The following is a 54680-nucleotide window of genomic DNA, read 5'->3' as shown; positions in this document are numbered from 1 at the left end:
TGTGCCGCCGATAGGGACCTCGTGATGCCATGATGTCGCTCCTCCTGAGAAGGCTCGACAAGCGTATCACTTCATCTCCAGGCCTTGGTCCAGCCCGAGGGGTTCACTCCATAAGTGGGTCAGTTTTCAATGCAAATCAACAAAGACGAACGCCTAATGCAGCTAGAGACATATTTGCAGCAATTTTCCTACTCAATCGAGTCCACACTGAACAATACGCAAATCCTTGTAGAGGATGCACATGTAATGCTCAGCCACCTAAATGAAGTTCTCCTTTGTCGTCTTCTGCCAAGTGATAACTATGAGCGAGTGAAGCAAATCGGGAGACTCGTCTGGTCCATTTTCGCCAGGTTCGATTCCGTAAATGGCTACTACAAAGCGGATATCATCGGCGAGGCAATTGAAGCCATCTGAAAATATCGGGAAAACTTGCCTCGGTCCGAGCTGCTTCGCCGTAACTAACTTGGCTCGACCGCAATGGGCAACGCAGCGAACTATCTCTTCCTAGAATGGACGCTGCTGCGCAATAAAAAATCCGAGAACACCTAGCACATTGGTCCCGACCATGACGCATCGAATGCGTCTCCTCAGGACACGCAGTCGTTCCAATTCTGCCCAACAAAGAAAAAATCATTGACGAACGGAGAGGCAGTTTTATTGCTCGCTCGTCGTATGCAATGGCTCAATAACCTGTTGCCCCCATAGCCGAAGCCGGCAAATATCATCAAATACTCACCGGCAAATTGCACCAAAATAGCTCCCTCTTCGCACCATTAAAAACGCTTGACCGCCTCTGTAGCATTTACTACAGTTAACTCAACTCGCTGAAACATTCACGACAATGACTGCACTTACATTCCAACAGACGTTAGCCGAAAACGTAGAAAACCTGACCACTGCTCAGAAACAATTGGCCAGCTACATTCTCGACAACGCAGAAACGGCAGCCTTCCTGACCGCACGGCAGCTGGCTGACGCGGCAGGTCAAAGCGATGCTGCGGTTGTGAGGCTCGCGAAGGCACTTGGCTACGACGGCTTCCCCAATCTGCGTGCAGCTCTGCGAGACGGCCTCTTGGAACGGGCCGGAGCCTCTGGAATGGGACCACGCCAGCCGCCGTCGGACATGGACGAATTGAAGACCGAGCTGTTTGAGATTGACAGCTTGTTGGCGAGAAACACCTCGCAGCTCAATTCCACAGAATTGGGCAATGTAGTAGCGAAAAAACTCATCGGCGCCCGTCGCATCTGGGTGAGTGGCCACGGTACGACACATCCAATGGCGTCATATCTGACCCTACATCTGAACCAGGTGACGGGAAAAGCTGCGTTGCTCAATATTGGGAACGGAGATATCTCCGACCAACTTCGCCTGATACATAAGGACGATGTCGTTATCGGTATCGGCTACATCCGATACCTTCCATACACCGTCGACATCATGCGCGTAGCCAAAAGTCGAGGTGCGCACATCGTCGCTATTACCGACCGCCCTTCCTCTCCGCTGGCAGCTCTTTCACACCAGAGTTTCTTTGTCGCTAGGGACACCTCTTCATTTGCCTGGTGGTCTCAGGCAGGAACCATGGCCCTGATTAACTGGCTCATCGTTCTAATCACTATTCACGATGCTGAGAATGTTGCGCAGCTTCTTCGCGGTTCAGATGAAGTATGGCGCACCCTCGGCCACTGGCAGAGCGAAGGCAACTCAGTATCGGACCAGACGCTTGAAGGACATCTGAAAGCAGGCATCGAGAATCGGGGTTCGCAACATAACCTTTCATCAACTGCATCATCGCCCAAAGCTGGGCGCCCAACAAAGGGGAAACAAGATGGGAAAAATGGACAACGAAAAGCCGGAAGCAAAAGCGGAACAAAATAATTCTGCCGCCGAGAGCACCACATTGTCACGTCGCCGCTTCCTTCAAGCGGCAGGCGCAGGTGCATTGGCAGTCAGCAGCGCCGCTCCGCTGCTCACAGCATCCAGCTCCGTCCGCGCACAAGGTAAGCAGCAGGTGGTGGTCCGCGGCTTGGGTGGCGCTTACCAGGAGGCCATGGACAAAGCTCTGTATAAGCCTTTCACGGAAGCGACTGGCATTGAAGTGGTAGTGCAGCCAGCCACAGCGGCACAGATTCGCGCGATGGTCGAAGCCAAACGCGTTCAAGTGGACGTCGTGGACCTGCTGGATGTTGCGCTCCTGTCGCTGGACAAAATCGGCGCGCTGGAACCGATTGCGTACTCGAAGATGAAGTACACCAATCCCAATGACATTCAACCCGGTGTGCGGCACCCCAACATGGTCGGCAATCTCTACTTTGCCACCGTTATGGTCTACAACACCGACGTCTTCAAGAGCGCCAACCATCCCAAGTCGTGGGCCGAATTCTGGGATGTCTCGAAGTTCCCAGGTGCACGGACCCTGGCGGACCAGAAGTCGGGTGCCGCCGAATTGGAATTTGCCTTGCTCGCCGACGGCGTGCCCAAGGACAAGCTTTATCCGCTGGATGTGCCTCGTGCCCTCAAGTCGCTGGACCGTATCAAGAAGGACGTCGTTAAGTGGTGGGACACCGGTGCCGCATCGGCTCAGTTGCTCGAGCGCAAAGAGGCAGTCATCGGCGCAATCTGGAACGGCCGCGCCCAGGACCTTATTGACAAGGGAGCGCCGCTGGCCATCGAATGGAACCAGGCGAAACGTCAAGTCCAGTATTGGAGCGTAATCAAGAACTCGCCCAATGCGGCAAACGCCCAAATTTTCATCGACTTTGCCCTGCAACCTAAGGTACAGGCCGCGCTCACACGCTACATCGCCTACGGTCCGACAAACCAGGCAGCAGTGAAGCTGGTACGCCCCGAAGATGCGGCCAAGCTGCCAAGTATGCCTGACCACTTCAGCGTTGGTTTCGACCAGAACGCGCAGTGGTGGAGCGACAACCTCTCCACCATCGGAGAACAGTGGCAATCGTGGATTCTGCGGAGAACGTAATGGAAGCAAAAGCCGCCCAGGAAAAGCTGGGCACTGAATTGAAGCTGCGTGGCATCAGTAAGTTCTATGGCGACGCAGCTGCAGTTCGCGAGCTGGATTTGGATATCAAGGCGGGCGAATTTGTCACCCTTCTTGGTTCCAGTGGCTCGGGCAAGACCACCACATTGATGATGCTGGCGGGCTTTACCGCCCCCAGCAGTGGCCAAATTCTCATTGGTGGACGGGATGTTACGAAGCTGCCACCTGGCAAGCGTGACTTGGGTGTCGTCTTCCAAAACTATGCCCTTTTCCCGCATCTTACCGTAGCCCAAAACCTGGCTTTCCCTCTTGAGATGCGTGGTGTCTCCAAGTCGGAGATTGCTCGTCGTGTTGCCGATGGCCTGGCTCAGGTGCAGCTTGCGGATAAGGGCGAACGACTCCCCCGTGAACTTTCGGGTGGCCAGCAGCAGCGTATTGCACTCGCTCGTGCATTGATTTTTCGCCCGCAGGCGATGTTGATGGATGAACCGCTGGGGGCGCTAGATAAGAATCTGCGCGAACACATGCAGATGGAAATTCGACGGCTGCATCGCAACTCGGGCGCTACAGTCGTATTTGTGACTCACGACCAGGAAGAAGCGTTGACGATGTCCGACCGGATTGCCGTGATGCAGGACGGCGGCATCGCCCAAATTGCGGCGCCGGCAGAGATATATGACCGCCCCGCCAACCAATGGGTGGCGCAGTTCATCGGGCAGTCCAATACGCTGGATGGGAAGGTCGTCGAGCGTACCGACTCAGGAAAGTATGTCGTAGAACTCTCGGGCGGAGCGCGAATTCAAGCGTCCGGCCCAGCAAACCTCTCTGAAGGTGTGAGCGTCGTTGGGATACTGCGCCCGGAAAAAATCACTATGGGCCAGGGGACCGAGGGCAACAGTGTAAGCGGCCGCATCCGCGAGATGCAGTACCTCGGCCACATGGTGAAGCTGCTAGTGGAACAAGGCGGTGGGCAGACACTGCAAGTCATGGCCCAGTTGCAGAGAATGACTGACGCAGCACAATGGAGCGAGGGTAGCCAGGTGAATTTAGGCTGGCAGCCGGAGAGCGTGTGGCTGGTGCCCGCTGAAGAGGCGTAAGCGTGAGCACATCCCCTCCCCGAATCGCGCCACCGGCAACCAGGCGGCACCGGTACTCTCCTGCGTGGTGGCTGCTCTTACCGGCGTTGGTGCTGCTGGCGGTATTTTTTATCTACCCCCTCGGCAATATGCTCGCGCGCAGCATATTTGACCCCGCATTCACCTGGCGTCACTACGAGCGCCTGCTCCGAGAGCCAACCTATTTCCAGGTCGTTGGCATTACGTTCGAAATTGCTGGCCTGGTCACGGTGTTATCGCTGGTTCTCGCATACCCGTTGTCGTATTTCCTGTCCCAAATCAAGCCGCGACTAGCGGGACTGCTGATGATTCTTGTCATCGTCCCCTATTTCACAAGCGTCCTGGTCCGCACTTACGCATGGATGGTGCTGTTGGGCACGGACGGCCTTATCAACCAGTTGCTCATGTCAGTGGGGCTGATTGGTCAGCCTCTGAAGCTGATGTACAACCGTTTGTCGGTGATGATAGGAATGAGCTACATCCTTCTGCCGTATATGGTCCTGGCGTTATACAGCGTCATGCGAGGAATCGATACGGGTCTGCTTCGTGCGGCTGAAAGCCTGGGCGCCTCCAGGACCCGTGCCTTCTGGCGAGTGTTCTTTCCGTTATCGATGCCAGGTGTCGCAGCCGGGAGCTTATTGGTGTTCATCCTCTCGCTTGGATTCTTTATCACGCCTGCGCTCATGGGCAACCAGGAGGACAGCATGATATCCATGGTCATTGAATCTCAGGTGGAAACCTATTTCGATTGGGGATTCGCCTCTGCCTTGTCTACTGTTCTGTTGGCTTGCACCTTGGTGTTGTTCGCCATTTACCAGCGCACTGTCGGCCTGCAACGTCTTTTCGAGTCCAAACTATGATGCCCCGCTTTCCCGGCCCGCTGGTCGTGATTTCGGCAGTGCTTGTGTTGATGTTTCTAGCGCTGCCCATATTAATCATTTTTCCATTGGCGCTGACCTCGTCTGATTACCTGTCGTTTCCACCGCCGGGTTGGTCGCTGAAATGGATTATCTCCATCCTCACCGATTCGGCCTGGCTGTCATCAATCTGGTTCAGCTTGAAGATTGCGGTTGCATCGACCTTGCTCTCAGTGGTCATCAGCTTGGGCGCTGCGCTGGCACTTGTGCGGTATCAGTTCCGCGGCAAGCAAGCGGTCTACGCACTCATCCTGTTGCCGATGATTGTTCCGAACGTGATATCGGCCATGGCAATGTTCTTCTTCTTCGGCGATATCAAGCTGGATGGTCTTTTATCGATTGTCGTCGGACACGCCGTGGTTTCCATACCGGTCGCCGTCATCATTTTATCGGCGACACTGCAAGGCTTCGATTCTCGCCTCGAGAACGCGGCGCTAAGCCTAGGCGCATCTCGCTGGACGGCGTTTCGACGCATCACCCTGCCAATCATTGCGCCCGGACTGATGTCCGCCTGTATTTTCGCCTTCCTGAGTTCGTTCGACGAGCTCCTGATTGCACTCTTCCTCGCCGGTAGCAGTGGACAGACCCTACCGGTACGTATCTGGAATGCCGTCTTGTTCCAACTCGACCCAAAGATTGCTGCCGTCAGTGCCTTTTTGGTCCTCGTATCCATCATTGCACTACTGGCCGCGAACTTCGTTGGCCGCCGCAAATAACTTAAATACACATCGCCATGTCAAAAAACACTTTGCTTTTCAGTCCTGATGAGTATCAGCAACGAATCGCCACCGTGCGCAGTCACATGCGACAACGCGGCATCGACTTGCTGCTGATTGACCAAACTGAGTTCCTCTTTTACCTCACGGGTTTCTCGATTTCTGAAAATATGTATCGGGCATGCTTGCTGCCGGCAGATGGTGCGCCCGTCATGATTTTGCGCGCAGTCGACGAAGGCCCCTTCCTGGAAAATTCATGGATATCCGATTACATCGGATTCTTGGATTGGGAAGACCCGTTGGAGGTCGTCGCGAACACCATCAAGAATCGTGGCTGGGGAGCAGTTAAGTTAGGGCTAGACGAAGAATCTTATTGCATGACGCTGCGTCGATTCAAACGCTTGAAGGAACTCCTTCCTTCGGTGAACTTTGCTGACTTTAGCGGAGTTCTGGAGGTGGTTCGTGCAAGCAAGTCGCCTGCCGAGATTGCCTATCTTCGCCGCGCTGCACATATCGCAGACGTAGCCCTGACTGAAGCAGTTGCCGCAGCAAACATCGGAACCTCTGAACGCGATACGGCAGGCATTGTTCACAGTGTCTTTATGCGTATGGGCGCCGATAGTGCGCGAGCAGGCATTATCACTTCTGGCACAGGCGACGCATTCTTGCATGGCAACCTTCACAGCCACCCTATGGCGTGCGGAGACATCTTGCACATGGAGTTGCTGCCCTATGTCAATGGCTATAGCGCTCGTCTGATGCGCCCCGCTGTTATTGCCGAAAGCTCCCAGAAACAACGCGATATCGCTGAACAGCTGCTCGATATCCAAGACAAACAGTTCGCAGCCATGAAACCTGGCGCTTCTGCTGCAGAACTCGATGCGATGGTGCGCGAAGCAGCGCTGAAACAAGGCCTACGCAACACCTATCCGAACATCACCGGATATTCGCTGGGCTACTTCCCTTTGTCTACGCCACGTACCAGTGACTTTTCTCGCATCTTCCTGCCCAATTCGGATTGGGAGTTGCAAGCTGGAATGTGCTTCCATATGTACGTCTCGGCATCCGGCATCGCATTCAGTGAAACGGTATTGGTCACTGAGAACGGTATGGAATTGCTGACGAAGACTCCCCGCCAGCTGTTTGTGGCTGGCAACGCTTAAGTGATGTAATCCATGGCGCGTATCGCGGTTGCTGGTTTCCAGCATGAGACAAATACTTTCTCAAATTCGCCGGCATTGCTGGAGCATTTTATTGACGGTGGAGGCTGGCCCAGTCTCCAAATTGGCAATGATATGCTCGATACGCTCCATGGCATGAATCTTCCTGCGGCAGGCGCTATCGAGGCTATCCGTCAGTCAGGAAATGAGCCTGTACCACTTATTTGGACTGCGGCCACGCCAAGTGGACGTGTCGAGCAAAATGCATTCGAGCACTTACAGAAGCTGCTGCTTGATTCTCTCAAGTTATGTGGTCCACTTGATGGGGTGTATCTGGACCTTCACGGCGCCATGGCCAGTGACCTTCATGATGATGCTGAGGGCATTCTTCTCAAGAACATTCGCCATCAAATCGGGAATATTCCCCTGGCAGTAAGCTTGGACTTACACGCAAATGTCTCGAGGGAGATGTTTGACGCCAGCGACATCATGGTGGGTTATCGGACTTACCCCCATGTCGACATGGCAGATAGTGGAAAACGAACAGCAAAGGCGTTGATTCGCCGCCTCGAGGAAGGCAGTTCGCTAGCGAAAGAAATGGTTCAGCTGAATGTGCTTCTGTCATTGACCGCGGAATGTACGCTCGCTGAACCAACCGCTTCTCTGTATCGCTTCCTGGAGCATCTTGAGCATAAACATGATGTTCTTCTCTCGATGACACTGGGTTTTCCGCTCGCAGACATCTACGACTGCGGCCCTGCAATTTTCGGCTATGGAAGCGACATCGAGAAAGTGCAAAGGGCAGTTTCAGAGTTGCATACTGCTTTCGAAGAGGCCGTGCCGCGTTTCGACGCACGATTCTATGACGCTGATGACGCCGTACGACAGGCTATTGAGCAGGCAGCGCGAGGCAACTATCCAGTTATCTTGGCGGACACTCAGGACAACCCTGGCGGCGGTGGAAAAATGGACACCACTGGGTTGTTGCAAGCGCTGATTGCAGCTAACGCGAAGAATGCTGTGGTCGCCATGCTCTATGACCCAGAAGTCGCAGCGTTAGCTCATGAAGCAGGTATCGGGGCCACGCTGAGTGTCGCCCTTGGAGGGAAGCTGAATGGGCCTGGCAGCGAACCGATACGGGGAAATTACCTCGTCGAGCGCCTGAGCGACGGTCAGTTCACCGGTACTGGGCCAATGTGGGGCGGTATGGAAATTCGCCTTGGGAACATGGCTCTTTTGCGAATAAACGGCGTCCGGATAATCGTTGCATCTTCGAAGATGCAGGCAGCAGACCAATCCATTCTTACGCACTTTGGCATTGAGCCAACGGAATGCCATGTCATCGCACTTAAGAGCTCAGTGCATTTCCGAGCTGACTTTGACCGTATTGCCGCAAGCACGCTCATCGTGGCTAGCCCGGGTGCCGTCAACGCCAGGCTGTCTGAACTGACATATCGTGCGTTACGCCCTGGAATGCATCTTCTCTCCTGATGGGTCAAAAAGTAATCCGCGCGCCTCTCTTTTCCAGCAAGAATAGTGGCATGAAATAACGGCCCACATAAACACAAAGGGCTAGACCGCTTTCGGCTTCGCCCTTTACGGGTTGGATAGTGCTCCCCGGGGATGTATGTTTCTCGCAGCCCGCCGAGTATGCGTACATTATAGGCTGCCTAAAGCACGTGAATCTAAGGAGTGCGGGGGGAATAAATGCTGAAGAAATTATCAAGATATATATCCCACGCCTGCCTTGGTAGCTTGCCTTGCATGAGCCTAAGGTTTCGCTCGTTGTATCTGCGCAGCTTTTTTCTGAACCATCTGCTCCATATCTAGCGCGAGAAAAACCACATAGCACTTTCTCTCGCCAATCGTGTAGTACGCTTCAAATCCAATTGGACACGAGTCCACCTTCGGCAGGTCGTCAATTCTCACTAGGTGAATTTCAGGGTGAGGAGGATTCCGACACGCATCCTTAAGAAAATTAAGCACACCGGCACAATTAGAGTTCATCACGTAAGTGACATGGAAGAAATTCGAGCATTCACTGTATCCAAGTAGCTTTCGGAAATGAGAACTCAGAGGTCCCTTTTCCACGGAGCCAACCTTGAGCGCCTCAATAACTGCTAACTCGGCCGTTCCTTTACTAATGACAAGGTCCCGATTTCCCGCACCGCCGCGCTCTGACCATCCACCTCGTGATTGGTCTTCAACTGCCCACTGAGGAAACACCAGGCGCGAACGAAGCAACTGTTTGAGCACACCCGAAATATCATTCTCGCTCACCACTGCAAGGTTCTGCATCATCGGTACCAATCCAGTTAAGCTTGCGCATGCTTCTCTCACCTCTTCCATCAGATATTGATGGAGGTTTCCGCGAGAGTGAAGTATTTGTGCTTGGTCGACGTGCCCTAGTCTATGAAATTGTGCTATTGCATGCCGAATGCCCGGCAATGGATTTTCATCAATGGACAAATGCGGAGCAGTAAAAAAAGGCCGTTTTTCATCGATATTGGCGCGTATTCCTGCTAAGAATTCCGTCCTTCCAAATTGCCGCTCCGCAGCCATTAAGATAGTTTTAGCCTCATCTACGGAGCTAATACGGGCAATCGCAAGTGCTCTAAATCCCTCGACATTCTCCATCGGATGTTCGTCGCAAAGGGAGTTGAGCAAATTCAAAGTCTGGCTTGGCTGACCGGCAGCCAAATACAAGACCGCACGATTGAAGTCCAGTATCCGGGATTGTTTTTTATCAAGCTTGACCCGCGGAACCAAATATTTTCCAGCTCCAAGTAGAAAACGACGTGCTTCCGCCAACGAGTCCCCACGCAGAATCTGCAAAGAATCAGTCCGAAGTATTCGGTGAACCCGGGCCGCGAAGAGATTAAGGGGGTACGCCGTAGATGTCCGATTTAGCGTTTCCAACTCTTTGAATTTGGCTTCCGCGACCGCAATATCTCCATTTGGATTGGACATCTCTGCAACTGCTTGAAAGAAGTTGATAATTTCGTATTGCCTCCGCAGCTCCATGTCATAGTCGTTTCTGTTCGGTGTACGAGCAGCGAGTCCCTTCCAGTCTTTCTGCAGAAACTGCACCCTAAGTTCAGTACGTAACAAATCCAACTCACGTCCCTGAACTGGTCCCAACGTCTCCACGCTTCTCAAACTTTCGACAAAAGGAATTGCTGCCTCAACCATTTCGGCATTGAGTAACGCATCAATACGAGCATTGAGTGCTGAAATACTGTAAACAGCTTGGGTAGACGCTGGACGCAGCGCATTGATTCGCTTTTTAATTGGCTGATGTATCAATTCGGACGTTTCCGCCACAATTCCTGCCAATATTGCAGGCTCGTCGATTTGGCAAATACTGCTGACCAATATCTCCACGCATTCTTTTGGAAGCCGCATCAATGCGGCTGCAAAGTCTTTCGCAATTGAGGGCTCCTGAGAAGAGTTATCACCGAACCCCATTGCTGGGGAAAACGCCGCAAATTGGTTACGGTCAGGACGGTCAGTGGCACCAATCTCGATGGCTTGGGCCAACGCTTCTACCAATTTTTCTGGTGGCTTTGTTGGCCAGCCAGCTATAGCTCGCGCCAACAGTCGCGCATGGTGGCGAATCCGAGCGCAAGCATCCCAAGAAAAATCAATCACGTTCGGCTGTGAACTCTGTTCGTGCTCTAACCGCCATTTTTCGATATCCAAGATGCCTGCAAATCTTTCCCATAATTCCCCCCCCGCTCTTATGGCCAACGCACACAAAGCATGCGCACCATTCACATCGAGCATTTGTCGAGATAGATAAACATCTCTAAATAGAATTACATCGAGATAACACCCGACAATGGATTTAGGTTCTATCCGCTCCAGGCAAACATCGTCTGCAGCCAAATCCAGCGCTGCACAAAACGTGGTTAGCGTGAAATTTGACTTGTGAGTTTCGTTGATTAGCTCAAGTACAACCGAATCGTAATAAGCGCCAGATGTCGACATCAGTTCTTCGCGCAGGAGCGCTAGGCTTTCTCGGCTGCGACTTACATTACGTGGTCCTTGCGTCAACTTGAAAACATACTCATACAGCGACGCCATCTCGCAGGCGGGAATCTCATCATTTTCTAGGTGCGCGCCAAGGACCGCTAACGCATCATCAAAAGCTAGCAAGTTGGTCACGGAATTTGCTGGGGCCTGAAACTCGTTGAACCACCCTGCATCGTGGAAGTGCCAACTGGCGATAATGCTGCAAGCGAATGTGCACGTTTCCTTTGCCAGGAGCATGTCGGCAAGTATGGCAGGGCAAGTCCGGGCATGCGCATCTATCATCCCAAGCACAACAGGTCTCTGGACTCCCACCTTCATCAACCAAGGTCCAATGTGACATGAGTCAAATGGACTATCACTTAATGACCTTAAGAGCAGACCAACTACCGCCGCGCCTCGCGTCTCTATGTGGTCATGAAAGGTATGCTCAGGCAATCCACGTTTTAGCCAATATGCCCGTTTGAGAGTCTCGGTTTCGAGACTTCTAAATGCCCCTCCCGACTTCAAAAGCGCCTCCGGTCTTCCAACCTGCGCTTCGAATTCTGGCCAATTCGGAGTTGAAGTGGGATATTCAAGTACCCTTTTGGCAGTCTCTACGAAAGTAGCGAGATGCTCGTCGCGTAGATATTTGTACGCTGAAAACTGTGGGTGTCTGAAACAGGAACGCCGGTCTAGCCAGCGGCTAAATCTAGCATCATCGTCGGATATATCTTCATTTTCTGGTGTGTCCCACAATCGAGCCAATACCCACCCTGGCGCTACGCACGAAATCGACAAAGGCACATAGGTTCCCTCTTCGACCTCGTAGAGAAGGTCTCTAACCCTGACGTCTTGCTGAAGGCCTGCTGTCGAAGTGCTATAAAGATGTTCATTCCGCTTCAAATCTATAGTGCGCAACGCCTTTGTACATTCTTCAGTGTGGCGCAAGAGTTCATAATGAATAGTCCGAGGAACTGAAAATCTGTTCCACGATTGTAGAATCCAACCCGCGTCCAGCATCTCGTTGAACGTTGGAACGGGATTTAAGCCCTCGAAGGAATATTGGCCGCCAGAGACCCGAATACGGACGGATATCTTCCCATCTCTTGTTGTAGTTATCGTCTCATTTTCGGTTCTCTCGCTCCGAGTATTTTCCGTCGCTGTTAACGGCGACTGTTCTCCAATCTGTTGCTCAAGTCGTGTGGCCTCGTAGGCAAGCCTGGCACACTCCAGGTCCGCACCTGATTGAATTTCTAGTCTCTGCAAGAACACTACAAGCTCTCTATCCGAGAGCGGAGGCGTCGGTTCGAAGCGCGAATCTACACGGCCATCTTGATTTACCGGTAGGAACCGTATGAAACGCTCACGCAGAACTTTCCGTGCCTCGGTGAAATTTAGACCGCTATCAATTCGCCTCACTTACGCCCCTTATTGGAATATCACTTACGCCAAGGATAGCAGCACTTGGTTTAGTGGTATCGGCCACATTCCCCAACTGGACTACAGAGAATTCTCATCGGGCCGCAGCATCGAACATCCCATAGCTCAAATGTGAAAAGAGCCACCTATATTGGCGGCTCTTCTTATGTAGTCCAGTACCTCGGTTTCTATAGTGCCTATCGCAGCACAACATAATTAGAGCCGTTAGGCGGCGGCCTTCTTCTTTGTCGTAAAATGCGACTCACCGCAAAGGCATGTGAGCGATTCAGCCTCTCCATAGTCAGGAGTGATGTATAGAGTCGAGTTGCATGTCCGGCATAAGAACAAATCCTCAAGTGCCCGAAACGCCTTCACAACATGCTCAAAATCACCCTTATGCATGTTTGCCCACTCGTTATAGTGGACCAATGTATTGAGCTGCCACTGCTCAGCCTGGGTAGCCTGCGTTGCTAAGTTGAATGACTCTTCACGTGCCACGATTACAGCGGACTTCTCGGTTTGGCCCCAAGATTCAGTAGCCACTCGCCCCGCCTTAAGTAGCTTCTTCATCTTGGCAATCGCATTAGGAAGCAACGCCCCCAAGGTGAATTGCATGTCACCTCGAAATTCAACACTTGCCCGAAGCGACTGGCACAATTCCTTCGATAAATATTCAAGATAATTTCGCAACAGTGCTGCGGCCGCCCTCACGTCATTCTTGGCTAACAACTCCTCAAGTTCTTGCCACACATCCTTTCCGTCCCATTCCGTAGGCCCAGCGTCAACGTTCCAGGTTCGAAAGTGAGCGAACTGCTTTCCATCTACAAGGCCAGCCGACCGCATGTGCTTCAGCCAAACTTCATCATGAGTTGTGAGCACAAATTGGGTATTGGGGAATTCGCTCTTGAGCATGCGACTTACTTCGCGCCGGTGCCCAGAATCCACAGACATCAATACATCGTCCAGCACCGCAAAAATGAATGCATCCCCTGCGAGGTGACTCATCAACGCCAGATAGAGGCATAGCCCCATACCGTCTTGATGCCCTTCACTGTGATAAGCACCTGGAGGAAAAAAACCGCGTCCATAAAAGTCCACGTCAAAGCCCAGCTTACCCATCGACGGCTTTAGTAAAGCCTTAAAGTTATCCTCGTCATCGTGATTCACCAGCCGATATAGCCGGCTGAACGATTCCTCAACGTCTTTGTAAATCTTATCCAACGCTGCCGTCGTCGATTCCCCGAACGTATCCAAAACGGTCTTAGCAGTTTCAGCAGCGCTCGCAGCCTTCTTCAGCCGTAGAGATGCATCGCGATAGGCAACCAATCGCTCTTGCCCCACACTCAGGAAGTCACGGGCTGCATCTTGCTGAGAGGGCTCTGGCAGCGCTGCTACCGCCACTTCAAGCTTGGTGAGCTCGTCACCAATTGCGGTCGGCACGACGGATATTTCAGCAAGAATAGCTATTGTCTCCTCCAGCGGTAGGAGGTTCGACAACGTTTGAATTTTCGCGTCTGTGCTAGCCACGAAATTCTTCACCTCTGGACACTCTACGGGCGGCATTAGCTGCGGGCCATACTTCGCAGCAGTAAGTAATGAACGCCTAAGCTCCCCCAGACCCGTGATTAGTGGCTGTATTTCATTCGCGGCATCGCTCTTCTTCTTCGTTGCCGCTGCATACTTATTTAGCTTCTCTGTGAGATGCTTTCGGAAATGTTCGGGCGTCCAGGGCGTATCGCAAACAGGGCATACTTGCTCGTCGTAGCTTTTCAACGCAGCCTGAATCAGCTGCGATTTGGAAGCGCCTTTAAGAAACTCTACATCTGATGTAAGTTGCGCCACTTGAAAGGAGGCCGCTGTAATCCACGCCTTGTGTTCTTCGCCAACCAGATTCTTCAGCGCCAATCGCGTCGTTTCCAAGTCTGCCTTTGCCACAGCCTTAGCGACCTTGGAAGCTTGAATCGGAGTAGCGGTCGTAGAAACCAGACCATCCTTGATGGAAGTATTCGCCTCCAGCTCCGCTATTGGCGGAAGGCCGAGGAGCGCACGCTTAGCGTTTGCCGCCTCAAGTATGCTTGCGGCTGACAGCTTGGTCACAGCTATAGCTGAAGTTAGCGCGATGCCGGCGCGGTCCCTTGCATCCTTCTGATTGGTAAAGTCCTTCGTGCACGCATTTGATATCTTTTGCAACAGAGCGCGAGTCGCCTCAATCTCATCAAGCCGGAGAAGCTCTTGCACTTCCTGTGAACGCTTACCTGGTTCGGCCAGGACATATCGAATCAGTTCGCGGCGGGACAGCTTGAATTCAGGATGAAGCGAAACCTTATTCAGAACCGCACGGATTTCGGCTGTGTCTGGAACCAACTTGGGCGTCTTCGCTGCCTTTACTGTTCGAACGATTGTGACATCCTGCTTCAGCGATGGGATATGCACGGTAAGTGAAACTTGAGCGTTTTCCGGCTTGTTTCTGCTATCGACGTGCGGCCCATGCTCTTTGACGGTCAGCCCTCCAGTGCCGGCGCCTGATAGACGCGAGATATTCCCGGTTAGTGCAAACTCAATGGCGTCTACGATTCCGCTCTTGCCAGTGCCATTCGGGCCGCAGATAGCGAAGTTTTTTTCATTCAGGTTCAGCGTAAGTTCGCGCACACCGCGGAACTCACGGATAGAGATTTGTTTGGCCCGAATCACAAGGCGTCCTCCCCGAACATCGCCAGGCGTAACGTGATATCTGTTGGCTTGGCACCAGAGAGTAGCGTCTCTTCCAGTTTTTTGGCGATTTCACCATAGCCCTCCTTCTGAGCCAGGTCATCAATAAATCCGCCAATAATGCTGTGCGCAATACTCCCGTTACCCCGCACCACTTTCTCTCCGCCGCTTTCAGCAGCTTGTGTTTCTGGACTCATGCGCTTCCTCCCCTACAGAGATGCTGCAATTGAGCGGTGACATTGCGTCACCTCGTATTCCTGACTCCCCGTCAGAATTTGTGAATTTACTATGTTTCATCAACTCTTGCCTTGATTCAGGATGGGCAGCACGGAATTGACAATTGGCAACATTTCGGCGACCTTATTGCCTCGTGAAAACACAATAAGGGGAAGATATTGTCGAAACGTTTAATGGCCGCTTTCGCTGCTAGCGCGGTGTTGCTAACTGGCTGTCTGATTCCTGAGTCGTTCAAGGCCAAGGCCGATTTCGCATCCAATGGCGACTACACATTTGCCTACGATGGCACCGCAGTGCATGCGATGGCTGCCGCTGAAGAGAAGAAGACCGGCTCACTACGCGCCAAAGATGAAGAAGGTCTGAAGGCCGAAGCGGCAAAGATGAAGAACGACCCAATGGTCCAGTCCGCTGAATACCTTGGACACGGCCGCTATCAGCTCAAGCTTCTGGCGAAGAAAAAGGCTGGCGAGAACCTGAAGATGATGGAGATATTCTCGGTCTCACACGCCAAGGATGGCGTTATCACAATCTCGTCTCCGAAGCTGGCCGCAAAAGACGTCCAAGAGCTTTCAAAGTTGGGTATCAAGATTGATGGCACCTTGGAAGTGGTCCTGCCCAAGAATGCCACAGTGATATCTCACAACGCTACGAGCGAACCTAAATTCTTCGGCCTCTTTGGCACCTACGCTTGGAAGATTGGCTCTCTCGACCAACGACCTGAGATGAAGATAAAATTGAAGTAACCGCCAGCGCCGACCTCAAGTCGGCGCCTTTCATTCAGGGCGTAATTTCTCAACCCGAACGCCTTCTGCTACTGTCCCTCGCGGTTGTCCATCGAAATTCGGTGCACCATGCACTTCACTGGTTTTTCACCAACTGGTAAATGGTAACGGTGAGACTTTGACGTCGACATCAGTCAATCCGTTCGACTTCAGCAACATTTCGACAGATAGCTGACAGCGCCTTTGGTTTGGATTTGGGCCTATGATGACTTCACGAAGGGCTGACTTTGCCACATTTGAGAGAAGCTCTAACTCGACATACGGCGCTAGGCAGGACGAATTCGCGCGAAACTTCACCATCTCTTGAGGCTTATTGGCGACGATACGCCACTCTGACTCTTCATGAAATCCTTCGTTTTTGAAGAGAGGGACAAGTTCTGCAACTTCGGCGCACAACCAGGTAACTGCTTCGATTGCCTGTTGCTTACCAGGTCCTTCAGAGGTCATTTGTTGATAGTTAAAATGCGCATCTACTTGGCTTTTGGAGTCTAAGCTATCGTACTCAGCCCTCGTTATGCTTGGCTTTGGAAACATGTCAAAGCACTTTTCTACGAGAGAGTTAACACGATGGAACTGTTGTTCGTGCTCGTAGATACACTTCTCAAGCCTGTATCCTTTCCCATCGCAAAAGTTCTGGACTTGAGGAACAGCGAACCCAAGACAAACGCCGGCACCCACAGGACAGTATCCGCGCCATTGGCTAAGGACGTCGCCCCCCGCACTGAAGGAGGCAACGTAGAGACTATCCGCCAAAACAGCCTGAAGGCCGTCTCGAACCGCCCAGCCAAAAGCTGCGAGGTAGTCATCTTCCATAAAGATTTGACTGGCTATCCTCTTCGCAAATGACAATCCATGAAAAAACTCACTCGAGTCATTTAAGAACGAAGTATGCGTAGCCCAGATGGAGCGACTTCCAAGAATTCCAGTGATACCGTTCAGGCTCGTATAGTGATAAAGCGTATCCATTACCTGTCGCAGATGATTGAGAATAATTACCGGCGTTAAGCTAGAGAGCTCGACTACGCGCAAGCATAGCGGCATCTCTGTTTTAAATGGCGCAAAAACATCGGTAGCGACCTAAAAAAAGCCGACCTTGAAGTCGGCTCCACATACTCCAGGCTACTTCACAGCCCCTTTATCACCGTAGCCAAGTGGCTCAACTTCGAGTGTAAGAAGCCTTTCCAATACGTGCCTTTTGCAGCGGAACGAATCCAGCGCACTCTGCAGCCAAGCGCCATCTCTTCTCTCCAGCCAACTCATCGCGACGGCGTCGCATTCCTGAAGAGTCGCATAGTAGGCGTTAGGGCTACCGCCCGTTCGAGGGTTCAGCATCACCTCGACCGCAATTTCCGAGTGCCCAATATCCCTGATTTTTACCCGGGCAAGGTCACCAGTGGTCAACTGAAACTCGAAAATATGAGACCCCATTGTCTGATGCGATGGCCAACGGTTGTCGTCAAGGCGAAGAGAAAAGAGCCGTCGACGTAACGCCTCGTTGACGGCCGAAACCATCAAGTTTCGCCACGCCTTTTGCCGCTTGGTTTTATATTCGATGTCAAACGACCGCAGACACAGCGTCTCCCGCATCTCCGGAATATCGGCCGCATCAAAGAAGAAGTCGTTTGCAACGGGATACCCGAGTGCATTGAGCCGTTTCGTCAGCCGCTCTTCGTCCACGATATAGAACAGAGGGTCATTACCCTGTAGTTCCATTTCTTTGAGCAGCGCAGCGTTGGTGTTGAAGCCGAGCGCATATGCTAAAGCTTCAGACAGATGAGCAGATTTGCACTCATCGAACCATTTGGTCAGGTCAGTTTTGACGGCCTTAACGGCCTGAGCTGAGAGCGGAATGCTCGCCATGGATACACCTCAATCGTCTATATGGCCGGCGTTCGTCGTTTAAGCACCGACCTCGGATTGAAGGTCAGGAAATATTGAAGTGCATCACCTGTTTAACTCGACGACAAGTTGGGTCCAGGAAGCCTAGAAACAAGATTAGTCATCCGTCGAGTTCGTGTCAAGCAATCCATAAATGGCACCCGGCTCCGTACTTATCCCCGTTTTAGTTGGAAAAGGCTGTGGATAACTCAAGTTATTGGCTCGCCATGCTGGTTCCTGATTGGGCGCCACCAGGACTGCCTATTTATTGGGCATGAATGCAGAAGCCCCGACTAGCGGGGCTTCTGGTCCATCGGGTCCGATTCCTCTTACCTAGCGGTTGCTAGGCCAAGCCGAACTTGGCGGGCGACCTCTCGAGTCGGCTGAAGAGGTCCTTGAACATAGGTTATCAAGCTGACGCTGAAACTGCAAACATCAATGCAGCCAGGGCGCGATGCCGTCCACATTCTCCAACAGATAGCGTAGTGCGACCTCCTTGGCGGCGCAATAACTTCACTCTGCGCGTTCTCTATAGTGCCGGCAGGATGAGCTAACACCTCTTCGCCGAAGCGAATCTCAGCGTCTGTTGCCGCTTGAATCATTTGCATAAATCAGTATTCAATGCCAATTTATGCAAACGGTTCAGGACCATTTTTCCCACAAAGAATCTTGGCTATGCCTTCAATCGTCGATTTCGCGAACATCAATGCAACCAGGGCGCAAAGCCATCGACGTGTTCAAGCACGTATCGTAGAGCCACCTCATTTGCAGCACTGAGATTCAACCCAGCATAGTTTTTTGCGAGACGAATGGACACTCCCACATGGAGGTCGACTAGATATGGGCCGTTCAGTCGCCAGCCAGGGCGGAACGCTAGGTCCCTTTGGATGCAGACGTGCACAGATTCGCCAATATGGATATTGGACGGAATGGAGAACTCTTCCACTAGCTCGAGGACGGCTGACATATCTCAAAGCGAACACTCTTCCCCGCTCGCAATAACTTGTCCACGAGGGCATCAATGGTGAGATTCTGAGGATTCATCCTGGTTATTTCATACACCCGCGCAGGCTTCACCCCAAATATTGCTGCGGCGCCGGCGTACGTGAGCTGATTCGCTTCAATCCAGGCAGTCAGCTCGGTCATTAGGCGTTCCATGATGACCAGTCTCGCCATGAGAAGCTCGTCCACTTTCTCTCCGTTTTCCGGAACCTCCGTCGAATACAGAACCGCAGTAGGTATGGCCCTTTCCACGTCCGCTACAGCAATTCGAATTGCCTGCTGCAAAGAAGTAGAACTGCGCGCGAAATCGAGAACTATTTGCCCTGGCGCACCTATCTCAACGAGAGCATCCATGCAGCCAGCCTCGCCGAGCCGTTCGAGGATATCGTCCACATCACTGGCGGCGTCGGCCGGGTCTAGCCGGTATCGGAGGATAAAGTTGTGCTCCATATACCTCAGTCCTCCTTGGGCGAAGCAGGCTGCTCGCGGAGACGGTCAACAGCAATCTGGACCTTTGTTCTGACGGTGGGTTCTGCCGCCAGTCCGTTGCCCTGCCCCTTCATGCGCTTCAGCTCATCACTCTCGAAAATGTCGAGTTCGAGACCGAACCGGTCCAGGACTGTCATCAGCTCCATGACCGAGTAGTCGCCGGCGGCGTCCAGGATGCGCACGATGGTGCCCTCTGCCAGTCCCAATTCGATGTCCAAGGCGGAGTAGTTGAATGCTCTCTCGCTCAACTCATTGCGAAGGAAATTGGAAATGTCGTCGAGGGAGTTCATGGGAGAGCGAGTCTACTGAACCGTGATATTGTTGAGAAAACACATCCTTGAACTACCCATGACACCTACCGAGCAACGGAAATTAATCGCAGTCTGCACGTGACTTTGCCCTGACAACCTCGTTGCGCTAGATGACCCGCGACGCCCGATAATTGCGGCTGAAATGCTGGATATCGGAAAGGTAGCATCCGTGAAAGGAGCACTCGCCGTCATCGAATGGTGACGTCAACTTGATGAGTGGGCACAAGAGTTCGTGTTTAGTGTTCGCAGGTCGACCTCAAGGATGAAACTGACCGTTATTTAGCGAGACCAGTCATCCGCACCTCCTTAGGCTGTGTAATTTGAATACCGGTCATTGAAGGCAGTTTAGGGCCACTGACTAGAGCCAGCAAGATGGCCAAAATCTAGCGCCTCCTCTAAAGGCGTTAATGCCCGCTATTGCGGACGTAATGAAGCCAAGGACTGCAATAGCAGACAAATTATTAGTGTGAGAATTTTGTGACGACAACTACCAAAGCCCCACCGATTCGCCTCCCTCGCAGCTTTAATAAGGTTTGGGAAGATTCTTTGATAGTCGCCTTGCGCGACCTCCAATGGCAACATGGTGCCAAACCATTGGGCGTGCCGGAGCTAATGGTCAAAATGGATGGAAACGTTGAGACCGCCACAGCAGATGTTCTGTATGCCATGCAAGGAAGATTTTTCCTGTTCGAACTAAAGTCGAGCGCATCCGACTCAACCAGTGAGTCCATCAAGCCGATTATCAAAATTTTCGGTGCTATCGATAGACTGCGGAGCGCTGACAAACAGAATCCCACTAATTCGCCTTCTGAAAAAGCACGTGAATTATTCTATAAGATGTCCAATCTAGGCCACCATTTGGTGATGGCTGATGTCACGAATGAGCCCTATCAAGTGGGGAGCATCCCGCACCAAGAAATTTCTCTGATGTCTGCGCACTACTACAAAGTGGCCACGAAACTTTACGCAAACAGAAAATACAAGGCAGTACCGGACTACGACCTTAGCGTAACTACCTACAAAGGATTAAAAAATTTAGGAGGAGGCATTAGCCTTCTCGGCCTAACTGCCGAAGCAATGGCCGCATATATCCATTTCCTTGTCAAAGCGCACAAGGCAGCTACTTCAAAAGTAAATCATCCATTAAAAGCCGTAGTTTGGAGCACGACCGGCTTTGCGTGGCCATGTGTGAAAATGGATGACCTCTTACAGCTCTCTGAATGGCTTGGAGTCGCATCCCAAGCCGGGCCAAATAGCTTTTGGCCTAATCTACATCCAACAATGAGTGACTTAGTAGCCCTGTTGGGCAGCAGACACAGCCGCTCCTTCTGGCTCTTGTTCTCGCATAAATCAGTGAATTCGCGCACGACCTTCCAGGCACCTGTACGGCCACAGGCACATCAGCAGCAAACTAACAATCCAGATAGCAGCTTCACACCTTAGTTGAAACATCAGGCCTGAGGCGAGTAATGGATTCGAACGACTACAGCAATTCAAAACAATAAAAGGGGCCACCAGTGAGCACAAAGGCATCGAAAAAGAAGACCAAATTCCAAGATTTCAATTATTCATCGATTTTTGAGCATCAAAAGGTCGGCAAGAAAATGGTGCCACCCTTGAACAAGCTGCCCATCACTAAGAACTCCTGGCTCGATGATGGCGCACCTGAAATGCTCTGGGCCTTTGTGGTCGCTCAAGCACTTCCGCGCGAAGAGTATCTAAAGTGCTTCCGAGTCGTGACGGACTGGTGCATCAAGAATCTTCCGACACATGAAGAACAAATGAAGGCAGCGCCCGCGGCCAATCCCGCTGACCCCGTAGGCCCTAGCTGCGATATCGAGATGACTGAGCTCGCCAAGCTATCGAATGCAACATTCGACGACCTCGCTGCGCTTTTGAACAACTGGCCAAATTGTGCTGTCGGTCTTGCGACCTTAGGAACACTGACCACTCTCCCCGGCTATGAACACTGGGCTCGCTGCTTCCCTACGGAAGAACCGAATTTCGACGTACTCGCAGCAGCAATGGCTCCAGCAGCTGACCATCAGTCTGAAATAAGCACGGATATTCGATGGTTTAAGGTCTACATTGGAATGGCATTCGGCAAAGTGCAATTTCCCATCAAGATGAAGAAGGATGTCGAAGAGATTCTTGATTTTCCAAATTCAGGAGATTTGCGACAAGTTCGGCCCTTAATTCGCTCTATGGAAGGCTCATTCAGGTCCATGAGGGCGCCGCTAACATGGATGACCGACTTCTGGGACGAGCTCTATCAGCGCACCGGGTGCATCGACTCGTCAAAAAGGACGGACTATGAAGTGCAGGTGGAAAAGAAGGTTAAGCAGGAAGACCTCATTGCCCTACGGATGAACGTGCTCAATGGATTTGTCGATACAACGACCACCACGGCTATTGATTATCGACACGATGGCGCCTTCGGCATCATGCTATACGCGCTCTCCGTCACAGCTGAGGTATGTGGCCCGTCCAGAGCATCCTTGATTACCGGCCGTATTGGGCTGCGGACTTTGGCTGAACTCTACATCTCGTTCGCGTATCTCGCTGCAAAGGACGACAAGGAGCTTTGGTATGAATATCGAAATTTCGGCAACGGGCAGACAAAGCTCGCCTTCCTGAAGACAGAAATTGGGGACGGCACGGTGCCCGGATTCATGGACCAGGAGGCTCTCTTCCAGATGGCCAACGAAGATACATGGCAGGAATTTGTCGACGTCAATACTGGACACTGGGCCAATTTGAACCTGCGAAAGCTGGCCATGGAGGGAGGAACGAAGGACGTCTACGACAAATACTACGACTGGACCTCAACGTATGCACACGGCCACTGGGGCGCTATCCGCGATTCCAACTTCGTGACCTGCTTCAACCCGTTGCACCGCTTCCATAGAATTCCGCGAATAACCCATCGCCTGTTGCCGGCGGTCACCGCTGATGCCGTGGAGCTACTAAACACTATGTTGGCCCTCCTTTTGAAGCTCTATCCGGCGTTGGGAGACATACCCGCAATCCCTTTTCATGAGAGGTCTGATACGGCGCAACCCCAGGCGGCATCTGATAAATAGCTCTTTCATTTGGTATTTTTGGAATACGCCGGAATTTGCACACGCATGGGGTCGTTGAAGCTATACGTGATGGCAGAGGGAGAGAAAATTCGACTTCTGAATCATGGGCTTATATGCCTTGGTGCCAAATCTCCAAAACCTTTTCATTGGGGAATAACACTTGTATCTGCCAAAAATGAAAGGCCTCCCGTTAAGAATGGGAGGCTTTTTTTTTCGCTAACGAATCGACCCATAACCTAATACCAACCTAAAAATAGCGACTTTCATTTCTGACGACTTGCGCTAAAAAAGAACGCCTTTGCCCCCCCATATTCAACCTAATTTGCGCCCCTGATACCAATGAATAAAGTTGGTCGGGCCCGAATAAAGATGGCCGGAAATTAAAGCTGCGCCAAAAATTAAAGCCACCTATCCGGCTGGCTTCTGTTTTGAGACACTGGCAATGTAACTTCTGCTATCGGCGGCGGTTTCAACCGCCGGTAGAAGCGGACTTCGAAAGACATAATTGGAAAATTACATCTATGACTAGCTCAGCTTTACATCTATATGCGGATGCGCAGTTCGCCAGCCCCTATGCAATGTCCGTATTCGTCGCTTTGGTCGAAAAGGGTTTGAAATTCGATATGTCCACCATAGACCTTGGGGCGGGGGCCAATAGGGATGAAGCTTATGCTCGGCTATCGCTAACCGCTAGAGTCCCTGCGCTGCGTCATGGAGAATTCATTCTTTCCGAGTCATCCGCAATTACCGAGTATCTGGATGAAGTGTTCCCCAACAACCGGCTCTATCCTGTGGATAGGAAACGAAAGGCCCGAGCAAGACAAGTTCAAGCCTGGATTCGTAGTGACCTGATGCCAATAAGGCAGGAAAGAAATACCGAAGTCGTTTTTTATGGAGCCAAAAGAGCTGCATTGTCTAACGTTGCAGAGGCGGCCGCACACAAGCTTTTTGCTGCAGCCGACGATTTGCTTGAAGACGACGCCGAATATCTCTTCGGAGATTGGACGATTGCCGACGTCGATCTGGCTCTAATGCTAAACCGCCTGGCTCTCCATGGAGACTTTGTTCCACACAAATTAGCGACGTATGCTCAGAGGCAGTGGCAGAGACCGTCCGTTCAACAATGGCTTCAACAATCGCGCCCACCACTTTGATAACTTGTAAAACGTATTGGTAACGTCCGCGAGCAGCATGCTAGTGATAGAAAGAACGCTGCCGCAGTCTAATGTCGCGCCATCTTACGAGGCCAATCATGCGCTACATTGTTGTAGGTACCAGTGGAGCGGGTAAGTCAACCTTCGCTCAGGCCCTGGCCAAGTCAACAAAATGCCCTTATGTAGAGCTAGACGAGCTCTACTGGGGTGAAAACTGGCAGGCTGTTTCTCACTCTCAATTCGAAAGTGCGGTAGATGACGCCACAGTCGGAGATCGATGGGTAGCCGACGGCAACTACAGCGCGGTACGTGAGTTGCTATGGTCGCGCGCAACTCATGTCATCTGGCTCAACTACGATAAGTCCGTTGTATTCCCGCGCGTGATCTGGCGCACTATCAGTCGCGGCATTTTTAGGACCAGACTTTCCCACGGCAACAGAGAATCATTGCGTATGGCATTCCTCTCACGGGATTCGATACTCCTTTGGGCATATACGACCTTCGAAAAAAATCGCCACAAATTCTCTCAGCTTCGCGCAGACCCGCAGTACGCTCATTTGCACTGGAACGAATTTCAACGCCCCGTGCAGGCAGAAGAATTCTTGAATAATCTGGCGATCAGGCGTTGAAATGCCGCGAAGGTGAGTCTGCAAAATTGGGGCGGATTTGGATGCAATTCAACAGCCGGTCAAACTAAGCCGCTCCTACCACCCATCTTTATTGAATCCTGGCCTGCTGACGCAACCATCCCAGAAACGCCGCAACAGCAGGACGCTTGATGTGATGTGAAGGATAGACGGCGAAGTGCGCTTTAACCTTGATGCATTTAGAAAGACCAAATACCGGCTCAAGCTTTCCTTCCTTTATGTGCTGTGCGGCCACCGTCGCGCTCTCCAACGCCACCCCCAGCCCTTGAGTCGCGGCATCAAGAGACATTTGGGCCCGGTCAAATCGAACCGGAAATTGCTCTGGCGGCCTCACCTTCGAAAATTTCCCCAGCCAGTCCGCCCACTGAATCACGCTGACATTGCTTCGAATCAGCTTCACATCCCGCAGATCTTCAGGTTTTCGAAGGCGATTCTCCCTGATGAATTCAGGACTCGCCAGCGGAATGATGCGTTCCTCAAAAAGTGGCTCGACTTGCAAGCCTGGCCAATTGGGGATGCCGTAGCGAATATCGATATCGGCCTCTCCCAGTTCGAAATTACTCGGCGTATGCGCAGCGGACAGGTTGAATGATATTTCCGGAAAGGAGCGGGCGAAATCGTTCAAGCGGAGCATCAGCCAGAGACTCGCGATGCTCGGTGCAGAGTGAATGTAAAGACTCTTGCTCACACCTTGTTTGACGTCCATCGACGCGGCCGTGATAGCCGATAACGCCCCCTGCACACGCGCCAGAAAGCTTTCACCGGCATCGGTGATGACCACCGCGTGAGAGCTTCGCTCAAACAGGCGTACCCCCAGGAAAGCTTCGAGCCTGGCCACTTGATGGCTGACCGCAGATGCCGTGACATGCAACTCGCTCGCGGCACCCGCAAAGCTTTTTCGCCGCGCGACTGCTTCGAAGGCCTGGAGATTGGGTAGCGGCGGGAGGGTAGCCATCTGCGTTCCATCCTTAACATGACAGTTTGTCACTCTACCATGACGAGACTTCGCTTGTCGTCAAGTCGTCAAAGGTTGAAGATTCGAACCCAGAACAAAAGGAGACAGTGGTAAGCGGCCGATAGAGCTGCATTGCAGCGCACAAATGCCCGCATTGTCTCCAGTGTTCCCACCAACGAACGCCAACCAACTGGAGATGTATTTCATGCTGCTCAACGATAAAGTCGTCGTCATCACCGGCGGTGCAGGGATCAACGGCCTGGGTTTCGCCACGGCGCGTCTCATGGCATCGCACGGAGCCCGGGTAGTCGTGCTGGATCTGGAACAGGCTGACCCTGCCGCTGCCGCAGCGCGTCTGGGCGAGGGTCATCTCGGCCTGGTGGCCGATGTCACAGACAAGGCGTCATGCGACGCTGCCGCTGCCGCGGCACTCGCCAAATTCGGCCGCATCGACATCCTCATCAATAACGCCGGCATCACACAGCCGGTGAAGACCCTGGACATCACCGGCAAGGATTACGACCGCATTCTGGACGTGAGCCTGCGCGGCACGCTGTACATGTCGCAAGCGGTTCTGCCTGCGATGCAAAAACAAAAGAATGGCTCCATCGTTTGCATCTCGTCGGTATCCGCACAACGCGGCGGCGGCATCCTGGGCGGCCCCCACTACTCAGCAGCGAAGGCCGGCGTACTTGGCCTGGCGCGCGCGATGGCGCGCGAGTTCGGTCCAGAAGGCATTCGCGTCAACTGCATTACCCCCGGCCTGATTGGTACCGACATCATCAAGGGCAAGTTGACCGAAGAGAAGAAAGCTGAAATCGCCGAAACCATTCCCCTGGCGCGCCTGGGTCGCGCCGATGACATCGGCGGCGCCTGCGTCTTCCTGGGCAGCGACCTTTCTCAATACTGCACCGGCATCACACTCGATGTGAATGGCGGCATGTTGATTCACTAAGCCGGCGCCGCCGGCATTCACGACATCAGAAAAACAGGAGACCAGACATGACAACCGAATACGCCAAGAAAGGCATTTCCCGCCGCCAAATGTTGAAGGCCGGTGCTGTTGGGGCAGCACTTCCCTTGTTTTCCATCATGACGCGTCCGGCCAATGCGGCCGAATTCACTTATAAGTTCGCGACCGGCCAGGACCCGTCCCATCCGGTCAACAAGCGTGCGCAAGAAGCTATCGACCGCATCCGTAGCGCCACCAATGGCCGTTTGGAGATCAAGCTGTTCCCGGCCAATCAGCTGGGTTCGGATACTGACCTGATGTCGCAAATCCGTAATGGCGGCGTCGAATTCTTCAATCAGGCAAGTGTGGTCCTCTCGACGTTGGTGCCAGCAGCTGGCATCGTCAATACCGGCTTCGCCTTCCACGATTACCAGGAAGTATGGAAAGCGATGGACGGTCCGCTGGGGGCGTATGTCCGTGCCCAGATCGAGAAGGTCGGCCTGTTGACCATGTCCAAGCCGTGGGATAACGGCTTCCGCCAGATCACCACGTCCACCAAGCAGGTCAGGACGGCAGCGGATCTGAAGGGCTTGAAGCTGCGTGTTCCTGCGGCGCCAATGCTGACGTCACTGTTCACGGCATTGGGCGCGAGCCCGACTCCCATCAACTTCAACGAAGTGTATTCGTCGTTGCAGACAAGACTGGTAGAGGGACAAGAGAATCCACTGGCCATCATCAGTACCGCGCGTCTGTATGAAGTGCAGAAGTTCTGCACCATTTCCAATCACGTTTGGGATGCCTACTGGATTCTGGGCAATCGCCGGGCCATCGAGCGTCTGCCGAAAGACATCCAGGAAATCGTCCGTCGCGAACTGGACAAGGCCGCCAGCGACGAGCGCGCAGACATTGCTGCGCTCTCGGGATTCGCGCGCAATGACTTGAAGGGGAAAGGGGTGCAAATCATCGAAGCCGACAAGGACTCCTTCAAGGAAGCCCTGGCCAAAGGCTCGTTCTACAAGGACCTGCGCGCCAAGTTCGGTGAAGATGCCTGGAAGCTGCTGCAGAACAGCGTCGGGAGCCTGGGGTGAGCACCATGTCGCTTGAGCAACCGACGGTAGCGGACACCTCGCTGTCTGCCCGCATGGAGAACTGGCTGGGTCATGCCATCGAGATTCCCGCCGCCGCGCTCGTCGTGGGTGAGGTGGGCGTGCTCTTGACCGGTGTGGTCATGCGGTTCATTTTCAACAGCCCGCTCCCGTGGACGGACGAACTGGCTTCCATCCTGTTCTTGTGGCTGGCCAATCTCGGCGCCGCCGTGGCGCTTCGTCGCGGCACGCACATGCGCACGACCGTATTACTCGGCTTCCTGAGTGAGCGCGGCAAGGCCTGGGCCGAGGCCCTGGCGGTTATCGCGCCGTGTTTGATGTTGCTCATCCTCATGGGGCCCATGTGGGAATACGCCGAAGACGAGATGTTCGTTCAGACCCCCGCATTGGGCTGGCCGAATACGGTACGCGCAGCCGCAGTCGCCGTGGGGGCGGCACTGATGATTGCGATCGGCCTTCTTCGCATCTCGCGCCAGCGCCTGAGTGACCTGGCAGGCGTCGTTGCACTGATCGTAGTCGCAGGCGCCGCAATGTATCTGGGGTCCGGTTGGCTGCAAGGCATTGGTAACTGGAATCTGGTGATTTTTTTCGGCCTGCTGCTTGGCGTATCGGTGTTGCTGGGTATTCCCATCGCTTTCTGCTTCGGCCTGGCGACGGTGGCGTTCATGCTGACGGTGACCACCAGCCCGCTGGCGGTGGTCGCGGGGCGCTTCGACGAAGGGATGAGCTCGCTCATTCTGCTCGCGGTTCCGTTGTTCATCCTGCTGGGCCACCTGGTCGAAATGACCGGGATGGCCAAGGCAATGGTCGATTTCCTGGCCTCGCTGGTGGGACACGTGCGTGGTGGCCTGAACTACGTGCTCCTGGGCGCCATGCTACTGGTGTCCGGCATTTCTGGTGCGAAGACTGCCGACATGGCCGCAGTGGCCCCTGTCCTGTTGCCGGAAATGAAGCGTCGCGGCAATCACGAAGGCGAACTCATCTCGCTGCTGGCGGCTTCCGGTGCCATGGCCGAGACAATTCCGCCTTCGCTGGTGCTCATCACGATCGGCTCGGTGGCTGGTGTCTCCATCGCCGCGCTGTTCACCGGCGGCATCATGCCCGGCATCGTGCTCGCCGTGCTGCTGGCCATCCTGGCCCGCTGGCGCAGTGCCGAAATCACCGAAGGCTTCAAGCGCGCTCCTGGCAAGGTCGTGATGCGCACCCTGGTCATTGCGCTGCCGGCACTGCTGTTGCCGATTCTGATTCGTACGGCGGTGGTGGAAGGTGTTGCTACTGCGACCGAAGTATCGACCATCGGTATTGCTTATGCCGTCGTGGCAGGATTGCTGATCTACCGCCGATTCGACTGGAAGCGCCTGTACCCGATGCTGGTAGATACCGCGGCCTTGTCGGGTGCGATCCTGTTCATCATCGGTACCGCCACCGGCATGTCCTGGGCGCTGACCCAGTCCGGCTTCTCGCATTCGTTGGCAGAAGCGATGACGAGCGTGCCGGGTGGGAAATACGGGTTCCTGCTGGTCTCTATCGCGGCATTCATTGTTCTGGGCAGTGTCCTGGAAGGCATTCCGGCGATGGTGCTGTTCGCGCCGTTGCTGTTCCCGGTCGCCAAGGCCATCGGTGTGCATGAAGTGCACTACGCCATGGTCATCATCCTGTCGATGGGGGTTGGTCTGTTCGCCCCGCCATTTGGGCTCGGCTATTACGCCGCCTGCACCATTGGCCGTGTGCATCCGGACGTCGCGGTCAAGCGTATCTGGCCCTACCTGGGAGCGCTGGTCGTGGGGTTGCTCATCGTCGCCTTCGTACCGTGGTTCTCCATCGGATTTCTCTGAACCATTACGTCTTCATCTAATAAAGGACTCTCATGTCTGAAAATCTGGCAATTTTGCGCGAGAGCGCATATCGAATCCGCCGCTTTGCCGTTCGCATGGGCGAAGTGCAAGGGCAAGGCTATATCGGCCAGGCGCTGGGCTGGGCCGACGTGTTGGCCGTCGCCTACAAGCACGCCATGTCGCTGCGCCCCGCCGAACCGGAATGGGAAGGCCGCGACCGCTTCCTGTTATCGCATGGCCACTATGCGATTGCAGCCTATGCCGCATTGATCGAAGCTGGCATCGTTCCCGAGGCAGAATTGGAGACCTACGGCAGCGACGACAGCCGGCTGCCCATGTCCGGTATGGCGACCTATACGCCGGGCATGGAAATCTCGGGGGGGTCGTTGGGTCAAGGCCTCGCCATTGGCGTTGGCATGGCCCTGGGCCTGCGCTATCAGAAGAATCCCGCTTTCGTCTATAACTCCATGTCGGACGGAGAACTGGATGAAGGTGCGACCTGGGAGGCCGCCATGGGCGCCGCTCATCATCAACTGGATAATCTCATCTGCCTGGTCGACATCAACAACCAGCAGGCCGACGGCCCGTCCAGCAAGATCATGGGATTCGAGCCATTGGCCGAAAAGTGGGCATCCTTCGGATGGCACGTGCAACGCGTGGACGGCAATGACCTGGGCGCAGTCGTGAAGTCCTTCGACGTGGCACGCCGACTGACCGAAGCAAAGCCCCGCGTGATCCTGTTCGACACTCTCATGGGCAAGGGCGTCCCGTTTCTCGAGCAGCGCGAGAAGAACCACTTCATCCGCGTTGACCCGCCTGAATGGCAGCAAGCGCTGCACATTCTTGACCAGACCTACCACCAAGGAAATCAAGCATGAATACCGTAGCCGAAAAGAAGCCGCGCCTGACTACGTCGGCGATGATTGCGTCTATCGCTGCCGAAGGACAGCGGGTTCAAGCAGCTCCGTTCGGGAAGGCGCTGGTCGACTATGCAGCAAATCGTCCTGAAATCGTCGGCTTGACCGCCGACCTGGCGAAATACACGGACCTGCATCTCTTTCAACGAGCCTACCCGGAGCGCTTCTTCCAGATGGGGATGGCTGAGCAGCTGCTGATGGCGGCCGCCGGCGGCATGGCGAAAGAAGGTTTGATTCCATTCGCCACCACCTACGCTGTCTTCGCCACCCGTCGTGCCTATGACTTCATTCACCAGGTCATCGCTGAAGAAAACCTCAACGTAAAGATTTGCTGCGCGCTGCCAGGACTGACGACCGGCTATGGCCCCAGCCACCAGGCCACCGAAGACCTGGCAATGATGCGTGCCATTCCGGGCATGACCATCGTTGACCCTTGCGACGCATTGGAGCTGGAGCAGGCAGTCCCGCAGATTGCGGCGCATAAGGGCCCGGTCTACATGCGCCTGGCACGTGGCAATGTGCCGCTGGTGCTGGACGAGTACGACTACCAGTTTGAGCTTGGCAAGGCCAAGGAGCTTCGCGACGGTAACGATGTCCTCATCATCTCCAGTGGATTCATGACCATGCGTGCGTTGGAAGTGGCGAAAGCATTAGAGGCTGACAACGTCAGCGTCGGCGTTTTGCATTGCCCGACCATCAAGCCATTCGACGAGGCTACCGTTCTGGAACAGGTCAAAAAGAAGAGTCGCCTGGTCGTGGTCGCCGAGAACCACTCCGTCATTGGCGGACTTGGCGAAATCGTCGCCACCACGTTGATGCGCAATCGCGTGCAGCCGGCCGGTTTCGAGATGGCTGGCTTGCCCGATGCATTTCTGGATGCCGGTGCGCTGCCGACCCTGCATGACCGCTACGGCATCAGCTGCGAGGTGCTGCGCGAGCGCATCAAGACTTGGCTCAAGTAAGCTAATTAAACGGGGGCGGCAAGCGGATTGGGGGCTCCTGGCCGCCCCGTAGGGCTTCGGAGAGTCCATCCCGCGCTTCACAAAAGGGTCATTTCACTGAAATGGCCCGCTTCAGTCATCTTGCTTATCCTGCTGAAGCCTGCCCCGTCGCGAAGATAGATAGATGCTCGGCAAGACCAGGGCGGCGCCAACGGCATGAAACCATTGCGGGGCTTCGCCCAGCACCATCCACGCCGCCACTGCCGCATAGATCGGCCCGAGGTAAAGCACCAGTGCGGTACGCGTCGCACCTAATTGACTCAACATGAAGGTATAGGCCAGATAAGCCATCAAGCCAGGCACCAGCCCGGCGATGAAAATCAACAGGAGCGCATGCGGTGTCAGCCATGCATCGGATGCAGTTGCTTCATAAACGGTAAATGGAAGCAGAATGACCAGCCCAGCCATTGTGCTTCCAAAGAGGCGCTGCACCGGTGTCAGGCTAGTTTTCCACCACTGCTGCAACAACGAGAAGCCGACCCAGGCGACGGTCGCCGCGACCACCCACAAATCCCCTGCCACAAAGCGGATGCCCAGCAGCAATTCGAGTCTGCCCTTGGATATGATGAATAACAGCCCGGCGATGGCGAATAACATCCCAAGCCGCTGGCGCACCGTCAGCTTTTCCCTGAGCAAATAACTTCCGATCAGTGTGATGCCAACCGGTGCGGCCGAATAAATCAGCGCGATGTTCGTGGCTGACGTGGTGTAACCGGCGATATACGGAAATGAACCGCAGATCCAGGTTCCTAACGCACCAAAGGTCAGCAACTGCTTCCATTCTCGTGGTGCATGTGTGACCAGGTTACTGCGTTCGCGCCACACCAGCGGCAGCATCAACATCAACGCAACCAGCCAACGTCCGAACGCAAGCGTATTTGGTGGAACAACGTCAACGGCACTACGCGCAATGATGTAATTGGAAGACCAGATGGCCGGCGTTACCCAGAGCAGGATCTCCGCCAACTTGATTGGTGTGAGATGAAGCGACTGCAGAAGGGTAACGTGGCGTCCCATGTTTAGCTTTTTCACCTTGTCAGGTCGGATACCTGTCATTGTGGATGAAGCCGCCTGAAAGATAGGTGAAAGTTATGAGACAGAGAACGACCGGATTCACCTGCGCTGTCCGCGTTGTTGCCGAACCTGCCGCGAAACAGCGCCCCGGCTCAGGAAATCGACGCCCCGAGCGCCGGAAAGACGTCAGTGAACAACAAGCTAATGAGCTGCTGGCCATTCGGCGTGGACCAATCCTGGGCGATTTCGGCCATCAGGGTATTGGTGGCGGTCAACACGACGCCGGCATCATGCATGCGCTGGCGCGATAATTCTTCCGACAGACCGCTGGGCGATCCCGAGGCATCCATCACGGCTTGCACATTGAAGCCTTCCAGCGCGGCGTCGATGGCGGGGAAGATCAGGCACACGTCAGTGGTCACGCCAGCCATGATCAGGTTCTTGCGGCCGGTGGCAATCACGGCATCGCGGAAGTCGGCATAGGCCCAGGCGTTGACTACGCCAGGACGCTTGATGCGAGCGGCGTGGGCTTGCGGCAGGATGTTGGCAATCTCGGGAAGAATCGGGCCCTGGGCGTTGTCTTCCTGACTGGATGTGATCACGACCGGCAGGTTGAGAATCCTGGCCATCTTGGCCAGCGCGATCGACTGGCTGGCCGCGAGCGCGGTGTCGATGTTCTTGATCAGTTGCATGGTGCCGACCTGGTGATCGATCAGCAGCAGGGCCGAATTTTCAGCCGTAAAGCGTTCTACTTTCATGGTGGTTCTCCTTTAATGTTTTGGGGCGAACAAGCGCGTCGCCCCGATGCGTGTGGCCGCCTGTTACAACGAGCCCATCTCGCCACGGTGATAAGCGGCAGCTGCCGCGTTCAACTTTTCCCGACTGGCAAAGGCCATGGGGCCATTGGAAAGTACGGGTTGATGTAACGGTTCCCCGATGAATGCTGCGATCTTCGCGCCCTGCCCCCTGGCGACCAGTTTGTGGCTGGCTGCGGTGCTTGACGTCGGCAGAATCGGTGCACCGAGATCATCGAGGCCGAATACCTGTCCATCGAGCTCGGCACTGCCGAAGATCGGCATGAAGAATGCGCGCCGACCTGCGGGCACTGCAATTTCCAGTTCGGCGCCAGCTTGCAGCGTAATGTCCAGCAACGTCACCTCGGTAGGAGGATTCAAGGGAGAACGAACATCGCCAAAGCTGCCCAGCGGGACACGAATGCGTGCCCCTGGCCGTTGCACCACTGGCACATCCTGCGGCGCCAGCGTCAACGCGAAGGGTGCTGCGTCCTGCGTGGCCTCGGGCAGATTGACGAATATCTGCAGCAGGTGCGTGGTACTGCCGAGCACGGCCGGATTCTCTTCATGAATGACGCCGTAGCCCGCAGCAGTCCAATGCAAGCCCCCCGGTTCGATCAGGTTCTTGTTGCCACGGGAATCGCGATTGACGATGCCCGTCTCCGAATCGAGGAACAGGTAAGTCACGGCCGAGAAGCCGGCATGCGGATGCGGCGGGAACGTCGGCGCGCTCATCCAGGCGTGGTCGATCCCCATGAATGGGTCGAGTTGCGACGACTCTGATGCATGCAGCCGATAAGCGCGGAAGTCGCTGCCGCGGTTGGCGCGTTGCATGCGCGTGATGGTGGTATTCATCGCCATCTTCCTTTCTTGGTGTCGGATGTTTTAAACGGCGCCACCGACGGCCAGGGCCGGATAGTCGATATATCCCTGGGCAGTGGGAGGCGCAAAGAAGGTGTTGCGGTCAGGCGTATTCAAGGCGGCGCCGGTGCGGAAGCGCTCCGGCAGATCCGGGTTGGCCAGGAAGGCGCTGCCGAATACGGCGGCGTCTGCATTGCCAGCCGACACAGCCGCTTCGGCGCTTTCCTGTGTCAGGCCGCTTCCCATCAGGTAGGTGCCATCGAACAATGGACGCAGCACGCCGTGATAGTCGGTCTTGGCGCCGAACAGGGCGACATGCAGATAAGCCAGCTTGAACCTGGCCAGGTTCTTGACCAGAAAGGTGTAGGTAGCCTGGGGATCAGCATCGGTGATGCTGTTGTAGTTCATCTCCGGCGAGATCTTGATGCCGACGCGGTCGCCACCGGCTTCGGCCACCATCGCCTCCAGCACCTCCAGCACGAATCGGCTGCGGTTTTCGACCGACCCGCCATATTGATCCTGGCGATGATTGCTGCCCGACGACAGGAATTGCTCCGGCAGATAACCAGATGCGCTGTGCAGTTCGACGCCGTCGAAGCCTGCCTCGATGGCGCGGCGGGTAGCCGCGCGGAATTCGCTGATCACAGCGGGGATCTCGGCCAGGGCCAGCTCACGTGGCGTGACATAGTCGACCTGGCCGGCGCTGGTCCAGGCCTGCCCTTCGGGCTTGATCGCAGAGGGCGCCACCGGTGTTTCACCATCCAGCAGCGTCGGGTGGGAAATGCGACCGCTATGCATCAGCTGCATGAAAATGCGGCCACCGCGAGCATGCACGGCTTCGGCGATCTTCTTCCAGGCCGCGACTTGTGCATCGGTGGCGATACCGGGGGTGTGGACATAGCCCTTGCCGAGCGCAGCAGGAAAGACGCCTTCCGTGATGATCAGGCCTGCGCTGGCACGTTGAGCATAGTAAGTCAGGGTGATATCGCCGGGCACGCCGTCATCGGCAGCACGCGAGCGGGTCATGGGCGCCATGACGAGGCGGTTAGGCGCAATGATGCGGCCGATACGAACAGGGGTAAGAAGCTTGCTCATGATGAAATCCTTTTTGTTAGTGAAGGCCGAAACGGCGAACGACCAGATGCGACTTGAAAGTATTCACATCAGCGCTTTTTCTTCCTTCGGCTGAGTTCACTGCGTGATGCGATGGATGCATCTTCGATTAATTCATTTAGGAGATAAAGGTGGTAGATTGGAAATGATTAATCCATAAATGGGACAATAAGATGGAGTTACTGAACGACATGGCCTTGTTCATCGAGGTTGCCAGTGTCATGAGCTTTCGCAAGGCGGCCGATGCCACAGGCGTCCCCAACTCAACCCTTTCGCGAAGAATCAGCGCGCTGGAGAAAGCCATCGGCTTGCGCCTGCTGCACCGAACCACCCGCAAGGTCGAACTGACCGAGGCCGGGCGGCTTTACTACGATCGATGCCGGCGCATCGTTGATGAGGCACGCATTGCCCATGAGCAATTGGGTGAAATGCTCGCGCAACCCAGTGGCCTGTTGCGGGCATCTTTCCCGGTCGACTTTGCGACCGTCTATCTGGCCCCGCTGATCGCCGAATTCTCGCGTCGCTATCCTGGAATCAGCTTTGATTTCGATCTGACGCCACGCCGCGTGGACCTGGTGACCGAACCTTTCGATGTCGCCATCCGCATGGGAGAACTGCCCAACTCAGCCCTGATCGCGCGCCAGCTCGCACGGTTGTCGGTGCAGGTCTATGCCTCCCCTCGCTACCTCGACATCTCGGGCGAACCTGCGACACCGGCTGATTTGTCGAAACACGAATGCCTGGGTTTTTCCAAATCGGGAAAATGGTCACTGCATCGCGCGGGCGAGAACATCGACGTGGAGGTCGGTGGCAGATTTCAGATAAATAGCGTCGGCATGGCCCGGCGTCTGGCCACACTCGACCTGGGCGTGATCATGCTACCCAGGGAGATAGTGCAGGAAGACGTCGCTGCCGGCCGGCTGCGGCAGATCCTGCCCCAGTGGGCGGGGAACCCGACACCCGTCTATGCCCTCACGGAGACCCGTCTGCTACCGGCAAAAACGCAACGATTCATCGAGTTCCTGCAAGAGCATCTCAATGAAAAAAGTCTCGCCAAGGGTAGTCGCAAGACTGATACCAGCAGACCAGAATAAGTGCGGTGGCTTATTTATTTTCACCTATCGGGATCAAATTCTTGATACTTGGATGGGGAATAAATTTATATGATGCCCTGACATGAATGCGAATCCGCAATACCGGCCTCGCCTCATCAACCGCTGTCGGGGACGGCATCTGCATTTCCTGCGACGGTCAAAACAACAAATGGAGACAACAAGATGGCAAGAAATGTTGGCGTGATCGGCCTGGGTGCCATGGGTTATGGCGTCGCCAGTTCGCTATTGCGGGCCGGCTTCAATGTGCACGCCTTCGATGTGCGCGCGGAAGCGCTGAACAAGTTCGCTGCTGCCGGTGGCGTGGCCAGCGCCAGTCCGGCAGAATTGGGCGCGGCCGTTGACGTGGTCATCACCCTGGTGGTGAATGCGGCCCAGACCGAAGAAGTGCTGTTTGGTGACAAGGGCGCCGTCCATGGTCTCAAGCCAGGCAGTGTCGTGATCTCGAGCGCCACCGTGGCGCCCGAGTTTTCGGTCGCCCTGGCGCAGCGATTGGCGCAGCAGGGATTGCTGCTGCTGGACGCGCCGGTGTCCGGTGGCGCCGCCCGCGCCGCTTCCGGCGAGATGACCATGATGACCTCTGGCCCGGCCGAGGTATACGCGAAAGTCGACGACGTGCTCAAGGGCATGGCCGGCAAGGTCTATCGGCTGGGAGAGGCCCACGGCATCGGCTCGAAGATCAAGCTGATCAACCAGCTGCTGGCCGGCGTGCATGTTGCGGTCACGGCCGAAGCGATGGCCCTCGGCTTGCGCGAAGGGGTCGATCCGGCGGCGCTGTATGAGGTCATCACCCATAGCGCCGGCAACTCGTGGATGTTCGAAAATCGCGTGCCACATATTCTCAACGGCGACTACACCCCGCTGTCGGCGGTGGATATCTTCGTCAAGGATCTGGGCCTGGTGCTCGATACCGCGCGGCAAAGCAAATTTCCGCTGCCGCTATCGGCCGCGGCCCACCAGATGTACATGATGGCGTCCAGCGCCGGACATGGCGGCGAAGACGATTCTGCCGTGATCAAGATCTTCCCCGGCATCACGCTGCCGTCCAGCTAAGCTGTGCCTGGGGCCGGCGCCATCTACTAAAACTAAAACCAAACGACGGGCATTTAGCCCGTCGTCATGAGTTGAAACAGTCCTGCAGCGCCGGGATCAGCTCTTGTCGAGTTGCTTCCACGCGTTGTGCAACGGCGTATCGGACAGCTCCAGCATGTCCAGCCCGATGATGGCGCCCGCCGGCACATCGACCCGCAGGGTACGGTTTGCCGCCAGATAGAATGGCGCGTGAACGCCATGAGCCTCCTTGGCAGGCAGCAGCAAAGGCTTCAGTCCATCGATGTTGTGATGATGGCCGCGCATGGCAAGCACTTCGCCCGCCTTGAACTGGCGCTGGGTCTGAGCCGCCATCACGGCGTGGACTTCCTGCGTCGCACTGCCCGACGGACGTCCGTGCAATACGGCCGAGAACAAGCTGATGGGCGTTTCAAGACCCATCAGGTGATACGGCAGGTAGATACATGCGTATTTACCATTGCGGCCGACCACATGCCCCTTTTGACGCAGCGTTTCCCATACCTCGCTGTCGGTACAACGCACCACCACGAACACGCCGCCACCAAAGCTGGCTTCCTCGGGCAGGCGCAGGCAATTGAAAACGTCGACCACGCCCTCGCGATCCAGGATGCCACCATCGGCCCGGGGGACGAAAATATCCGCCAGTTCGGCGATGCGGCACAGCGGATAACTCAGGGCGTCACAGGCCGGCGTCAACCCGGTCGAGTTGGCCACCACGTTCATTTCGCAATAATCCGGCGTGGCGCTCTGCGGCAAGGCGCTGATGGCCTGGCGGCGCTCCTGCAGGCGGGCGGGCACATCCTGGCCCAGCGACAGCAAGTCCGACAGGGCAGGAATCTGGTGCTGCTGGTCGGTATAGGCGAGCGCACCGGATGCCGGGTCATACACATAGTCGTATTCGCTGGACTTGCCGGCCGCAACGACCTCGAATCCCAGTACCCGCGCCCAGGTGACCAGCCCGATGAGATTACTCGGCTGGTCGCCGTCGGCGGTGGTGTAGACGACCTTGTGTTCGAGCGCGAGACGGTTCAGGTAGGGGCCGACGACGGCATCGGTTTCCTTGCTGACCATGGCCACGTGCACGCCACGGCGGATTGCATTGACGGCAATCTGGGCACTGATATCAGGGTTGCCGGTCGCTTCGACCACAATATCGAGGGTGGCCGCGTCGAGCAATCGATAGTCGCTGACCAGGGCAATCCGGCCTTGCGCATTGGCGGCTTGCACGGCGTGCGCATCGTTGCACGTCACCAGATTCTCGGCCGGATAGCCGAGCGACAGAAGTACCGTGCGGGTGGCGTCCAGGTCGAGGTCGCAAAGCGCCGCGATCTGGATGGCCTTGATATGGCGACACTGCACTAACAGCGAGCGGCCAAAACCGCCGTTGGCGCCAGTCAGGGCGATGCGGATAGTGCGATTCTGCAGATCCTGGAACAGGGTTTCGTAGTTCATGTTTGTCTTTCTGGCCTGAGATAAATGGGATTAATGAATAAGGGCGTCCAGGATCAGCACGCCGGCCAGTCCGATCAGGGACTGCAGCGATACCAGGAGCGTCCAGCTCTTCAGCGTCTCGGACACGCTCAACTTGAAATATTCCTTGAACAGCCAGAAGCCGGAGTCATTGAGGTGCGAAAGCATCAGTCCGCCCGAGCTGGTCGCCAGCACCAGCAACTCCAGGTTGACATGCGGGTCGGCCGCGGCCAGTGGCGCGACGATGCCGGCGGCGGTCACGGTGGCAACGGTGGCTGATCCGATCGCGACACGAATCAGCGCGGCGATCAGCCAGCCGAGAATCAGCGGATTGATTTGCCAGTTCATCGCCCAATGAGCGATCTGATCGCTGACGTGCGTGGCCACCAGCATTTCCTTGAGGCCGCCACCGGCGCCCAGGATCAGGATCACGCCGGCAGCCGGCGCGAGGCTCTTGCCCAGGATCTTCTGGATCTGCGTGAGCGTGAAACCGCTACGAATACCCAGCGCATACAGCGCAAACAATACGGCGATCAGGAGCGAGACGATCGGGTCGCCGACAAATTCGAGCCAGGCGTATAACGCCCCGTGGCTGTCGACCATATTGCGGCCGAAGGTGCGCAGCATCATCAACCCCGGCGGCAACAGCACCGAGATCAATACCAATGCCAGCGACGGCTGTTTCCGATCCGATGCAGGTGCCGCCGGCGCTGCCGCTGCAGCGTCCTCGACGAATCCGCCGGAGGCCGGAAACCAGCGCATGATGAATGACGTGAACAAGGGACCGGAGATGATGGCCATCGGAATGGCAATCAGGAAACCGTAGAAGATCGTCTTGCCGGCGTCTGCGTGATAGGCCGCCATGGCCAGGGTGGGCGAAGGATGGGGTGGCAGCAGGCCGTGTGAGACGTATAAGCCGGCAGCCAGCGGCACGCCGATGCGCAGGATGTAACTATTGGTGCGGCGGGCAATGACAAAGGCCAGCGGCACCAGCATGACAAAGCTGACATCGAACAGGTGAGGCAATCCGATCAACAGTGCAGCAGCACAGATGGTGGTGGGAATCCAGCGTTTGGAGCCGAGTCCGACGAAGGCATTGGCGACCTTGTCGGCGCCACCCGATTCGAGCAGCAATCCGCCCAGCATGCTGCCCAGGCCAACCACCAACCCTACCGAAGCCAGGATGCTGCCAAACCCCTTCTGGAAACTCTTGACCGTATCGACCGGCGACACGCCGCTGACGATGCCCAGAAAGCCGGCGGATAGAATCAACGCCAGGAACGGGTGAAAGCGCAAGCGCGTGATGAGTAGAATCAGTAATACGATCGCCAGTACGGGGCTGACCAGTTGCGTGACATCGGGATGCATAATGTTGAATTCTCTACGAGGGTCCTGTTGGTAAGGCGCCTGCACTTGCGGTGGTCATCTGCGATGACGCGCGAAATGGGCATCGCGCATGAAACCAGGCGCTGAAAGGCGCGGCGGGCAGTAGTTTTCGGGTCAGGCCAGGCAATGACCGGATGCGAACACTGATGCCGATGCAAGAATCTTCTCAGCCGTCGAGAGAGCAACGACAGGTTTCCACTTTGGTATTTTCAACATTGTGTGTCTCCATTTGAAATACGTTTATTTTTGCGAACCCGGGTCAGACCGGGATCGATAGCTTCGGTTCAAAATGGTATACCAAAATATTTTTAGGTCAATTTATTTATTTTGTACGCTATAACATCTTGATTTTATTGTTATCAATATTCGACATACGGAATACCAAAAAGGGATTCGCTAAAATTAATTTCCTTTTTGAAACTATTCAATAATGAAAAAAACACTGAAAGCTACTTCCTTGCCGCCTCGGAAAATGGAGGTGGAAATAGCCGGCGCAGTTGAAGCGGACAAGTCTAAAGAGGGTGCGTCAGAACGCGAGTCGGTTCAGGAGCTTCTGGCTGAGCAATTGGCTGAACGCTTGCGCGACCTGATCGTCACCGACGAACTTCGTCCGGGCACGCCGCTGCGTGAACGCACATTGGCCGAGCGGCTGCAGGTTTCACGCACACCGCTGAGAGATGCCCTGAAAATTCTTGCCAGCGATGGGCTGGTCAGCCTGCTGCCCAATCGCGGTGCGGTCGTCACTGAGCTGACGCCGGATCAGATCGAGGAGAAGCTGGATGTGCTGGGGATGATTGAAGAATCGGCTGCGCTGCGCGCCTGCAAAACGGCGAGTGACGATGAGATAAGTGAGATTCGCGCCCTGCATCACGAAATGCTGGCCGCATACGAGCGCCGTGACCGGGTAACTTATTTCCATCTCAACCAGCGCATCCATCGCGGCATCGTCAACGCGGCGCACAATGGCACCCTGGCGCAGATTCACGAATTACTTAATCGCCAGCTATACCGCTATCGATTCCAAGGCAGCGTGACATCCGAGATCTGGCACACGGCCATCGATGAGCATGAGGAAATCATCAAGTTGCTCAGCGCCAGACAAGCCCAGGCATTGGGAGAATTCATGCGCCGTCACGTACATCGCACATGGGAACAACTGCTGGGTGATGGCTAACAGTATGTCGCATGAGAAAGGTACTTCTTTCGAAGTACCTTTCTCAACATTACAAGATTACAAGATCACAAGCCCTTGCCTGTCACTTCTTGATGCGAGCACAGGTCGACTGCGCCAACGGCGTGAATGCAGCGTCTCCGCTGACGGTGGCGATCTTCTTCAGATAATCCCAGCTCCCCTTGGACTCTGCCGGCGTCTTCACCTCGTACAGGTGGAAATCGTGGACCATCTGACCGTCTTCCCGAATTGTTCCCTTCGCATAGAAGTCGTTGATGCCGGTCGCGCGCAGCTGTTTCACCACCTTGTCGGGATCATCCGAGCCGGCGCTTTGCACCGCCTTGAGATAGTTCATCGTCGCCGAGTAATCTGCGGCGTGCAGGCTGTTCGGCATCTTCTTCATTTTCTGGAAGTAGCGCTTGGCAAAGGCGCGCGATGCGTCATCCTGGTCCCAGTACCATGATTCGGAAAGCAGCAAACCCTGCGCATTCTTGAGGCCGAGGCTTTCCACATTGCCGACGAAAAGCAACAGCCCGGCGATCTTCATCGATTTAGTCAGGCCGAATTCCCTGGCCCCCTTGATGGCATTGATGGTGTCGCTCCCCGAGGAAGCCAGGCCCAGCACATTGGCCTTCGAGGACTGCGCCTGCAGCAGGAAGGATGAAAAATCCTCGGTGTTGATCGGATGTCGCACCTTGCCCAGCACCTTGCCGCCATTCTCGCCGACAACCTTGGCGGCTTCACCCTCCAGCGAATGTCCGAAGGTGTAGTCGCTGGTCAGGAAATACCAGGCATTGCCGCCCTGCTTCACCGTGGCGCTGGTCAACGCCCGGGCGACTGCGGTGGTGTTATAGGCGTACTGGATCGTGTAAGGCGTGCAGTCTTCGTTAGTGAACTGGGTGGCACCTGCGGCGACCACCAGGAAGACGAATTTCTTGGTCGCCAACAGCTTGTTGATGGACAGCATTGCCGCCGAGTTGGAACCGCCAACGATCATGTCGACGCGCTGGGTGTCGACCCACTCGCGCGCCTTGGCCGACGCGATATCGGCTTTGTTCTGGTGATCTGCCGACACGATCTCGATCGGCTTTCCATTGACCTTGCCGCCGAAGTCCGCCACGGCCATTCGAATTGCCTCGAGCCCGCCAGGACCGTCGTTATCGGCAAAGGGGCCGGACATGTCGCTGATGAAGCCGATGCGGACCTTGTCGTCCGAGATTTGAGCGTGCGCAAGCGACGCCGATACGGCACAGGCACAGACGGCCACTTGAAGGATGATTTTCTTCATTGAGTTCTTTCGATTCAACCACGACGCACAGTGCGCCAGGTCACTGGATGAAAACGGGGAGCGAATGGGCTGGCCGAGGCAGGTGGCCGTGGCTGGAATGGCCACCTGGCCTGACGCTTGTCTAGCGAAGCAGGATGATGGTCGCGGTGTTCAATTTGTCTCCTGTATGGTTTTGTCTTGTCCGCGCTGCCGGTCTGCTGGTCGTCAGACGGCGCCGTACTTTTCAATGTTCTGGTTGAAGCGATCGTAGCTGACGGTCTTGTTGATCAGGCCTTCATCGAAGCAGTATTCCTTCAGCTTGCTGGCGTCGCGTCCCTGATGGAACGCTTCGCACACCTGCTTGACCGCCTTGAAGGCGGCGAAGATCGTCAACGGCCAATAGACCGACATGTTCGCGCCGGCGACAGTTTCCTGGTCGATCGAATTCTGAAAGTCGACGCTGGTGACGATCACGGGACCGTTGATCCTGGCCCGGTATTGCGCCAGCGAATCGACAGAGCCCTTGAATACGATGAAGCCGGCATCGGCCCCTGCTTCCAGGTAGGCGTTGATCCGCTCCACTGCATCGTCCGGATCGTCTTGCAGGTAGATCGCGTCCGTGCGCGCAATGATCAGGAAATTGGGGTCCTTTCGCGCATCGACGCATGCCCTGATGCGCTGGCACATCACGTCCTTGTCCAGCAACACGGCAGGATAATCCGTGTGCTTGCCGAAGACCGTATCCTCGATGTGAATCGCCGATGCGCCGGCCGACTCGAATTCGTGCACCGTGCGCCAGATGTTGGCGGCGTGGTACCAGCCGGTATCGGCGTCACAGATGAGGGGAAGGTCGGTCTCCTTGGCGATGTCGCGCGCCAGCCCCATCAGGTCCTGCAGCTGGACCAGGCCGACATCCGGCAAGCCCTTGCAGGCGCCGGTGACGAAGCTGCCGGTATAGAGCACGGGAAAACCCGTTTGCTCGATGATTCGTGCACTCAGTACATCGTAGGCACCCATGATGGGGGTGCACCCCTCGGCGTTCAGCAATTCGCGCAGACGCACGCGCTTCTGGTACATATCCATGATGATTCCCTCCGTTGTTATCGCATAAAAAGGCCGCCGTTGACATCCAGCGTGGCCCCGGTCACATACTTGCTGTCTTCGCTGGCCAGATAGAGCGCTGCGGCGCTGATGTCGTCGGCCTGCCCGTAGCGCCCGAGGGGAATGGCTTTCTTCACCTCAGGGGAATACTGGAGGACATCGGTCATGGCCGTTTCAATGGTGCCTGGCGCGATCGCGTTGACGTGAATGTTGTAAGGACCCAGTTGCTTGGCCGTGGCCTTGGTCAGGCACAAGACGCCGGCCTTGGTGACTGAATAAGTAATCTCGGCGGCCACGCCACCCACTTGTCCGGCCACCGAGGCCATATAGATGATCTTGCCGCTCTGGTTCTTCTTTGCATGCGGGATGAAGGCCGATGTCGCATAGACATAACCCAGCAGATTGATGTCGATCACCTGCCGCCACTGCTCCGGTGTTATATCTTCCAGCGGCCTGGCCGGACGGACGATGCCGGCGTTGCACACGAGGATATCCAGCCGGCCAAATTCAGCAACCGCCCGTTCGACCATCTTTTCGTTGTCCGTGGGGTTGGCCACGTCCACCTTGATCGCGACGGCGCTGACCTTGTATTGGCTTGCAACGTCTTGTGCGGCGCGCGTGACGCCTTCCTCATCCAGGTCGGCAAGAACGATATTGGCGCCCTCCGAAGCAAAGCGCTGGGCGATGCCCAGACCAATCCCACGGGCCGCCCCCGTGACCAGGGCAGTCTTTCCCTCTAACTTCTTCATTGCTCTTCTCACTGAAATTGATAGCTGCGGTGGGACTGTGCATACCCTTGCGCACTGAAAATCCATGAACCGTTCTTGCCTATCGGGTCGTTGGTGCAGATAAGCAGCTGGGTGCTCCCCGGAACCAGCATGGGATGGGTCGTGAGCAGATGGTGCCCCTGTTCGCGACCCGGTATCAGGAACTGGCCGATGGGAAAGCCAAAGCGATTGAACGCCATGACGCGGCCCTGGTGGTACATCGCCACATAAAGGTTATCGTCGGCGTCGATGCTGCACGAATCCGGACCGTGGTATCCGGTGAAGTAATACGGAACGCTGGTTCCATAAGGCGCAATGGTTTTTCTGTCGGCGGCCAGGTCGATGCGATGCAAGCGGTTGGCGTTGGTTTCAGTTATCCACAGCACCCGCTCGTCCTTCGACAGCGCCACGCCATTCGGCCCGGCCATGTTGACAGCGATCGGCGTTACCTGCTCGCTAGGATCCACATGGAACACGCCGCCAGATGGATCGCCGGGCGAACCGACGAAGTGGGTGAAGTAGAAGCCGCCCTCGCTGTCGAACACCAGGTCGTCGACGACATAATCCTGCAGGATGGTTCGCTTGCCCGAACCGTCCGGGTTGACGATGACCAATCCGCCCGCCTTGAAATCACCCAGGCACGCAATGTAGAGCCTGCCGTCCTTGTGGATCTTCACGCTTGCCGGGTTCTGCCCGGCCAGCTTCAAGACTTCATCGAGCTTCCGGGTGCCGGGATCCAATCTAAATACCGTGCCACCAAAGACCTCGACGAAATACAGATGACCGGTACGGTCGAAGCAAAGCCCTTCCAGTTGCAACGTGTCATCCGACACCTTGAACCATGGTTCTGCCATGCGCGAATCCAGTCCCAGCTCGGTCGGCGGAATCGGCGCGAACAGGCGCTCGTCAGCGTGTTTCATATTTTGTCTCCATCCATTCAATGCAAACCTCTTGTTGGCTTGCTTGAAGGATATCTGGCAAATCACTAATGGCACTGGTACAGTTGCCACATTTTTAGCGACCCGAACCCGTTACGCTACTGGTACAGTTTATGAATAGCCATTCAAAAATCGAACTGATCATCGAAGACGTGGTGAGCCGCGTGCGCGATGGACAACTCAGGGCCGGGGACCGCTTGAGGTCGGTCCGCGAAGAGGCCGCCGCCAGGGGCGTGGCCAAGAACACCGTGGTAGAAGCGTATCTGCGTCTGGTGGCGCAAGGCGTGGTGGCGACCAAACCCGGTTCCGGCTACTTTGTCTCGAAGATACCGGCCAAGCGCACTCGCGATGCGGCCCATCCGAGTCCTGGCGCCGCCGAGCGCGCGGCATTATTGAATGAACAGCTTGAGCGACGCCTGCCGATCCGGCCGGGTGATGGCAGGCTCCCTCCCGACTGGCTGGACCTGGCCGAACTCCGGCGTCCGATCGCATTACCGCGGATGGCGACCGCCGAGTCCTATAACAGTCCATGGGGTTTCCTGCCGTTACGAGAGCAGTTGAGTACCATCCTTGCCGAACGTGGCATCCAATGCCAGACCGACCAGATCATGATGACCTATGGCGGCAATCACGCGCTTGACCTGGTCATCCGTTGTTATGTCCATGCGGGCGATCCGGTGTTGGTCGAGGAACCCGGTTATTACCCCCTGTTCTGGAAGCTCGCGGTGGCCGGCGCCAGGATCATCGGCGTCAGGCGCAATCATGACGGCCCTGATTTGCAGGACCTGGCGGCCAAGGCAAAGTCGAGCGGCGCGCGTTTATTCTTTACCCAGTCCCTGGCGCAAAATCCCACCGGCGGCTCGATTACCCCGGGCAACGCCTATGGTGTGCTCAAGATTGCCGAGCAGGCGAACCTGCTGGTGGTGGAAAGCGATCCCTTCGCCGACATCCTGCCGGCCACGGCGCCGCGACTGGCCTCCCTCGACCAGTTGCAACGCGTGATCTACGTCGGTTCGTTTTCCAAGACGCTCCCGGGCAGCTTCCGGGTCGGTTATATCGCAGCGTCTCCGGCGATAGCGGCTGAGCTCAACGAGATGAAGGTCATCACCATCATCGCCACATCCGCGCAGAACGAGCGCCTGGTCTCGGCCCTGATCGAGGATGCGCGCTATCTCAAATATCTGAGGCGACTGCGCGAACGAATCGCCCAGGCGACCGAAGAATCGGTGCAAGGGCTGGCGAACGCAGGATTCGAAGTGGCCCGACCGCTAGGCAGCGGGTTCTACCTGTGGATTGAGCTTCCGGCGTGGACCCGCGAAATGGACCTGGTCAGGAATGCCGCCGAGCAAGGCATCTTCATTGCGGCCTCGGATGCCTTCATGGTGTCCGACGGTGGCCCGCCAGGCATGCGCGTCAATATCGCGCATGGCGCCAATCCGGAATTTCTTGCGTGGCTGGAAGGCACCAGGACGCGGCGCAAATGACGATGACGGTATGACCCGTTCACACCGTCATCATCCGTCATCACCCGCCCTCATGACTCAACGCGAAAAATCGACCACGGTCTTTCCCACCTGCGGCCGGGTGCGGTTACTTTCGATGGCGGCAGGCAGTTCACTAAATGAAACCACGGCATTGATCCGGGACTGCAGGCGCCCATGCGCTACCTCATCTGCAATCGCCTTCAGCCGCTCGGCATCAGGCTTGTTCATGAACCACAGACCGCGACGTCCAGCTGGGGTGCTGGCCAGGATTTCCGGCGAGGCGGTGCTGACGATAACGCCCTGGGCGGACAGCACCTGCCAGGAACGCGCCAGAACTTCACCACCCGCATAATCAAGCACCAGGTCGATGTCCTTTGCGATGGCCTCGAACGGCCCTGCGTCGTAGTCGATGAAGTGCTCGGCGCCCAGCCCGCGCACATAGTCGATATCGCGGCCCCGGGCGACAGCGAACACCTGGGCCCCCGCCTGCCGCGCAAACTGCACGGCAAAACCGCCCAGACCACCGGCGGCGCCATGGATCAGGACGCGCTGACCTTCACGAACGGGGCCGGCAAAGTGAAGGCTTTGCCATGCGGCCACTGCCGCCACCGGCAGCGCCGCTGCCTCCACCAGACTGAGGGCGTCGGGCACCACTGCGAGATTGGCTGCCGTCACCGCTACCAGATCCGCATAGGCACCCAGGCCGCCGAGCCCGCCCATGACGCGATCGCCTCGGGAAAATCCGGTGACGCCCGGACCGACTTCTTCCACCACGCCGGACAGCTCGATACCCAGGACGGTCGGCAGCTCCAGCGGGAAGGCATCCCTGACGAAGCCCTCGCGGACCTTCCAGTCCAGCCCATTGACGCCAGCCGCCGCGACCCGGACCAGTACCTGGCCCGGCCCCGCCACCGGTGCTTGAATCATCGAGATCCTGGCGGCATCGGGACCGCCGTACTGCATCAACTGCAAAGCGCGAATGTTCTTCATGAAAAACTCCTTTTGGTTAGGGTTGGACCTAACGATAATGAGTTTCACATTTAAAACAAAGACCATAGAATGTAGACACTCCGTATCAATATCGAGACACCATGGACATCAATGCGCTTGCAGACTTTCAACTGGTCGCCGCCCACGGCGGATTCGGGCGCGCCAGTCGCGCCAGTGGTCGCTCCAAGGCGACCCTCTCGCGCCGTGTCGCCGATCTCGAAAAGCTGCTTGGCGTGCGGCTGGTCGAGCGCGGCGCTCGCAGCCTCGAACTGACGGCGGCAGGCCAGCTGCTGTTGACCCGGTCCGATGGGCCTATGCGAGAAATTGCCGAAGCCATGACGGAGGTACAGGAAGGCATTGACGTGCCACGTGGTCGCCTGCGCATCGCAGCGCCACTGGTCTTCTCGCAATTGGCGCTGGGGCGGCTCGCCGCCAGCTTCCAGGCAATCTATCCAGAGGTCCGGATCGACGCTGTGGCAGAAGACCGGCTGGTTGACCTGGTCGAGGAGCATTTCGACGTCTCCATCCGCATCAATCCGGGCGAAGACAGCACACTCGTCGGCAGGTGCTTCGCCAGGGACCAGCTGGTACTTGCCGCTGCGCCCTCGATACCGGCGCCGGGCCGACGCATCACCCGGCCCTTCCCGGCACCGGCGGTCGTCACGCCGTCCTATCGGGACGGCGATACCTGGGCTGTCAGCAACGGCAAACTTGTGGTCGAACCGCAACCGGTGCTGCGCCTGTCGTCATTACTGATGGTGCGAGATGCCGTCGCAGCGGGCGCCGGGGTGGCGCTGCTGCCGCAATCCATCATTGCGCGCCAGATCGAGAACGGCGAAATGGTGGTGTGGGGAAAAGTCGGCGAAGAAGTCGAACTCTGGGTCCTGCACACGTCGCGCCGCCTGCAGAGCGCAAAAGTCCAGGCGTTCGTGAAGTTCATCTGCGAACAGTACCCGGGTGGGAAATTTATCGGTTAAGTGCCGCCATGGCGGCCCGCATTGGCGGCCAGGCAATGAATCCTGCAAAAAACACTGCCCGCCAGCGACTTATTCAACGGTAGTCAGCGGCTGCTGCAAATGTGATCCCGTGTGATGCCGGGCACGCTGACCACGCCCAGCAGCCCCATATCGCGTTTGATCTCCTGCTTGATCAACTCCAGCGCGTGGCTCACGCCCGCTTCACCGCCCACGGTGGCGGCGTAGTTGAAGGGCCGACCGATCCAGGCCGCCTTCGCCCCCAGCGCCAGCGCCTTGAGCACATCGGTTCCCCGGCGAACGCCGCTGTCGAGCATCACCGGGAAGTCACCGGCGGCATCGATCATCTCGGGCAAGACCAGCAATGGCGCCACGCTGCCATCGAGCTGGCGCCCGCCGTGATTGGAGATAATGACGGCATCCGCGCCGATGTTGCGCGCCCTGAGCATATCCGTGACGTTGAGGATGCCCTTGATGATGAGCGGCCCCTTCCACATCTTTCTCACCCTTGTCACATGCGCCCAGTTCAGGTGCCCTCGGTCAGAGAAATCGCGCAACACGTTCGATGACATGATGGGAGCGCCACGCGTGGCATAGTTATTCTCGAAGTGCGGCATGCCGTGACGCAGCAGCGTCCTGACGAAGGTGCCCAGCAGCCACCGGGGATGCGTGACGCCTTCCCACGCTAGCGAGATGCTGGGACGCAGCGGGGTCGAGAAGCCGGCGCGGATATTGTTTTCACGATTCGCTGCAACCGGCGTGTCGACGGTGAGCACCAGGGTTTCTACACCGGCATGCCGGACCCGTTCAATGAGCGCATCGATCTGCTCCTGCTGGCCGGGAAGGTAGGCCTGGAACCAGGTTCCTGGCGCTGCCTCCATCACCTCCTCCAGGCGAATCAGGGATGACCCGCTCATGATGCACATGGCGCCGGCCTTCTTGGCGGCGACGGCCATGCTGACATCTCCGCGATAGCTGGTCATCGCGGCCAGCCCCATCGGCGCCAGGCCGACCGGTGTCGCGTATTTGACGCCAAACAAGGTGAGCGATGTATCCACATTCGACACATCGACCAGCACGTTCGGCTTGAAGGCATAATTCTTGAATGCAGACCGGTTGGCGGTCACAGAATCCTCATCCTCCACTGCGCCCGATACATAGGCATAGAGCGGCCCCGGCAGCAGCGCTTTGGCGGCCTTCTCGAAATCGTGGAGCGACAGGTAGCGCTTCAATGCGTTGGGTGTCATGCGGATGAATGAGTTAGCGTGCCGTTGCAAAGGCAATAGTTATCCACAGCACTGCCCTACAGCCGCACCTGGAGTCGAATACGGGGAAGAGCCGAAGCAGTTACAGATCGAAAGGCGTTAGCACTTTATCCAGCCAGGTCTGCTCGACCTTGCCGTTAGCGATTTCAGCCTTGATGCCATCTTCGACCGCAGCAGTCTTGCGAGCTGCCTCGATAAGAGCATCGGCCCGGCTCTGCGCAAAGGTGACGATACCATCTTCATCGCCGACGACGATATCGCCCGGGTGAATTACCTGCCCATCGATGCTGACCGGCACGTTCATCTGGCCGGGGCCGGTCTTGTAGGGACCGCGATGACTGACTCCGCGCGCGTAGCAGGGGAAGTCGGCCTGCTCGAAGGCCGCCGTGTCACGCACCGCCGCATCCAGCACGAAGCCTGCGCAGCCACGCTGCTGGGCATACAGCATGATCAGCTCGCCAACCAGCGCATTGATGGTCTCGCCGCCACCGTCGACCACCAGCACATGACCAGGCTGCATCATCATCAGCGCCTTATAGATCAGCAGGTTGTCGCCGGGACGGGTCTTGACGGTGAATGCGGTGCCGACCAGCTTGCGCGAACGATGGAAGCGCTGCAGCCCGGTGATGCCCGAGAGCCGCTGCAGGTTATCGCTCAGATGTGAAACGACGATCCCTTGCAGGGCCTCGACGACGCCGGCGGCGGCGACTTCAGGCGCAGGATTGATGGTGAATGCGGGGTTGCTCATGATGATCTCGTTTCAGCAGGATGGGAAAAGGCTCAGGCGTCGACCGGCTCGGCGATGGTGAGCAGCACAATGAAACTCATCAGCGATCCGATGGCCATGAAGGCGAAAACATAATCCCAGCCGTAACTGTCGAGCAGCATCCCGGTTGCCAGGGGAGCGATGGCGCCGCCCAGCTGGCCGCCCATATTGACCACCGAGCTGGCAATCGGAAACGTCTTCTTGTCGGCCACGCCCATCGGATAGGCCATGTAGGCGGAATAGCCGAAGCTCAGGAGGATGCCGGTGGCAAACAGCAGCAGACCATAGCTGAGCGGATCGGCGGGCGAGTTGATGAGCGCGTACATCATGCCGGCGGTGGCCAGCGCCGACAGCATCATGCCCGGCTTGCGGCGCTTGTAGAGCAGGCGATCCGACACCATGCCACCCAGCAGGTTGCCGATGACGGCGCCAACCCAGGGCGCTGCGGCAACAAACCCCATGTTCATCACCGAGAACTTCTTGACCGAAAGCAGGTAAGTCGGAATCCAGGCCAGCAAGACGTTGGAGATGCCCAACTGGAAGCAATACCCCAATGAGCAGCCCAGAATATTCCACGAGCGGAAGACGCTCTTGCTATCGGTCAGCGGGGCCAGCTTGCGTGCGCGCACGAACCTGTCGAGCCATGCCGGCGCCGGCTTGACTACCATTACCGGCGCGCCTGACGCCACTGCCGCCGGTGTGACCTCACCGGTGATGTAGTCCAGTTCCGCCTGCGATACATGGCGGCTCTGCGACGGATGATTGGTCACGAAGAGATACCAGAAGACCGAGAACAACAGGCCGGGAACAGCGAAGAAAATAAAGATTTCGCGCCATCCCCACACCGCCACGATCGCCGCGCAAACGGGGGGAACAATCACCGGACCGAACTTCACCGCCGACAGGAAGATACCGCTGGCGGTGCCCTTTTCATGCGGTGGGAACCAGTTGTTGATGGTGGCGGCGATGCCGACCGGTAGCGGGCCTTCGGCCAGGCCCAGCGCGAATCGATAGATCTTCAGGCCGATGATGGAGCTGGTGGTGCCGATGAGTCCGGTAAAGACCGACGTCAGGATCATCGCACCGGTAAAGATGCGGCGCACGCCGAAACGGCTGGTGGCGAAGCCTGATGGCAATTGCGCCAGCGCATACGCAAACAGGAACAGGCTGAGCAGCGCACCGGCTTCGGTGTTGCTCATCGCAAACTCCTTGCGAATGAACGGCAAGGCGACGCCGATGTTGGCGCGGTCGGCAGCGGCAATGGTATAGATCAAGAAAATCAGGCCCGCCACGACCCAGCGGAATCGGGTGGGCTTGACGGCTTGGGATGAGGAAGCGGCCGCTCCGGTTGTCGATTGCGACATTGCGTTATCTCCGTGATTTAGTTTTGCTTCGCACAATGCTTCTGCGGCATTTGTTGACGATATGCGTGCTGCCGGAGATTCTAAATACGATAATTAAAACCGTAAAATGAGTTTTTTGACCATAAAATAGTCGCTAGTCGATTATTAATATTCTCTCGGAGGCATCATGTTCCCTCACGCTATCGCCACCTTCCTGGAGATCGTGCGGACCGGTAGCCAGAGCGCGGCCGCGGACCGGCTCAACCTGACGCAAACCTCCATCAGCAAACGCATCAAGGCGCTCGAGGACGAGCTGGGCATGCAACTTCTGGAACGAGGAAAGGGAATCCGCCAGGTCAGGCTCACGCCTAGCGGCGAGGAGTTTCTGCGCATCGCCGAGCAATGGCAGCTGTTGTCGCGCGAAGTGGAAATCCTCAGCGCGCAGGGGCCGAGACTTAGTCTTACCATTGCCGCCGTCGACAGCCTGAACGTGTTTGTGCTGCCGCGACTTTATCGGGAACTGCATGCGGAACACCCGGCGATGAAGATCGAGATCCTTACGCTTCACTCGGACGAGATGTATGAAAAGATCGAGCAGAGAAAGCTGGATCTGGCCTTCACGCTGCGCGAGCGAAGTTCGCCAAACGTCAATGTGGATGTGTTCCTGACGTCGCCGATGGTGGTGCTGGGCCTGCAGGATGGAAAATCGAAACCCGGCAAGAAAGTACGCCCGCAGGACCTGGCCGCGGACCATGAATTGTTCGTGCCCTGGGGGCGGCAGTTCGATGCGTGGCACGACCACTGGTGGGATCCGCTGACGCCTTCGCGTATCAAGCTCGATAGCGGCTACCTGATCCTGTCGATGCTGCATCACCCCGACCAATGGGCGATCGTTCCGCGCTGGCTGGCCGAAGCCACGCTTTCCAGGGGGCCCTACATGATTCGCGAACTTACCGATCCGCCACCGCCCTATACCTGCTATCGCCTCTCCCACAAGCAACCCACCGCAGGCGCCGCGCGCAGCATCGCCATCGTCGATAGCCATTGCGAGAGAATCTTCGACCGGGATGCGCGCCTACCCTACCTCGGATAAAGCGATGAGCGACGCACCCTGCTACTAAGCCGCGTCGCCATCCCCTTCGATGGCATCCAGCGCCCACCCTGCCGGGCGCCCGATATGCGCTCGCAACGCATCCAGCAATACCGTCACGCGCGCCGGCGGTTGCCGCAACGCGCGCAAGGCGTGAATGCCGGTCCGCGCACACGGCTGCGTCGACCACTCGGCAAAGAGCTGCACCAGATGCCCCGCCTTGATATCAGGACCGACCACCCAATCCGGCAGATAACCGATCCCCAAGCCTTCGCGGGCGGCCAGCCGCATCGCTTCAAAGTCGTCACAGGCAAAGACCGGTTGCGAACTGGCCGCACGCGACGGTTGACCAAGTACGTCAGCCCATCCCAGCAAGTCCGCGCCGTGCAATTTGTCGATCAGGCAATGCGAGGCCAGCTCGGCCAACACGGCCGGCTGACCTGTCCGTTCCAGATAGGCGGAGCTCGCACAAAGGATGCGGGTCTGGGTCGCAATGCGCGTCGCAATCAGGGTGCTGTCAGCCATGTCGCCGATGCGAATAACTAAGTCCAGCCGTTCCGCGACCGGGTCGGCGAGCCGCTCGGTCAAGTCCAGCTCAAGGCGCAGACCGGGATACTTGCGCGCCAGCTCGCCCATGACCGGCAGGACATAGCGTTTGCCGAAGGTGGGAAAGCAGGCCACCCGCAGGGTGCCGGTGACGGCGCCCTTCATCGACGCCAGTTCTTGCTGGGCGTCTTCCAGCGAATCGAGAATCTGCCGGGCGCGCACCAGAAGCGCCTCGCCCGCATCGGTCAGCGTCAGCAGGCGGGTCGAGCGCAGGAACAAAGGGGTATCGAGATACGCCTCCAGCGTATCGATCTGACGCCCGACCGATGAAGGCGTGCGCCCCCGGCGACGTCCCGCGCCGGAAAAGCTCCCCTCGCGCGCGACGTCGGCGAAGACGCCCAGGAATTCGGCAAATTTTTCTGACTGCATCGGTGCATTCCTCGCATGGCCGTGGCAGGAAGAGCAATCTTGCCAGCGCCCTGCCCTGCTTCAATCTTATCGATTCCACATGCTAACGAATTCGGACCCGCAGGATAATCATGCGAAGGTATAGTAAGACCGGCTTGGCTTGTCGAGGATGCAGGCGGTAGCCGGCCGCATCGCGACCGGCCAGCGCAGAGGTGACTTACTTGACTTCGGTGAACAGATCTTCCTTGGCGCGACGCACCTTGACCAGGTCCACCAGCCAGTCGCCCTCATCGGCCCGATAGCCCAGCGGCAACATGACCACGCTGCGCAGGCCTCGGCGCTTCAGATCAAGGA

At 56.3% G+C, this 54680-nt stretch carries 47 protein-coding genes (1 of these 47 only partly in view); 23 read left to right on the top strand and 24 right to left on the bottom strand.

What is annotated here, in order from left to right:
- Window positions 1-841: 841 nt before the first annotated feature.
- From LBW87_RS19965 to LBW87_RS19935, 7 genes are read left to right on the top strand one after another with little or no spacing between them, the layout of a single operon-like run.
- Window positions 842-1876 carry a MurR/RpiR family transcriptional regulator gene (locus LBW87_RS19965; RefSeq protein ID WP_225203216.1) on the top strand — a complete coding sequence of 345 codons (1035 nt, stop codon included), beginning with the start codon at window positions 842-844 and terminating at the stop codon, window positions 1874-1876.
- The gene (locus tag LBW87_RS19960; RefSeq protein WP_225203215.1) at window positions 1836-2978 is read left to right on the top strand and encodes an ABC transporter substrate-binding protein; all 1143 of its coding nucleotides are present in this window, start codon (window positions 1836-1838) and stop codon (window positions 2976-2978) included. Before LBW87_RS19965 ends, LBW87_RS19960 begins: the two co-directional genes overlap by 41 nt.
- Window positions 2978-4093 (top strand): ABC transporter ATP-binding protein, encoded by a 1116-nt coding sequence (locus tag LBW87_RS19955; RefSeq protein WP_225203214.1) that lies wholly within the window; start codon window positions 2978-2980, stop codon window positions 4091-4093. Before LBW87_RS19960 ends, LBW87_RS19955 begins: the two co-directional genes overlap by 1 nt.
- Window positions 4094-4095: 2 nt before the next feature.
- Complete coding sequence (locus tag LBW87_RS19950; protein WP_225203213.1) at window positions 4096-4971, top strand: ABC transporter permease; 876 nt, start codon at window positions 4096-4098, stop codon at window positions 4969-4971.
- On the top strand, window positions 4968-5744 hold the full coding sequence (locus LBW87_RS19945; RefSeq protein WP_225203212.1) for an ABC transporter permease: 777 nt from the start codon (window positions 4968-4970) through the stop codon (window positions 5742-5744). Before LBW87_RS19950 ends, LBW87_RS19945 begins: the two co-directional genes overlap by 4 nt.
- Window positions 5745-5761: 17 nt before the next feature.
- Window positions 5762-6907 (top strand): M24 family metallopeptidase, encoded by a 1146-nt coding sequence (locus LBW87_RS19940; RefSeq protein WP_225203211.1) that lies wholly within the window; start codon window positions 5762-5764, stop codon window positions 6905-6907.
- Window positions 6908-6919: 12 nt separating this feature from the next.
- A complete protein-coding gene (locus tag LBW87_RS19935) occupies window positions 6920-8395 on the top strand; it encodes a M81 family metallopeptidase (protein WP_225203210.1) in 1476 nt (491 codons plus the stop codon).
- A 279-nt stretch (window positions 8396-8674) separates the two neighbouring features.
- On the opposite strand, the gene LBW87_RS19930 is transcribed toward LBW87_RS19935, so the two are convergent.
- From LBW87_RS19930 to LBW87_RS19920, 3 genes are all read right to left on the bottom strand, one after another.
- Complete coding sequence (locus LBW87_RS19930) at window positions 8675-11071, bottom strand: hypothetical protein (RefSeq protein WP_225203209.1); 2397 nt, start codon at window positions 11069-11071, stop codon at window positions 8675-8677.
- Between the two features lie 1491 nt (window positions 11072-12562).
- The gene (locus LBW87_RS19925) at window positions 12563-15028 is read right to left on the bottom strand and encodes an ATP-binding protein (protein ID WP_225203208.1); all 2466 of its coding nucleotides are present in this window, start codon (window positions 15026-15028) and stop codon (window positions 12563-12565) included.
- Complete coding sequence (locus tag LBW87_RS19920) at window positions 15025-15243, bottom strand: hypothetical protein (RefSeq protein WP_225203207.1); 219 nt, start codon at window positions 15241-15243, stop codon at window positions 15025-15027. The genes LBW87_RS19925 and LBW87_RS19920 overlap by 4 nt, the downstream gene beginning before the upstream one ends.
- 198 nt (window positions 15244-15441) lie before the next feature.
- Between LBW87_RS19920 and LBW87_RS19915 the strand changes: the two genes are divergently transcribed.
- The gene (locus LBW87_RS19915; RefSeq protein ID WP_225203206.1) at window positions 15442-16026 is read left to right on the top strand and encodes a hypothetical protein; all 585 of its coding nucleotides are present in this window, start codon (window positions 15442-15444) and stop codon (window positions 16024-16026) included.
- Between the two features lie 126 nt (window positions 16027-16152).
- Here LBW87_RS19915 and LBW87_RS19910 read toward each other — a convergent pair whose 3' ends face one another.
- From LBW87_RS19910 to LBW87_RS19895, 4 genes are all read right to left on the bottom strand, one after another.
- Complete coding sequence (locus LBW87_RS19910) at window positions 16153-17031, bottom strand: DUF2971 domain-containing protein (protein WP_225203205.1); 879 nt, start codon at window positions 17029-17031, stop codon at window positions 16153-16155.
- 153 nt (window positions 17032-17184) lie between these two features.
- Window positions 17185-17925 (bottom strand): hypothetical protein, encoded by a 741-nt coding sequence (locus LBW87_RS19905; protein WP_225203204.1) that lies wholly within the window; start codon window positions 17923-17925, stop codon window positions 17185-17187.
- Window positions 17926-18888: 963 nt separating this feature from the next.
- Window positions 18889-19395, bottom strand: coding sequence for an XRE family transcriptional regulator (locus LBW87_RS19900; protein ID WP_225203203.1), 507 nt, complete (start codon window positions 19393-19395; stop codon window positions 18889-18891).
- A gap of 5 nt (window positions 19396-19400) precedes the next feature.
- Window positions 19401-19724, bottom strand: a complete 324-nt coding sequence (locus tag LBW87_RS19895; RefSeq protein ID WP_225203202.1) for a hypothetical protein — start codon at window positions 19722-19724, stop codon at window positions 19401-19403.
- 498 nt (window positions 19725-20222) lie between these two features.
- Between LBW87_RS19895 and LBW87_RS19890 the strand changes: the two genes are divergently transcribed.
- The 4 genes from LBW87_RS19890 to LBW87_RS19875 all read left to right on the top strand — a co-directional run bounded on the left by LBW87_RS19890 (window position 20223) and on the right by LBW87_RS19875 (window position 24611).
- Entirely contained in the window at window positions 20223-21188 is a 966-nt protein-coding gene (locus LBW87_RS19890) for a hypothetical protein (RefSeq protein WP_225203201.1), read from the top strand.
- 74 nt (window positions 21189-21262) lie between these two features.
- Window positions 21263-22828, top strand: coding sequence for a DUF5677 domain-containing protein (locus tag LBW87_RS24020; RefSeq protein WP_225203200.1), 1566 nt, complete (start codon window positions 21263-21265; stop codon window positions 22826-22828).
- A gap of 521 nt (window positions 22829-23349) precedes the next feature.
- Window positions 23350-23982, top strand: a complete 633-nt coding sequence (gene yfcF / locus LBW87_RS19880; protein ID WP_225203199.1) for a glutathione transferase — start codon at window positions 23350-23352, stop codon at window positions 23980-23982.
- Between the two features lie 98 nt (window positions 23983-24080).
- Window positions 24081-24611: a toxin gene (locus LBW87_RS19875; protein WP_225203198.1), complete on the top strand. Its 531-nt coding sequence runs from the start codon at window positions 24081-24083 to the stop codon at window positions 24609-24611.
- Between the two features lie 88 nt (window positions 24612-24699).
- Here the strand turns inward: LBW87_RS19875 and LBW87_RS19870 are convergent, their stop codons facing one another.
- Complete coding sequence (locus LBW87_RS19870; protein ID WP_225203197.1) at window positions 24700-25584, bottom strand: LysR substrate-binding domain-containing protein; 885 nt, start codon at window positions 25582-25584, stop codon at window positions 24700-24702.
- 205 nt (window positions 25585-25789) lie between these two features.
- Between LBW87_RS19870 and LBW87_RS19865 the strand changes: the two genes are divergently transcribed.
- From LBW87_RS19865 to LBW87_RS19845, 5 genes are read left to right on the top strand one after another with little or no spacing between them, the layout of a single operon-like run.
- Entirely contained in the window at window positions 25790-26539 is a 750-nt protein-coding gene (locus LBW87_RS19865) for an SDR family NAD(P)-dependent oxidoreductase (RefSeq protein ID WP_225203196.1), read from the top strand.
- Between the two features lie 47 nt (window positions 26540-26586).
- Window positions 26587-27624: a TRAP transporter substrate-binding protein gene (locus LBW87_RS19860; protein ID WP_225203195.1), complete on the top strand. Its 1038-nt coding sequence runs from the start codon at window positions 26587-26589 to the stop codon at window positions 27622-27624.
- Window positions 27621-29477 (top strand): TRAP transporter large permease subunit, encoded by a 1857-nt coding sequence (locus LBW87_RS19855; protein WP_225203194.1) that lies wholly within the window; start codon window positions 27621-27623, stop codon window positions 29475-29477. The genes LBW87_RS19860 and LBW87_RS19855 overlap by 4 nt, the downstream gene beginning before the upstream one ends.
- A gap of 32 nt (window positions 29478-29509) precedes the next feature.
- The gene (locus LBW87_RS19850) at window positions 29510-30355 is read left to right on the top strand and encodes a transketolase (RefSeq protein ID WP_225203193.1); all 846 of its coding nucleotides are present in this window, start codon (window positions 29510-29512) and stop codon (window positions 30353-30355) included.
- Complete coding sequence (locus tag LBW87_RS19845) at window positions 30352-31356, top strand: transketolase family protein (RefSeq protein ID WP_225203192.1); 1005 nt, start codon at window positions 30352-30354, stop codon at window positions 31354-31356. The genes LBW87_RS19850 and LBW87_RS19845 overlap by 4 nt, the downstream gene beginning before the upstream one ends.
- A gap of 111 nt (window positions 31357-31467) precedes the next feature.
- On the opposite strand, the gene LBW87_RS19840 is transcribed toward LBW87_RS19845, so the two are convergent.
- From LBW87_RS19840 to LBW87_RS19825, 4 genes are all read right to left on the bottom strand, one after another.
- On the bottom strand, window positions 31468-32412 hold the full coding sequence (locus LBW87_RS19840) for a DMT family transporter (RefSeq protein WP_225203191.1): 945 nt from the start codon (window positions 32410-32412) through the stop codon (window positions 31468-31470).
- Between the two features lie 149 nt (window positions 32413-32561).
- Window positions 32562-33167, bottom strand: coding sequence for an isochorismatase family protein (locus tag LBW87_RS19835; protein WP_225203190.1), 606 nt, complete (start codon window positions 33165-33167; stop codon window positions 32562-32564).
- Between the two features lie 63 nt (window positions 33168-33230).
- Entirely contained in the window at window positions 33231-34058 is an 828-nt protein-coding gene (locus LBW87_RS19830) for a pirin family protein (protein WP_225203189.1), read from the bottom strand.
- A 30-nt stretch (window positions 34059-34088) separates the two neighbouring features.
- Window positions 34089-35159, bottom strand: coding sequence for an alkene reductase (locus LBW87_RS19825; protein WP_225203188.1), 1071 nt, complete (start codon window positions 35157-35159; stop codon window positions 34089-34091).
- Between the two features lie 191 nt (window positions 35160-35350).
- Here LBW87_RS19825 and LBW87_RS19820 point away from each other — a divergent pair, with 191 nt between their 5' ends.
- On the top strand, window positions 35351-36271 hold the full coding sequence (locus tag LBW87_RS19820; RefSeq protein WP_225203187.1) for a LysR family transcriptional regulator: 921 nt from the start codon (window positions 35351-35353) through the stop codon (window positions 36269-36271).
- A 183-nt stretch (window positions 36272-36454) separates the two neighbouring features.
- Window positions 36455-37342, top strand: a complete 888-nt coding sequence (gene ltnD / locus LBW87_RS19815) for an L-threonate dehydrogenase (protein WP_225203186.1) — start codon at window positions 36455-36457, stop codon at window positions 37340-37342.
- Window positions 37343-37438: 96 nt separating this feature from the next.
- Here ltnD and LBW87_RS19810 read toward each other — a convergent pair whose 3' ends face one another.
- Window positions 37439-38812, bottom strand: a complete 1374-nt coding sequence (locus LBW87_RS19810; RefSeq protein WP_225203185.1) for an NAD(P)H-dependent oxidoreductase — start codon at window positions 38810-38812, stop codon at window positions 37439-37441.
- Window positions 38813-38842: 30 nt separating this feature from the next.
- The gene (locus LBW87_RS19805) at window positions 38843-40198 is read right to left on the bottom strand and encodes a gluconate:H+ symporter (protein ID WP_225203184.1); all 1356 of its coding nucleotides are present in this window, start codon (window positions 40196-40198) and stop codon (window positions 38843-38845) included.
- 448 nt (window positions 40199-40646) lie between these two features.
- Here LBW87_RS19805 and LBW87_RS19800 point away from each other — a divergent pair, with 448 nt between their 5' ends.
- Window positions 40647-41390: a GntR family transcriptional regulator gene (locus LBW87_RS19800; protein ID WP_225203183.1), complete on the top strand. Its 744-nt coding sequence runs from the start codon at window positions 40647-40649 to the stop codon at window positions 41388-41390.
- Window positions 41391-41472: 82 nt separating this feature from the next.
- On the opposite strand, the gene LBW87_RS19795 is transcribed toward LBW87_RS19800, so the two are convergent.
- From LBW87_RS19795 to LBW87_RS19780, 4 genes are all read right to left on the bottom strand, one after another.
- The gene (locus tag LBW87_RS19795; protein ID WP_225203182.1) at window positions 41473-42675 is read right to left on the bottom strand and encodes an ABC transporter substrate-binding protein; all 1203 of its coding nucleotides are present in this window, start codon (window positions 42673-42675) and stop codon (window positions 41473-41475) included.
- A gap of 204 nt (window positions 42676-42879) precedes the next feature.
- Window positions 42880-43737, bottom strand: coding sequence for an isocitrate lyase/PEP mutase family protein (locus tag LBW87_RS19790; protein WP_225203181.1), 858 nt, complete (start codon window positions 43735-43737; stop codon window positions 42880-42882).
- A gap of 17 nt (window positions 43738-43754) precedes the next feature.
- Window positions 43755-44504 carry an SDR family NAD(P)-dependent oxidoreductase gene (locus LBW87_RS19785; RefSeq protein ID WP_225203180.1) on the bottom strand — a complete coding sequence of 250 codons (750 nt, stop codon included), beginning with the start codon at window positions 44502-44504 and terminating at the stop codon, window positions 43755-43757.
- Between the two features lie 8 nt (window positions 44505-44512).
- Entirely contained in the window at window positions 44513-45442 is a 930-nt protein-coding gene (locus LBW87_RS19780) for an SMP-30/gluconolactonase/LRE family protein (RefSeq protein ID WP_225203179.1), read from the bottom strand.
- Window positions 45443-45573: 131 nt separating this feature from the next.
- Here LBW87_RS19780 and LBW87_RS19775 point away from each other — a divergent pair, with 131 nt between their 5' ends.
- Window positions 45574-46944, top strand: coding sequence for a PLP-dependent aminotransferase family protein (locus tag LBW87_RS19775; RefSeq protein WP_225203178.1), 1371 nt, complete (start codon window positions 45574-45576; stop codon window positions 46942-46944).
- A 57-nt stretch (window positions 46945-47001) separates the two neighbouring features.
- Here LBW87_RS19775 and LBW87_RS19770 read toward each other — a convergent pair whose 3' ends face one another.
- The gene (locus LBW87_RS19770) at window positions 47002-47934 is read right to left on the bottom strand and encodes an NADP-dependent oxidoreductase (RefSeq protein ID WP_225203177.1); all 933 of its coding nucleotides are present in this window, start codon (window positions 47932-47934) and stop codon (window positions 47002-47004) included.
- A gap of 101 nt (window positions 47935-48035) precedes the next feature.
- Between LBW87_RS19770 and LBW87_RS19765 the strand changes: the two genes are divergently transcribed.
- Window positions 48036-48911 (top strand): LysR family transcriptional regulator, encoded by an 876-nt coding sequence (locus tag LBW87_RS19765; RefSeq protein ID WP_225203176.1) that lies wholly within the window; start codon window positions 48036-48038, stop codon window positions 48909-48911.
- A gap of 83 nt (window positions 48912-48994) precedes the next feature.
- On the opposite strand, the gene LBW87_RS19760 is transcribed toward LBW87_RS19765, so the two are convergent.
- The 3 genes from LBW87_RS19760 to LBW87_RS19750 form a co-directional block, all read right to left on the bottom strand.
- The gene (locus LBW87_RS19760) at window positions 48995-50155 is read right to left on the bottom strand and encodes an alpha-hydroxy acid oxidase (RefSeq protein ID WP_225203175.1); all 1161 of its coding nucleotides are present in this window, start codon (window positions 50153-50155) and stop codon (window positions 48995-48997) included.
- A 100-nt stretch (window positions 50156-50255) separates the two neighbouring features.
- The gene (locus LBW87_RS19755; RefSeq protein WP_225203174.1) at window positions 50256-50921 is read right to left on the bottom strand and encodes an RraA family protein; all 666 of its coding nucleotides are present in this window, start codon (window positions 50919-50921) and stop codon (window positions 50256-50258) included.
- A 32-nt stretch (window positions 50922-50953) separates the two neighbouring features.
- Window positions 50954-52303: an MFS transporter gene (locus LBW87_RS19750; RefSeq protein WP_225203173.1), complete on the bottom strand. Its 1350-nt coding sequence runs from the start codon at window positions 52301-52303 to the stop codon at window positions 50954-50956.
- Between the two features lie 166 nt (window positions 52304-52469).
- On the opposite strand from LBW87_RS19750, the gene LBW87_RS19745 reads away from it, so the two are divergent.
- Window positions 52470-53375 (top strand): LysR family transcriptional regulator, encoded by a 906-nt coding sequence (locus tag LBW87_RS19745; protein WP_225203172.1) that lies wholly within the window; start codon window positions 52470-52472, stop codon window positions 53373-53375.
- A gap of 24 nt (window positions 53376-53399) precedes the next feature.
- Here the strand turns inward: LBW87_RS19745 and LBW87_RS19740 are convergent, their stop codons facing one another.
- Together LBW87_RS19740 and LBW87_RS19735 are read right to left on the bottom strand one after the other, a co-directional pair.
- Window positions 53400-54347, bottom strand: coding sequence for a LysR family transcriptional regulator (locus tag LBW87_RS19740; RefSeq protein WP_225203171.1), 948 nt, complete (start codon window positions 54345-54347; stop codon window positions 53400-53402).
- A 196-nt stretch (window positions 54348-54543) separates the two neighbouring features.
- A protein-coding gene (locus LBW87_RS19735; protein ID WP_225203170.1) for an NAD(P)H-dependent oxidoreductase crosses the window boundary here: on the bottom strand, window positions 54544-54680 show its 3' end. The gene runs 502 nt beyond the window's last position; 137 of the gene's 639 nt are visible here — the last part of the coding sequence; its start codon lies beyond the right edge, outside the window — the gene reads right to left on this strand; the stop codon is at window positions 54544-54546.

Source organism: Herbaspirillum sp. alder98 (assembly GCF_020179755.1).
Classification (GTDB): Bacteria; Pseudomonadota; Gammaproteobacteria; order Burkholderiales; family Burkholderiaceae_D; genus Herbaspirillum.
Note: the sequence above shows the minus strand (reverse complement) of the source record. Positions and strands in the feature narration are given on the sequence as shown.

Coding starts and splice junctions, on each gene's coding strand:
- LBW87_RS19965 (WP_225203216.1), top strand. CDS start 842: ATGACTGCACTTACATTCCAACAGACGTTAGCCGAAAACGTAGAAAAC.
- LBW87_RS19960 (WP_225203215.1), top strand. CDS start 1,836: ATGGACAACGAAAAGCCGGAAGCAAAAGCGGAACAAAATAATTCTGCC.
- LBW87_RS19955 (WP_225203214.1), top strand. CDS start 2,978: ATGGAAGCAAAAGCCGCCCAGGAAAAGCTGGGCACTGAATTGAAGCTG.
- LBW87_RS19945 (WP_225203212.1), top strand. CDS start 4,968: ATGATGCCCCGCTTTCCCGGCCCGCTGGTCGTGATTTCGGCAGTGCTT.
- LBW87_RS19940 (WP_225203211.1), top strand. CDS start 5,762: ATGTCAAAAAACACTTTGCTTTTCAGTCCTGATGAGTATCAGCAACGA.
- LBW87_RS19935 (WP_225203210.1), top strand. CDS start 6,920: ATGGCGCGTATCGCGGTTGCTGGTTTCCAGCATGAGACAAATACTTTC.
- LBW87_RS19920 (WP_225203207.1), bottom strand. CDS start 15,243: ATGAGTCCAGAAACACAAGCTGCTGAAAGCGGCGGAGAGAAAGTGGTG.
- LBW87_RS19910 (WP_225203205.1), bottom strand. CDS start 17,031: ATGGATACGCTTTATCACTATACGAGCCTGAACGGTATCACTGGAATT.
- LBW87_RS19905 (WP_225203204.1), bottom strand. CDS start 17,925: ATGGCGAGCATTCCGCTCTCAGCTCAGGCCGTTAAGGCCGTCAAAACT.
- LBW87_RS19900 (WP_225203203.1), bottom strand. CDS start 19,395: ATGGAGCACAACTTTATCCTCCGATACCGGCTAGACCCGGCCGACGCC.
- LBW87_RS19895 (WP_225203202.1), bottom strand. CDS start 19,724: ATGAACTCCCTCGACGACATTTCCAATTTCCTTCGCAATGAGTTGAGC.
- yfcF (WP_225203199.1), top strand. CDS start 23,350: ATGACTAGCTCAGCTTTACATCTATATGCGGATGCGCAGTTCGCCAGC.
- LBW87_RS19875 (WP_225203198.1), top strand. CDS start 24,081: ATGCGCTACATTGTTGTAGGTACCAGTGGAGCGGGTAAGTCAACCTTC.
- LBW87_RS19870 (WP_225203197.1), bottom strand. CDS start 25,584: ATGGCTACCCTCCCGCCGCTACCCAATCTCCAGGCCTTCGAAGCAGTC.
- LBW87_RS19865 (WP_225203196.1), top strand. CDS start 25,790: ATGCTGCTCAACGATAAAGTCGTCGTCATCACCGGCGGTGCAGGGATC.
- LBW87_RS19860 (WP_225203195.1), top strand. CDS start 26,587: ATGACAACCGAATACGCCAAGAAAGGCATTTCCCGCCGCCAAATGTTG.
- LBW87_RS19850 (WP_225203193.1), top strand. CDS start 29,510: ATGTCTGAAAATCTGGCAATTTTGCGCGAGAGCGCATATCGAATCCGC.
- LBW87_RS19845 (WP_225203192.1), top strand. CDS start 30,352: ATGAATACCGTAGCCGAAAAGAAGCCGCGCCTGACTACGTCGGCGATG.
- LBW87_RS19840 (WP_225203191.1), bottom strand. CDS start 32,412: ATGGGACGCCACGTTACCCTTCTGCAGTCGCTTCATCTCACACCAATC.
- LBW87_RS19835 (WP_225203190.1), bottom strand. CDS start 33,167: ATGAAAGTAGAACGCTTTACGGCTGAAAATTCGGCCCTGCTGCTGATC.
- LBW87_RS19830 (WP_225203189.1), bottom strand. CDS start 34,058: ATGAATACCACCATCACGCGCATGCAACGCGCCAACCGCGGCAGCGAC.
- LBW87_RS19825 (WP_225203188.1), bottom strand. CDS start 35,159: ATGAGCAAGCTTCTTACCCCTGTTCGTATCGGCCGCATCATTGCGCCT.
- LBW87_RS19820 (WP_225203187.1), top strand. CDS start 35,351: ATGGAGTTACTGAACGACATGGCCTTGTTCATCGAGGTTGCCAGTGTC.
- ltnD (WP_225203186.1), top strand. CDS start 36,455: ATGGCAAGAAATGTTGGCGTGATCGGCCTGGGTGCCATGGGTTATGGC.
- LBW87_RS19810 (WP_225203185.1), bottom strand. CDS start 38,812: ATGAACTACGAAACCCTGTTCCAGGATCTGCAGAATCGCACTATCCGC.
- LBW87_RS19805 (WP_225203184.1), bottom strand. CDS start 40,198: ATGCATCCCGATGTCACGCAACTGGTCAGCCCCGTACTGGCGATCGTA.
- LBW87_RS19800 (WP_225203183.1), top strand. CDS start 40,647: ATGAAAAAAACACTGAAAGCTACTTCCTTGCCGCCTCGGAAAATGGAG.
- LBW87_RS19795 (WP_225203182.1), bottom strand. CDS start 42,675: ATGAAGAAAATCATCCTTCAAGTGGCCGTCTGTGCCTGTGCCGTATCG.
- LBW87_RS19790 (WP_225203181.1), bottom strand. CDS start 43,737: ATGGATATGTACCAGAAGCGCGTGCGTCTGCGCGAATTGCTGAACGCC.
- LBW87_RS19785 (WP_225203180.1), bottom strand. CDS start 44,504: ATGAAGAAGTTAGAGGGAAAGACTGCCCTGGTCACGGGGGCGGCCCGT.
- LBW87_RS19780 (WP_225203179.1), bottom strand. CDS start 45,442: ATGAAACACGCTGACGAGCGCCTGTTCGCGCCGATTCCGCCGACCGAG.
- LBW87_RS19775 (WP_225203178.1), top strand. CDS start 45,574: ATGAATAGCCATTCAAAAATCGAACTGATCATCGAAGACGTGGTGAGC.
- LBW87_RS19770 (WP_225203177.1), bottom strand. CDS start 47,934: ATGAAGAACATTCGCGCTTTGCAGTTGATGCAGTACGGCGGTCCCGAT.
- LBW87_RS19765 (WP_225203176.1), top strand. CDS start 48,036: ATGGACATCAATGCGCTTGCAGACTTTCAACTGGTCGCCGCCCACGGC.
- LBW87_RS19760 (WP_225203175.1), bottom strand. CDS start 50,155: ATGACACCCAACGCATTGAAGCGCTACCTGTCGCTCCACGATTTCGAG.
- LBW87_RS19755 (WP_225203174.1), bottom strand. CDS start 50,921: ATGAGCAACCCCGCATTCACCATCAATCCTGCGCCTGAAGTCGCCGCC.
- LBW87_RS19750 (WP_225203173.1), bottom strand. CDS start 52,303: ATGTCGCAATCGACAACCGGAGCGGCCGCTTCCTCATCCCAAGCCGTC.
- LBW87_RS19745 (WP_225203172.1), top strand. CDS start 52,470: ATGTTCCCTCACGCTATCGCCACCTTCCTGGAGATCGTGCGGACCGGT.
- LBW87_RS19740 (WP_225203171.1), bottom strand. CDS start 54,347: ATGCAGTCAGAAAAATTTGCCGAATTCCTGGGCGTCTTCGCCGACGTC.